Origin of the sequence: Cysteiniphilum sp. 19S12-1 (assembly GCF_052030685.1) — a bacterium.
In the GTDB taxonomy this organism is placed as follows: Bacteria; Pseudomonadota; Gammaproteobacteria; order Francisellales; family Francisellaceae; genus Caedibacter.
In genome coordinates this window covers 57,672-115,342 of sequence record NZ_JBQAJM010000003.1, presented here as the reverse complement: position 1 = coordinate 115,342, position 57,671 = coordinate 57,672, and the positions used below count along the sequence as shown (strand labels likewise).

49 protein-coding genes (2 of these 49 cut by a window edge) are annotated in these 57,671 nt (G+C 38.4%); 31 read left to right on the top strand and 18 right to left on the bottom strand.

The window, feature by feature from the left end; genetic code table 11:
* A protein-coding gene (locus tag ACTS4L_RS01850; protein ID WP_440616978.1) for a PDC sensor domain-containing protein crosses the window boundary here: on the top strand, nt 1–121 show its final stretch. Its footprint begins 509 nt before the window's first position; the window shows 121 of its 630 coding nt (coding positions 510–630); the start codon falls outside the window, past its left edge; it ends in the stop codon at nt 119–121.
* Here ACTS4L_RS01850 and rsmB read toward each other — a convergent pair.
* Together rsmB and ACTS4L_RS01840 are read right to left on the bottom strand one after the other, a co-directional pair.
* Entirely contained in the window at nt 114–1,394 is a 1,281-nt protein-coding gene (gene rsmB / locus ACTS4L_RS01845; RefSeq protein WP_440616979.1) for a 16S rRNA (cytosine(967)-C(5))-methyltransferase RsmB, read from the bottom strand. The genes ACTS4L_RS01850 and rsmB overlap by 8 nt on opposite strands.
* 14 nt (nt 1,395–1,408) lie before the next feature.
* Entirely contained in the window at nt 1,409–2,215 is an 807-nt protein-coding gene (locus tag ACTS4L_RS01840; RefSeq protein ID WP_440616980.1) for an inositol monophosphatase family protein, read from the bottom strand.
* A gap of 79 nt (nt 2,216–2,294) precedes the next feature.
* On the opposite strand from ACTS4L_RS01840, the gene ACTS4L_RS01835 reads away from it, so the two are divergent.
* Nucleotides 2,295–3,038: an RNA methyltransferase gene (locus tag ACTS4L_RS01835; RefSeq protein WP_440616986.1), complete on the top strand. Its 744-nt coding sequence runs from the start codon at nt 2,295–2,297 to the stop codon at nt 3,036–3,038.
* Nucleotides 3,039–3,042: 4 nt separating this feature from the next.
* Nucleotides 3,043–3,651 (top strand): ribonuclease HII, encoded by a 609-nt coding sequence (gene rnhB, locus ACTS4L_RS01830; protein ID WP_440616981.1) that lies wholly within the window; start codon nt 3,043–3,045, stop codon nt 3,649–3,651.
* 375 nt (nt 3,652–4,026) lie between these two features.
* Here rnhB and ACTS4L_RS01825 read toward each other — a convergent pair whose 3' ends face one another.
* Nucleotides 4,027–4,827: a sulfite exporter TauE/SafE family protein gene (locus tag ACTS4L_RS01825; RefSeq protein ID WP_440616982.1), complete on the bottom strand. Its 801-nt coding sequence runs from the start codon at nt 4,825–4,827 to the stop codon at nt 4,027–4,029.
* A 106-nt stretch (nt 4,828–4,933) separates the two neighbouring features.
* Here ACTS4L_RS01825 and ppa point away from each other — a divergent pair, with 106 nt between their 5' ends.
* Nucleotides 4,934–5,458 (top strand): inorganic diphosphatase, encoded by a 525-nt coding sequence (gene ppa, locus ACTS4L_RS01820; RefSeq protein ID WP_440616983.1) that lies wholly within the window; start codon nt 4,934–4,936, stop codon nt 5,456–5,458.
* A 22-nt stretch (nt 5,459–5,480) separates the two neighbouring features.
* Here ppa and ACTS4L_RS01815 read toward each other — a convergent pair whose 3' ends face one another.
* Nucleotides 5,481–5,717, bottom strand: a complete 237-nt coding sequence (locus ACTS4L_RS01815) for a hypothetical protein (protein ID WP_203250155.1) — start codon at nt 5,715–5,717, stop codon at nt 5,481–5,483.
* 143 nt (nt 5,718–5,860) lie between these two features.
* On the opposite strand from ACTS4L_RS01815, the gene ACTS4L_RS01810 reads away from it, so the two are divergent.
* Together ACTS4L_RS01810 and ACTS4L_RS01805 are read left to right on the top strand one after the other, a co-directional pair.
* Entirely contained in the window at nt 5,861–7,057 is a 1,197-nt protein-coding gene (locus ACTS4L_RS01810) for an MFS transporter (protein WP_440616984.1), read from the top strand.
* Between the two features lie 96 nt (nt 7,058–7,153).
* Complete coding sequence (locus tag ACTS4L_RS01805) at nt 7,154–7,972, top strand: helix-turn-helix transcriptional regulator (RefSeq protein ID WP_440651646.1); 819 nt, start codon at nt 7,154–7,156, stop codon at nt 7,970–7,972.
* A gap of 37 nt (nt 7,973–8,009) precedes the next feature.
* On the opposite strand, the gene ACTS4L_RS01800 is transcribed toward ACTS4L_RS01805, so the two are convergent.
* From ACTS4L_RS01800 to ACTS4L_RS01770, 7 genes are all read right to left on the bottom strand, one after another.
* On the bottom strand, nt 8,010–8,213 hold the full coding sequence (locus tag ACTS4L_RS01800; RefSeq protein WP_440617262.1) for a hypothetical protein: 204 nt from the start codon (nt 8,211–8,213) through the stop codon (nt 8,010–8,012).
* A 12-nt stretch (nt 8,214–8,225) separates the two neighbouring features.
* A complete protein-coding gene (locus ACTS4L_RS01795) occupies nt 8,226–8,603 on the bottom strand; it encodes a hypothetical protein (protein WP_440617263.1) in 378 nt (125 codons plus the stop codon).
* 45 nt (nt 8,604–8,648) lie between these two features.
* Nucleotides 8,649–9,605 carry a hypothetical protein gene (locus tag ACTS4L_RS01790; protein WP_440617264.1) on the bottom strand — a complete coding sequence of 319 codons (957 nt, stop codon included), beginning with the start codon at nt 9,603–9,605 and terminating at the stop codon, nt 8,649–8,651.
* A gap of 78 nt (nt 9,606–9,683) precedes the next feature.
* Nucleotides 9,684–10,013, bottom strand: coding sequence for a DUF2288 domain-containing protein (locus tag ACTS4L_RS01785; RefSeq protein ID WP_440617265.1), 330 nt, complete (start codon nt 10,011–10,013; stop codon nt 9,684–9,686).
* A complete protein-coding gene (locus tag ACTS4L_RS01780) occupies nt 10,000–11,910 on the bottom strand; it encodes an ATP-binding cassette domain-containing protein (protein WP_440651648.1) in 1,911 nt (636 codons plus the stop codon). Before ACTS4L_RS01780 ends, ACTS4L_RS01785 begins: the two co-directional genes overlap by 14 nt.
* Nucleotides 11,911–11,929: 19 nt before the next feature.
* Entirely contained in the window at nt 11,930–12,520 is a 591-nt protein-coding gene (locus ACTS4L_RS01775; RefSeq protein ID WP_440617267.1) for a CBS domain-containing protein, read from the bottom strand.
* A gap of 105 nt (nt 12,521–12,625) precedes the next feature.
* The gene (locus tag ACTS4L_RS01770) at nt 12,626–13,333 is read right to left on the bottom strand and encodes a helix-turn-helix transcriptional regulator (RefSeq protein ID WP_440617268.1); all 708 of its coding nucleotides are present in this window, start codon (nt 13,331–13,333) and stop codon (nt 12,626–12,628) included.
* A gap of 188 nt (nt 13,334–13,521) precedes the next feature.
* Between ACTS4L_RS01770 and ACTS4L_RS01765 the strand changes: the two genes are divergently transcribed.
* A complete protein-coding gene (locus ACTS4L_RS01765) occupies nt 13,522–14,508 on the top strand; it encodes a LysR substrate-binding domain-containing protein (protein WP_440617269.1) in 987 nt (328 codons plus the stop codon).
* Here the strand turns inward: ACTS4L_RS01765 and ACTS4L_RS01760 are convergent.
* Nucleotides 14,505–15,200, bottom strand: a complete 696-nt coding sequence (locus tag ACTS4L_RS01760) for an alpha/beta hydrolase (protein ID WP_440617270.1) — start codon at nt 15,198–15,200, stop codon at nt 14,505–14,507. The two genes, ACTS4L_RS01765 and ACTS4L_RS01760, sit on opposite strands and share 4 nt — an antisense overlap.
* A 195-nt stretch (nt 15,201–15,395) precedes the next feature.
* Between ACTS4L_RS01760 and ACTS4L_RS01755 the strand changes: the two genes are divergently transcribed.
* The 10 genes from ACTS4L_RS01755 (at nt 15,396) to ACTS4L_RS01710 (ending at nt 32,251) form a co-directional block, all read left to right on the top strand.
* Nucleotides 15,396–16,673, top strand: coding sequence for a hypothetical protein (locus ACTS4L_RS01755; protein ID WP_440617271.1), 1,278 nt, complete (start codon nt 15,396–15,398; stop codon nt 16,671–16,673).
* A 10-nt stretch (nt 16,674–16,683) separates the two neighbouring features.
* The gene (locus tag ACTS4L_RS01750; protein ID WP_440617272.1) at nt 16,684–18,084 is read left to right on the top strand and encodes a glycosyl hydrolase family 18 protein; all 1,401 of its coding nucleotides are present in this window, start codon (nt 16,684–16,686) and stop codon (nt 18,082–18,084) included.
* Between the two features lie 177 nt (nt 18,085–18,261).
* Nucleotides 18,262–19,344, top strand: a complete 1,083-nt coding sequence (locus ACTS4L_RS01745) for a hypothetical protein (RefSeq protein ID WP_440617273.1) — start codon at nt 18,262–18,264, stop codon at nt 19,342–19,344.
* Nucleotides 19,345–19,358: 14 nt separating this feature from the next.
* A complete protein-coding gene (locus tag ACTS4L_RS01740) occupies nt 19,359–23,231 on the top strand; it encodes a hypothetical protein (RefSeq protein ID WP_440617274.1) in 3,873 nt (1,290 codons plus the stop codon).
* A 43-nt stretch (nt 23,232–23,274) separates the two neighbouring features.
* Entirely contained in the window at nt 23,275–24,534 is a 1,260-nt protein-coding gene (locus ACTS4L_RS01735) for an RHS repeat-associated core domain-containing protein (protein WP_440617275.1), read from the top strand.
* Nucleotides 24,531–25,754: an RHS repeat-associated core domain-containing protein gene (locus tag ACTS4L_RS01730; RefSeq protein ID WP_440617276.1), complete on the top strand. Its 1,224-nt coding sequence runs from the start codon at nt 24,531–24,533 to the stop codon at nt 25,752–25,754. Before ACTS4L_RS01735 ends, ACTS4L_RS01730 begins: the two co-directional genes overlap by 4 nt.
* Nucleotides 25,755–25,828: 74 nt before the next feature.
* The gene (locus ACTS4L_RS01725; RefSeq protein ID WP_440651644.1) at nt 25,829–27,055 is read left to right on the top strand and encodes an RHS repeat-associated core domain-containing protein; all 1,227 of its coding nucleotides are present in this window, start codon (nt 25,829–25,831) and stop codon (nt 27,053–27,055) included.
* Nucleotides 27,056–27,415: 360 nt separating this feature from the next.
* Entirely contained in the window at nt 27,416–28,744 is a 1,329-nt protein-coding gene (locus tag ACTS4L_RS01720; RefSeq protein ID WP_440617278.1) for an RHS repeat-associated core domain-containing protein, read from the top strand.
* A gap of 34 nt (nt 28,745–28,778) precedes the next feature.
* Nucleotides 28,779–29,966 (top strand): RHS repeat-associated core domain-containing protein, encoded by a 1,188-nt coding sequence (locus tag ACTS4L_RS01715; protein ID WP_440617279.1) that lies wholly within the window; start codon nt 28,779–28,781, stop codon nt 29,964–29,966.
* Between the two features lie 230 nt (nt 29,967–30,196).
* Nucleotides 30,197–32,251: a prolyl oligopeptidase family serine peptidase gene (locus tag ACTS4L_RS01710; RefSeq protein WP_440617280.1), complete on the top strand. Its 2,055-nt coding sequence runs from the start codon at nt 30,197–30,199 to the stop codon at nt 32,249–32,251.
* Nucleotides 32,252–32,323: 72 nt separating this feature from the next.
* On the opposite strand, the gene asd is transcribed toward ACTS4L_RS01710, so the two are convergent.
* Nucleotides 32,324–33,169 (bottom strand): archaetidylserine decarboxylase, encoded by an 846-nt coding sequence (gene asd / locus ACTS4L_RS01705; RefSeq protein ID WP_440617282.1) that lies wholly within the window; start codon nt 33,167–33,169, stop codon nt 32,324–32,326.
* A gap of 116 nt (nt 33,170–33,285) precedes the next feature.
* On the opposite strand from asd, the gene ACTS4L_RS01700 reads away from it, so the two are divergent.
* From ACTS4L_RS01700 to ACTS4L_RS01635, 14 genes are all read left to right on the top strand, one after another.
* Nucleotides 33,286–34,650, top strand: coding sequence for an L-serine ammonia-lyase (locus tag ACTS4L_RS01700; protein WP_440617283.1), 1,365 nt, complete (start codon nt 33,286–33,288; stop codon nt 34,648–34,650).
* Nucleotides 34,651–34,779: 129 nt separating this feature from the next.
* Nucleotides 34,780–37,593, top strand: a complete 2,814-nt coding sequence (gene cphA, locus ACTS4L_RS01695) for a cyanophycin synthetase (RefSeq protein WP_440617284.1) — start codon at nt 34,780–34,782, stop codon at nt 37,591–37,593.
* 9 nt (nt 37,594–37,602) lie between these two features.
* Nucleotides 37,603–39,306, top strand: coding sequence for a Mur ligase family protein (locus ACTS4L_RS01690; protein ID WP_440617285.1), 1,704 nt, complete (start codon nt 37,603–37,605; stop codon nt 39,304–39,306).
* Nucleotides 39,307–39,427: 121 nt separating this feature from the next.
* Nucleotides 39,428–40,249, top strand: coding sequence for a cyanophycinase (locus ACTS4L_RS01685; protein WP_440617287.1), 822 nt, complete (start codon nt 39,428–39,430; stop codon nt 40,247–40,249).
* A gap of 20 nt (nt 40,250–40,269) precedes the next feature.
* Nucleotides 40,270–41,121 (top strand): isoaspartyl peptidase/L-asparaginase, encoded by an 852-nt coding sequence (locus ACTS4L_RS01680; protein ID WP_440617288.1) that lies wholly within the window; start codon nt 40,270–40,272, stop codon nt 41,119–41,121.
* A 25-nt stretch (nt 41,122–41,146) separates the two neighbouring features.
* Complete coding sequence (locus tag ACTS4L_RS01675; RefSeq protein ID WP_440617290.1) at nt 41,147–41,914, top strand: acetolactate decarboxylase; 768 nt, start codon at nt 41,147–41,149, stop codon at nt 41,912–41,914.
* Nucleotides 41,915–42,239: 325 nt separating this feature from the next.
* Nucleotides 42,240–43,004 (top strand): HugZ family protein, encoded by a 765-nt coding sequence (locus ACTS4L_RS01670; protein ID WP_440617291.1) that lies wholly within the window; start codon nt 42,240–42,242, stop codon nt 43,002–43,004.
* Nucleotides 43,005–43,009: 5 nt separating this feature from the next.
* Complete coding sequence (locus ACTS4L_RS01665; protein WP_440651642.1) at nt 43,010–43,771, top strand: MotA/TolQ/ExbB proton channel family protein; 762 nt, start codon at nt 43,010–43,012, stop codon at nt 43,769–43,771.
* On the top strand, nt 43,768–44,181 hold the full coding sequence (locus tag ACTS4L_RS01660) for a biopolymer transporter ExbD (protein WP_440616988.1): 414 nt from the start codon (nt 43,768–43,770) through the stop codon (nt 44,179–44,181). Before ACTS4L_RS01665 ends, ACTS4L_RS01660 begins: the two co-directional genes overlap by 4 nt.
* Before the next feature lie 190 nt (nt 44,182–44,371).
* Nucleotides 44,372–46,456 carry a TonB-dependent receptor domain-containing protein gene (locus ACTS4L_RS01655; protein WP_440616989.1) on the top strand — a complete coding sequence of 695 codons (2,085 nt, stop codon included), beginning with the start codon at nt 44,372–44,374 and terminating at the stop codon, nt 46,454–46,456.
* Between the two features lie 10 nt (nt 46,457–46,466).
* A complete protein-coding gene (locus ACTS4L_RS01650; protein ID WP_440616990.1) occupies nt 46,467–47,153 on the top strand; it encodes a TonB family protein in 687 nt (228 codons plus the stop codon).
* Nucleotides 47,146–48,009, top strand: a complete 864-nt coding sequence (locus tag ACTS4L_RS01645; RefSeq protein ID WP_440616992.1) for an ABC transporter substrate-binding protein — start codon at nt 47,146–47,148, stop codon at nt 48,007–48,009. Before ACTS4L_RS01650 ends, ACTS4L_RS01645 begins: the two co-directional genes overlap by 8 nt.
* Before the next feature lie 12 nt (nt 48,010–48,021).
* Nucleotides 48,022–49,065, top strand: coding sequence for a FecCD family ABC transporter permease (locus ACTS4L_RS01640; RefSeq protein ID WP_440616994.1), 1,044 nt, complete (start codon nt 48,022–48,024; stop codon nt 49,063–49,065).
* Between the two features lies 1 nt (nt 49,066).
* Complete coding sequence (locus ACTS4L_RS01635) at nt 49,067–49,849, top strand: ABC transporter ATP-binding protein (RefSeq protein ID WP_440617027.1); 783 nt, start codon at nt 49,067–49,069, stop codon at nt 49,847–49,849.
* An 18-nt stretch (nt 49,850–49,867) separates the two neighbouring features.
* Here ACTS4L_RS01635 and gshA read toward each other — a convergent pair whose 3' ends face one another.
* The 5 genes from gshA to ACTS4L_RS01610 all read right to left on the bottom strand — a co-directional run.
* Nucleotides 49,868–51,385, bottom strand: a complete 1,518-nt coding sequence (gene gshA / locus ACTS4L_RS01630) for a glutamate--cysteine ligase (protein ID WP_440616995.1) — start codon at nt 51,383–51,385, stop codon at nt 49,868–49,870.
* A gap of 100 nt (nt 51,386–51,485) precedes the next feature.
* Nucleotides 51,486–52,745 (bottom strand): transcription termination factor Rho, encoded by a 1,260-nt coding sequence (gene rho / locus ACTS4L_RS01625; RefSeq protein ID WP_440616996.1) that lies wholly within the window; start codon nt 52,743–52,745, stop codon nt 51,486–51,488.
* Nucleotides 52,746–52,823: 78 nt separating this feature from the next.
* A complete protein-coding gene (trxA, locus tag ACTS4L_RS01620) occupies nt 52,824–53,147 on the bottom strand; it encodes a thioredoxin (protein ID WP_440616997.1) in 324 nt (107 codons plus the stop codon).
* A 117-nt stretch (nt 53,148–53,264) separates the two neighbouring features.
* Complete coding sequence (gene topA, locus ACTS4L_RS01615) at nt 53,265–55,574, bottom strand: type I DNA topoisomerase (RefSeq protein ID WP_440616999.1); 2,310 nt, start codon at nt 55,572–55,574, stop codon at nt 53,265–53,267.
* A gap of 117 nt (nt 55,575–55,691) precedes the next feature.
* A protein-coding gene (locus ACTS4L_RS01610) for a beta-ketoacyl-ACP synthase 3 (protein ID WP_440617000.1) crosses the window boundary here: on the bottom strand, nt 55,692–57,671 show its 3' portion. The gene runs 1,356 nt beyond the window's last position; 1,980 of the gene's 3,336 nt are visible here — the last part of the coding sequence; its start codon lies off the right edge, out of view — the gene reads right to left on this strand; it ends in the stop codon at nt 55,692–55,694.

Genomic DNA, 57,671 nt, shown 5'->3' with positions numbered 1-57,671 from the left:
TGATAGTGCATCAGAAGTTGTTGCACCAATCTATATGCCAATTTACGCGCATAAAAAATTAATTGGCATTGCCAAAGCATTAATAGCAATTGAGGATATTAAACTCAGTGAATTTAACTGATTTTTTGTAATAGACAATAGTAAAACCCATCTCCACTATTTTGGGTGGGTAAAATCTGGTAACCATGGACTTGTTTGAGTTTGTTATCCATCATTGGAATATCAACGACAGTAAACTCATAATGTGTTTGCAGGAAGTTTGCCATTTGTTTGTCATTTTCTTCAGGCAAAATAGAGCAAGTAGCATAAAGAAATAAGCCATTAGGTTTGAGATAACTCACAAGATTATCTAAAATGCGCTGTTGAATTTGGACAATCTCTTTGACTTCCTCGGGCGTGCGTAGCACTTTGATATCTGGGTTGCGCCGAATCACACCAGTGGCGCTACATGGCGCGTCAATTAATATCTTATCAAATAAAATATTTTTACTCAGTGGTTCTGAGGCATCTTGAATGGCATAATCAATGTTAAGTTTATCTAACTGCAAACGCGCAAGATTCTCTTTAATCCGTTCAAAACGTTTAGCATTATTATCCATAATGGTTAATTCAATGTCAGGGCAGAGTTCCAACAGATGCGCGCTTTTACCACCAGGTGCGGCACAGGCATCAAGAATTTTCTCTTGTGTTTGTGGTGCTAAGATATGTGCGGCCAATTGAGCTGAGTGATCCTGTACACTAAAGAAACCTTGAGAAAATAAAGGTAAATCATTGATATTTTGTGCTTCATTGAGTTGAAGACAGTTGTCAATGGTTGTTGTTTTGTAACCAATGTTATTATCTTGAAGTGCCTTTAGAACTTGCTCAGGGCTTTGCTGTTGATTAAGACGCAGAAAAACCGGCGGCTGAATATTACTATTGGTAATGATATTGTCAAGTTCATTGGCGTAGTGTTTTTTAAGCTTGCCATACAACCAATCAGGGAATTCTTTGAAATGATGATTACTTGGCAAGGATGCTTTATCGATCTGGCGTAATAATGCATTAATAAATGATTTGGCATTACTAACATTAAGCTCATCACACGCACTGACGGTTTCATTAATAGATGCATGTAGTGGTTTATGCATAAAGATAATCTGATATAAACCAATCATTGCTAATAGTCGCACTTTTGGTTTGGTTTTGCCTTGAGCTTGCAGGTTAAAAATATACTCAAGATAAAAAAATTGGCGAAACACACCATAGCATAACAAATAGACTAAACGACGATTTTGCTCCGTCAGTGAGTAGTGTTGAAGTGTGATATCTAAAGACGCTAAACTGTCTTTATGCTGAGTGATTTGATGAATAATAGAACATGCGATAGCACGTGGATTGGTTAATGTTTTCATTGTGTAGATTTAGGTTAAGCTTTTTCAGCAGGTACCAAATGGGGGGTCAAAAACTTGGTTAGTTTGGCGACGATGCGCGGATTACCTCCAATTAGTCGTCCGTCATCTAAATAGCTAACACCACCATCTAATCCACATAACATACCACCGGCTTCTTTAATCATAAGGGCGGCTCCGGCGGTATCCCAGATTTTAGCATCTCTTGATGTCCAAACAGCATCTAAGTAACCTGCAGCAACATAACACATATCAAGTGCTAATGAGCCAGAATAGCGAAGACCTGAGATCTCTTTATGTAGATCAAGTACGGCTTCAGGATAAGTATGTGCGAAGACTTTTTTGCTGAATTTCAAAGCGCCTGAAAACAAGCAACCTGAGAAGTCTTTGCGATGAGCAACACGGATGCGCTGACCATTAAGCTGGGCACCTGAACCTTTAGTTGCCGTAAATAATTGATCTAAATAAGGGTTATAAATGACCGCAAGCTCTGTTTTACCACGAAATTGCATTGCAATCGAGACACAATGATGCGGGATGCCATGAATAAAGTTATTTGTCCCATCAATCGGATCAATAATCCATGTGTGATCACTATCTTCATTGCCAAACTCGCCTGATTCTTCAGTAATATAATACTGATCTGGAAACGCGCGCTGTAAGATATCAATAATTGATTTTTCAACATCAATATCGACATTGGTGACATAGTTATTAGGAGATTTTGTTTCAACCTTAACGTTTTGCATGTTTTCACTTGCGTTTAAGATCATACGACCTGCTTTGCGTGCAGCTTTAACTGCAACATTCATCATTGGATGCATGAAAAATACCTTTAGCTTTTACCCGAATAAAAAATTAGTTGTGTATAATACCTGATTTAGTATTAAGGTGATAGTTTCTATTTTAAAGATGTTAAATAAAATTCGAATCATTCTCGTTGAGACCTCGCATCCGGGTAATATTGGCTCGAGTGCTCGCGCCATGCTCAATATGCAACTAACAGAGCTTTATCTGGTGAATCCCAAACAGCTGCCAGATGAGCAGACAATGGCGACAGCCGCTCATGCCACTGATGTTGTTAATAATGCCAAGATTGTATCAACGCTGATTGAAGCACTTGAAGGTGTCAATCTGGTAATTGGCACCAGTGCCAGAACACGGCGTATGGATTTGCCGATGCTTAGTGTTGAAGATGCCGCACAACAGGCAATGGCGCATGTGAGCAAAGGTCTCAATGTAGCGATTATTTTTGGGCGTGAGCGTACGGGACTTTTTAATGAAGAGCTTTTGATGTGTCATTATCATGCATTTATTCCAAGCAATGAAGGGTATACCTCATTAAACTTGGCACAAGCCGTGCAAATTGTTGCTTATGAGGTATTTAAACAATATTTATCGCATAATGAGGTGGAAGTCTTACCAACACAAAACCATGTCCGCGAAAAAGCTTCCGCTAAAGAAGTCCAAAGCTTTTATGATGAACTAGCACATAAAATGCAAGTTGTTGGCTTTTTAAATCCTGATAAGCCAGGACATGTTGTTGATAAATTAAAGCGGCTATTTCAACGAGCACAACTTGAGTCACAAGAGATTAATATTTTGCGTGGTTTTTTGAGTGAAATTAAAAATGAAGATAAAGGCTAGTTAAATGATAATTGTTGGTGTCGATGAAGCAGGGCGTGGACCATTAGTCGGTTCAGTCGTTGCTGCAGCTGTGATTTTAGATCCAGATAAACCGATTACGGGATTAATGGATTCAAAAAAGCTCACTGAGAAAAAACGTGAGGTACTTTTCACTGAAATTACGGATAAAGCAAAGGCTTATGCAATTGCTGAGTGTAGTGCACAAGAGATCGATCAGTATAATATTTTGCAAGCAAGCTTGTTAGCTATGCATCGCGCGGTCGCTATGCTTGATATTGACTTTGATAAAGTGCTTGTAGATGGTAACCGCCTGCCGATTTGGGATTTTAATTCAGAAGCAATTGTAAAAGGAGACAGTAAAGTACAAGAGATAAGTGCGGCATCGATTCTCGCTAAAGTCTATCGAGACCGTCAGATGGTTGAATTAGATTATGAATATCCAGAATATCAATTTGCCAAACACAAAGGCTATCCGACTAAAGTGCATCTGGAATTACTTGAAAAGTATGGTGTTTTGGATATGTATCGCAAGAGTTTTGCGCCGGTGGCAAGATGTATTGATAGAGAAAGTGTTGATGAAATTGTAAATGAGAAACAAGTTCAATTATCCTAACCTGCTCAGCCTTTCCTACAAGATGCTAGATGAGCGATAAGCTGACTAATTACTGGGTTGTATTAATACTGATCGCGCACACGTGCTTGCAAATCACAAAATGACACATATGCTGTTAATGCTCTTTTCCAAGCTGGGGTCTTTGCAGTTTTAGTGTTTTTATATAAATTGTGCATGATGTTCTCCTTGTTGAGAGTTTATTGTGGGGGACAAATGCAGTATAGAAAAAGATTTATAAATAGACAGTTTCAGCGGGGTAACGCTGTGTAACAAAATTGATACGTGATTAACTTTAAAGCATATGTAACAAACAAAACAGGGCAGAAAATTACAGCAAGTGTTAATGCACACTGTTAATGTAATTTAGGTTTTTTATTAAATTGCCAAAAATAACATCTTAATTGAAACAACCAAAAGCAAAACAAGAAAAATTACTTTAAGCACTTTAGGTGGCGTTTTACTTGAGAGCTTAGCGCCTACTTTTGAGAAAATCATGCTACTAGGTACAACGCAAAGGATTGCCGGTAGGTATAAATAACCTAGACTCCAACTAAGTTCAATATGATCCATTAAGCCCGTTACGATAAAGGTAATGCTACCTGTTATTGCAATGATGAGTGTAAAAAGACTCGATGTGCCAATAGCAATACGAATTGAGTAACCTAATGAATTGATATAAGGAATGGTGATAATGCCACCACCAATACCAAAGAATCCTGATTTAATGCCAACGACACTGCCCCAAAAGGCACTTTTGCGTTTACCACTGCGTTTTGGCTTTTCAATAGCATGGCTTGATTGAAAAAGCATGCGTAAAAACATAGATAGCATCAATAAGGCAAATAACAGACCCAAAAGGCGTGAATTAAGAAAATGGGCAATAACCGCACCGATAATATTCATGCTGATAATCCAAGGTAGCATTTTGATGGTAATATCAAAACTTACTTCGCGGGCGCGGAGTTTGTGCGGTACTGAAGAAAGAGCTGTAAAAATCATAATTCCGAGTGAGGTACCCGCAGCAAACTGCATATAGGCACTTGTGGTTTCAGGCAGTTGATGAAATACAAAGGCCAGTACAGGGACAATAATAATTCCACCACCAATGCCTAAAAGACCAGCGAGCATGCCAGTTATAGAGCCGGAAAATATCAATAATAAAATGAGATATGTCATGTTGGATTTACGTTGATTTGTCGGTTAAATGGGTTGAATAATTATAACAAATGAAAGAGAATAACCCAGTTCATTTAACCAGAAAAATAAATAATTAAGGGTAAGTATGCTTTCTAATATTAAAGTCGGCAAAGATGCGCCAAATGATGTCAATGTCGTGATCGAAATTCCAGCGCACAATGAGCCGGTGAAATATGAATTCGACAAAGATGCGAATATGCTAATTGTTGATCGATTTATGTCAACAACGATGCAGTATCCATGCAACTATGGCTTTATTCCAAACACATTATCAGAAGATGGTGATCCGGCAGACGTATTAGTTGTAGCGCCTGTGGCATTGCGCCCAGGGGTTATTATTAATTGTCGCCCAGTTGGTGTACTTAAGATGACGGATGAATCGGGTGTTGATGCCAAGATCATTGCCGTGCCTACAAGCAAATTAACCAAGATCTACGATGATGTAAAAGAAATTGACGATCTACCAAAGCTATTGTTAGATCAAATCAAGCACTTCTTCGAGCACTATAAAGATCTTGAACCAAACAAGTGGGTCAAAGTCGATGGCTTTGCAGGGGCTGAAGCAGCCAAAGCGGATATTCAAGCAAGTATCGAGCGTTATAAGGCGTAATCATATCTTCATCGTTATCTTTTTATTTTCTCAGTGATTTAAACCATTTATAACGAAATGTGTTAAGACTTGCATCGATCAAAAAGAAAATCACAGCAAGCTCGGGGGATAACATATCTCCAGTAACTGCGTACAAAAATACGGCAAAAATCAAAATAAATATAACGGAACGTACTGCCGCTTTAGCACCATTTAGTTTGAACAATTCTTTATGTGTCATATTGCTTTGACGTTCAATTTCTTTTTCTTTATCCGTCATATCTTTTGATTAGAAGTTTTCTTAAAAAAGTTGCGTGTATCTTAACATAAGCTACTGATACTTGTCGAAACACTTTGCTATTTGCGAGCTATTTAGCGATGCCCTATACTATGAAACATCATATTGAATTGTGTTAAAAATAAATGGCTATATATGGACAATTATTATCAATATTTAAAATAGTATTCGTAACGGTAATTTCTAGCTTATTCTTTTGCTATTGGTTAGTTCAGTTAAGCCTATTCAATGTATTACAACCTTATTATATTGATAAATTTGAGATAACTAATTATGGTGTGTTTTTGTCAAGTTATCTTCTGGCAAATCTCGTGATGTGTTTACCTGCAGGCTTTATTGTTGAGCGCTTTCCAATTAAAATAATTACTTTACTGGGTCTGGCTATGTTTATTGTGGCCAATCTAATACTATACCTTACTAATATGTTATTGCTTGCTTATTTTGCTTTGGTAATTATGGGTACTGCGAGTGCTTTTACATTGACAAGCAGTGCAAAATTATTGAGCATGTTGTTAACATCAAAGCAAGCCCAAGTTGCCATTGCAAGCGTTATTAGTATCGCATTTATAAGTGCTATTGTCTCAGGAGTCAGTGGTGGCTTTTTGTATGCTTACTTAGGTTCTGGAAATCTTATTATTATACTTAACCTAACTTTGGGGGCTGTGCTTTTTCTGGTTGTGTCCGTATTTTATCCGAGCTTGAGTCTTCAGCGCTCCAATCAAGTATCTTTAGGCATAATGTTCAAAAAAGTCCTCAGTAACAAAATAAATTGGTATGTTTGGGTGTATATGTCAATCATTAATTTCCCTTTCACGATTATTGCTTTTAGCTTTGGGCAGAGCTTACTTCGCAATTTTTATAACTATAATCCATATATGCTCACAATTGCTAATAATTTTATCATAGCGGGTTTTATTATAGGAGGTCCTGTATTTAACTTTTTATTAAGTAAATATAGCTATGGTTTCATACTATATCCCATATCAGCAATTGGTTGTATTGTAGCATGCATTGCTTTGCTAAATGAGTTGCCTTACATAATATTGATGATTGATATGTTTTTAATTGGTGTTTTTGCAAGTGCACAGATGCTTGGTTATGCAACGTTATTAAAGCAAAATAGTGATAAAAGTGTATCTGCCGCTGTTGCCATGGCCTCTTTAATTATCACCCTTGGTAGTGTTGTCAATGAAGTGTCCTTTGGCACATTATCAGTGCACTATGGTTATTACATGGCTTTTATTGCTTTAATTTTAATGTTAAGTATAACAATTGTAGTAGGCGTTTTGATTAGCCTTAGCCAAAAAACAAATGCTTTATAAGTGATGTGATTTTAATTCTGACTTAAAAATGTTCTTTTATTTGTTTATACTTAATTATAAATGCTTGACGCTTTATTTTGCTAGCAAGGAAAAGGTATGACACAGATAAGAGATTTATATAATCATAGATTAACATCGGCATCAAAAAGAATACTGGTTAAGCACGCTTCTTTTTTTAAAGAAATCAAACGCAAATTGCAGGCAGATTATGTAACGATAATGATTCTATCACCAGATGGCAAAGTCTATGATATTCCCTTCTTTCAAGCGGACTCATTACAGCATTGGATTGATAGCGATGATAACATACAAGAACCTGTTTATAGTTATCATAATCATCTTGTGATTCCATTCGCCGCTGCATCACTACATGACGTAGTGTCCTACTTTAATCAGTTATCTTCTAATGATTATGAGGATAATTTTAATAATAATACTTTTACCTATCATTCAACACATAAGATATTAGCAAATGGCTACATCTTAAATACGACCTTTGCACTACCCAGAACGATACCAATGAGCTCATATCATGTTTACTTAACTTATCGTGTCTTACTTGAAGAAGTGTTTGAATATATCCAAATCCACATTCTAAAAGAGCTTGAGAAGCTAGAAGAGTTTGATATTTCAGAGACTATAACACCTTTGGAGGTAAATTATTCAGAGCTTATGCCACAACCATTGTATGCTTTATCTAAAGCTGAGAATCGTTGTTTTATGGCGATATATTCAGGTGTCTATGAAAACCAATCGATTGCTTGTTTGTTGTCTCGATCCATTAGAACGATTGAAGGCCTTGTTGCCTCGATGGCAAACAAGCTAAATTGTAAGAGTCGCTATGAGATGATTGCAAAAATATTGCAATCAGAAGCACATTTTCGTTACCTAGTTGCAAATGGAGTACATATTTGATTGGAGAGACTTAATTAAATTACAAGCGTTATAAGTTCTATTTAAATACTAAATCATTTGAGTAATGTGTTTCTGTCGCTCTTTCAGATGTTTCATAACCAATGCGAATAGGCAGTTTATAAGTGCTTTTTTCACTAGCAGAGCTGTCTTGTGTCACTGCAATTTCAACTTTACAGCTTGCCGCAGGCTTAAGTATTTGACCAGCATGACAACGCTTATCATTGATGTCAGTGTGAGGCAAAAACTTAATATTTTACGGTAGTTCACCTTTTTCAATGAAGCGAATAACCATATCCTGTTCGCTCATGTTGGCAAATGTTGCAATATGAGAATCTACTAAAGCAGATTTGACAATAATAGTGGATTTATTTGCTTGCTCGTTAGAATGATAAGTTTTAGATGATTTCTCACCTAATTCATAATTAATATTTATAGGTAATTCATATGTAGCATCATCACCAGTGAATGCCTCCTCTGAAATAAAAAAGTCTACTTTACAACTTGCTCCTGCTTGAAGCTGCTGCCCTTCATGACAGCGCTTATCATTAATTTCAGTATGCGCTAAGAACGTAATGCCTTTTGGCATTTCAACTTTATCAATTGTGCGAATAGTAATTGTTTGATTACCCATGTTAGCAAAGGTAGCAGTATATGAGCCAGATTTTGTTGCAGTAATCTATGATAGATTTGCCGGTTGAGTATTAACAAAGACTTTGCCTTTTAGATTAATTAATTTGGCATTCGCCGCAGAAATTTGAATCATCGGTTTGTCATCTATTTCGTTACTTTCTAGATTTACTGCATATTCTTTTAATATACTTTCAGAATCAGTATTTGGCGCCATAAGCGATAATTTAATATCTTCACCTGCGCGGATAACGTGCGTAAACTTAATAAAGCCTTTTTCTAAGTTAGCATTAAGATCATGATTGGCATAAGTTACAAGCCCCGTGTTAAGAGCTTTTCTTAACTCTAATGGCATATTACTAAAATCAAGGGTTAACCCATGCAGATCATCACCCGTGGTGTTAGTAATTGTAATATTAGTTTCTTGTTGTGGTGTTATAGTGATTGAGTTTTTAATATCAATAATATTAGGCAGTTGATCTGGTTGTACAAACTCAGTGGTCACTGGTGTGCTTACTTGTACAGTTCTACCATTGATATCTTGAAGGATGACGGTAATGTCACCTTTGATATCTTGTGCTGTTTTAGATAGCAACTTGTAGTTTAACCAACAAGTAGCACCATCTTTTAAGCTTGTATAGCCACTTTTAGATTCACAGTAGAGAACACTCGAATCAGTTTGATAATTATCAATGGTTGCAGTCTCTTTGATATTACCGTTGAGAATAATATTCTTAATTTTCAAGAAGTTCATTTGAGAAGCGCCTACTGCTGAAATACTTTGATGATCAGCAATCGCTGTAATATCAAGCTGTAAACTAGCATCTCTATTAATAGCAATTTTTTCAGGCAAGGTCACATAGCTATCTGAATAGGCTCCAATCACAGAAGTATGAGGATCATTTTGATTACTACCTTCATTTCCACCACCTGATTGACATCCAGCAAGTAGGGCTGTAGCTAGAACAGTTGCTATAGTGAGTTGTGATAGTTTAAATTGTAACATTATTGACCTCTGTTTAGTTGTTATTGTGCTTTCTAGATCAAATATTATTCAATTTAAGATTTTTAAAATAGCGTGAAACTACGTGTTTTGATTTTTAGTGAGATTTTTCTCTTGCACCAAAACCCAAGGTTTAACCACTGAAGTCCATAACGTTGTATTGTTTTCAAACCAACGTTTTGCATCGTCATCATTGACATACTCAATATGATTTTTGGTCATGTAATCCGTAATTTGTGCTTGATCGTTTTGTGCCAAGGCATAAGCAACATCGATTAAATCAAGAGTGTCACTGACTTTGATGACTTTGCCTTGTGCAAAAAAACGCTGAAGCTCTAGCCAGGAAATTCGTGCTGTCTCACTAAGGATTTTAGCCTTGAGTAATTCGTTAGACTCATTAGGATTGCTCATACTGCGCCTCAAGCTCGGAGAGGTTTTCCCATAGCTGATATTTATCATTTAACAATGCTTGTTTTTGCTCAAGTGCTTGTAAGGTTTCTTGAACGATATCTTTGCCTTGTTGGTAAAACTCAGGTGTTGCAATGTTTTGTTGTAATTCTTCAATCTCAGTTTCTAATTGTTCAATTTCATCCGGTAAGGCCGTAAGCTGCTTTTTTTGCGCGAAGCTTAATTTCTGTTTTTTAGTGCTATTATTATTTGCTTTGCTAGAAGATGGTTTTTGTAGTGATTGCGGTGCTTGATCTGCAGGTTTGGCGGTCGAGCTTTTTTGGCGCAGCCAGTCTTCATAACCGCCGACATACTCTTGCAATTGACCATCGCCTTCAAAGACAATTGTGCTTGTAGCAACATTATCGATAAAACTTCTATCATGACTGACAATAAGTACTGTTCCTTGATAGTTGAGAATAAGCTCTTTAAGCACTTCAAGTGTTTCAACGTCAAGGTCATTGGTTGGTTCATCAAGGATCAATACATTACTTGGCTTAGCAAAAAGCTTGGCTAATAATAAGCGATTGCGCTCGCCACCTGAGAGTGAGGATGCTGGACTTTGCATGCGTTTTGGATCAAATAGAAAGTTCTGAAGATAACCAATGATATGTACTTTCTGTCCATTAATATCCAAGTAATCAGAACCTTCGGTGACATTATCAACAAGCGAAAGCTTAGGATCAATTTGATCACGCAGCTGATCAAAGTAGGCGACTTGTAAATTCTCACCGTGAGTCACATTACCTGATTGCGGTGTTAATTTTTGTAGTAAAACTTGCAATAAAGTACTCTTACCACAGCCATTTTTGCCTAAGATCGCAATCTTGTCACCACGTTGTATCTCACATGAGAAGTTATTAAAGATCGGTTTATTATCATAATTAAAGCTAATATCTGAAGCCTTGATCACCATTTTACCGGATTTATTCGCTTGAGATGCACTTAAGCTAACATTGCCTTGTTTGTCACGTCGGGCTTTACGCTCTTGACGCAATGCTTTTAATGCGCGCACGCGTCCTTCGTTGCGCGTGCGTCGTGCCTTGATTCCTTGACGAATCCAAGTTTCTTCTTGTTTCAACTTTTTATCAAAGTTGGCATTTTGTACTTCCTCAGCATGGAGATATGCCTCTTTTTGCGTTAGGAATTTATCGTAATTGCCAGGAAAGCTTAAGACGTTGCCACGATCTAGCTCAATAATATCAGTAGCAATATTTTGCAAAAACTTGCGATCATGCGTGATAAATAAAATGCTGCCCTTAAACTGTGGTAAAAAACGTTCTAAAAACTCTATTGATTCAATATCTAGATGGTTGGTAGGTTCATCTAAAAGCAACAGATCAGGTGAAGTAACCAATGCCTTGGCAAGTAGCACACGACGCTTTAATCCACCAGATAGATCATCAAATAATGCATTGCCATCAAGCGATAGGGCAGAGAGTACTTTCTCTGCCTCCATTTGTAGATCCCATGCATGAGCATTATCGATTTGCTGTTGTAAATCATTTAAGTGATCAAGATTGTGTGTTTGTGTTAAATCAGTTGTTAATAGTTTTTGGTATTCAATAATCAGTTGACCTGAACCACCAAAACCAGAAAGTACAATATTAAATACTGAGCCCTTGGTATTTTGTGGCACTTCCTGTTCAAGCCATGCGATTTTGGCATTATCATGCACAATACGTTCACCGTGATCAGGGAGAATTTGCCCTTGAAGGACTTTAAAAAGAGAGGATTTGCCAGCGCCATTGCGACCGATTAAACAGATACGTTTATTGGTATCAATATCCAAAGAAACATTATCTAGCAGTTTATGGTGTCCAAAGGCAAGCTCAGCATTGCGAAGAGAAATAATTGGCATAGTGTTGTGGATCGTTAAGTTAAATGATTTTGTTAAGTTCAGCAAGGTTGCGTGATGCAAGATCATGCCCAATTTGTGCGCCAAGACGTTTAGCAATAAAGCTTGCTGAAATAATGCCACGAATGATATCTTTACCAGACTTATTTTGTTCTTGGATAAGCAAATGATCAATATGTTGGTCATGCATTAAGCGTGCAATATGTCCTACTAAAGTATCTTTCAATACCGTATAGTCAAGCATTGGTAAACTCCCAATTTTTGCCATCAACATACCAACAGTTACTTCTTTATGGTGAATATCTTCGCTTTGTGCAACTTGTGTACGGTATACCCCTTGCAATCTGCGCGTATTGATCAAACCGACAACTTCATCATTATTATTGGTTACTAATAGTGCGTGTACTTCTACTTTTTGCATCATTTGTAATGCATCATCGGCCAGAGTCTTTACGTGGATAACATAAGGCTTTACCGTATGAAAGTCAGTAAAAACGTGTAAAGCAGGTGTCTCAAGAGAGATAACATCCATCGTTTCAGGGTGGTAATAAGGGACGCTTTGCTCTTTTGTGTGAGTGGTGGTTTCTAGTAATTTGTATTCTTTGTATGCCATAAGTCAGTCCTTGTGATGATTATTCCTCGTAAGTCTAATCATCATTTCGCTGCTTTGCAAACGCAATAAGCTTAGAAATCGTAGAAAGCAGAGTAATCAAGGTAATCAAGGTAAGATGACTATTTGATGCTTAGCTAAGCTTTTGGGAACATGCGTACTGATGCCACAATATAATGCTTTTTCAATAATTGCATCAGTTGTTGGCTCGATATTCCATTTTTTTGAAATATTTTCAGTAAGCACTCGTGAAACATTACCTCTGGAAATTCCTAAGAAGCTGGCAACATCACGTTGACTCATGCCGTGCGCAAGTAAATAGACAATCTCAAGCTCTCTGGGGGAAAGTAAAGCAAAAATCTTTAATGATTCAACATTAGGGTCTGGGTTTAGACCTTTAATATAATGATAAGGGTTAACATTATCCAGCAGACGACCTGTTGTTAATGTGCCGATAACGACATTATTTAAGTCGATTACCGGAAACACACTGCATTGATATATATGATGTGATAGGCATTGATCAATTAAACAATTGGTTGAAAAATTTATATAACGAATTATTTGACGCTTTACGGCTACTTCACTACGTATATTGTTGAGTACCTCATATTCTGTTTTATTAATAATTCCAAGATCAAAAAGTGTGGTGCCAATTAGGTGTTTGGCTTCTGTATTTGCGATGATTTTGGCAGTTTGTTCATTTAAAAATCGTATTTTCCCCGCTAGGTCATGCACAATAAAGTTGACTCCCATATCATTATAGTGATTTAAAAAAGGGATAAAATAGTTTTCTAAGAATGTTGTATCCTGCATCGATCGTTTTGCTCCATGGATGAGTTGACTAAAAGCTGACTGCAATTTATATAATTTATCTTAAGGCAAACTGAAAAAAAATATAAAAACTGACAATTTCCTGCCATTTGGCTGCTGGTTGTCATGTTTATCTTAGGCTACAATTCTACGCCTTTATTTTTTAATAAATAGCTAGGCGTATATCGCGCGTGAGTCATATTGCGATGTTTAATATCGAAGAAGTTGATACTTATGTGAAATGGATAGATAACAATGGAGTAATTAAATTAATGTTCACATTAAAACAGATGGAAGTGTTTGATACGTTTGCAAAAACCTTGAGCATTACCGAAGCCGCAAATAAGTGCTATATCAGCGTGCCAGGTGCGTGGAAGCATTTGGATAATCTGCAAAAACTATGTAACACAGCCCTCTATCAAAAAGAGGGAAAATATATGTGGTTAACTGCTGAAGGGAAAAGTTTGCATGCTCAGATCATTAGATTATTAGAGCAAAGGCAAAATGTGGCAGGTTATATTTATGAGCTTCAGCAAAAAAAAGAAGTAATCAAAATCGCGATTCCTGAAAATCTTGTGGAGATTTTTTTGGGTATGATCAGTGCTTTTAAGTCAAAAAATTTAGAGATAGAGCTTAGCATGAAATTGATAGGCAGTTTTGAGGAAATGCAAAAAGTCATTAAAGAAAAGCAGTATGATGTCATTTTCACACTTTATCCATTTATATCACCGAATGATTATGATATGACGATATTAGGTAGTTACAAGATGTTGCTATGTAGCAGTAAAGTTCATTTTCCAAGGTTAAATGCTCTTAAAGATTTATCATCATTAACTTCAACGAGGATATTTATGCCTCAGTATTTTTATGCAACAACAAGCTATTTTATCCAGCATCTGGAGGTGTTTAACTCAAGGCCTGATATTGAGTATTTAGATAAGGTAACCACAATTAAAAAATTTATTGATCATGGTATGGGGCATGGTGTTATACCATCTTTTTGTCTTTCAGCATGTAACGATAGCTTGCAAATACTACTGAAATATAATGAGCCGCAGTCTATATATGCATACACTTTGCAGGGAGTAAGAAATAGTAATGCGATAAAGGAATTGCTTAATTATGGGCTGTTGGCAGAAGGATCGGCAATGAGTTTTGATACATTACTTAGCCATTAATGATATTTTTTATAAGGTGATATATTTATCAGTTTTTCCATAATGATTGAGCGTATCATTTGAATTGCGTCAAGGCATAACTCATGCCCTGTTTCATAGCTGTGCCATGTAACATTATAACCATGTTGAATCAGCATATCTTTAGCTGCTGCGCCAAGCTTTACTGGAACAATTGCATCTTGTGTGCCATGCACACAGATGTAGTTAGTATGCTGATGGGGTATTTGAGTGTTTTCCGCAAAGAGTGACCACTCAGGTAAATACCCTGATATGATCATGCTTGCAGCAAGTGTATGTTTTGTGGTTAATGACGATAGTCCTGCAATAAGTGCGCCTTGAGAAAAACCTATAAGCATGATGTTATGAGGTGGAATGCCAAGTTTTATCTGTTGATTAATAATGCTATGAATGTAAGCACATGAATGCATTGCTGATGTAATATTAATTTCTCTTGCCATGGTGTCATTGCAAACAGATTTAATATCATACCAAGAGTGTATGGTCTCAGATTTATTAATCGTTAGCGAGTTCATCTCTGCAAATGGGAAAATAAAGCGAATACTATGATTAATAGGTAAGTCAAACTCAGGAACTAACTTTGAAAAATCACGTCTTGCACCAAGACCATGCAACCATATAACGCATGATCTGGCTTGAGTTATTGGCTCAATAATAATACTTTTTTTACGCATGAGTTAAATTTAAACATAAGCTATTGATGACTTCTAACAGTATCTCCAGAATAGATGCTTTGTAAATTAATTTATAGTTAAAATATCTTAAATATTAATTAATTCACATATTGATCTCATATTTATACACTTTATTAGAAAGTTAGCTATAGCTAAATCGTGTTGTTCAAAAAAATAAATCATTTAGGAGTGATTGTGAAAAAAAAGATAATATTGCTTATATCAGCTACTTTGACTTTATCGGCTGTAAGTTATGCAGCAAATCCAACCAGTGACTGTAATGATTCATCTGGTTTTGTAACCTTTTGCCACGGAGGGGGTGTTGTTCATTCATGGGATCCTTGTGATATACATGGTGATGGCACAGGGGATGCGTGGAATGATAGAGTGCCAATTATTTGTAGAACAGATATGACGGACTGGTATTGTGAACATAAGGCAGGTACTTGGGTTAAGCAGGCAACTAATAATTTGAAATGCAGCTATCCTGAATATAAATTTGACATTCATAATCAAACAGCTTATGCGCTAGATCAATACAAATTCACTGGTTACTATCTGGGAATAGGTATGCCGGATGTTAGTGATAATGAACCTGTTCCAAGTGGTGAAAGTATCACAACGAAGCCAATAGATGCTGATATTGACTATGCAATGCTTGTTACTCCTACTGAACCTTACAATGGTAACCAAGCGGGCGAGTTTGATCTATATGGTGGAGTTGATCATAAGCTTGTGAGTGCCAGTGATGTAATGATAGAAAGTCAGGATAAAGATGCACATTTATATGATAGAGTAAGTTTAAGAAATCAATCCAGTAGTGGAGATAATGACGTTTTGGCGTGCATCATCCCTGTGCAAGGTGACGGTCAGTGGAGTTTGCCAGTGTCTTATGATTCAACAACTAATGGCGTTTTATATTTGTATCCAAATATTTTGGAAGCCAAGGTTAACTTGTGTGTCAACCTGCCAACGCCTGCGACTTCAGATATCGCTTATCAATTTAAATTAGATGACTTTTCCAATTTGGAGCAAGATGATATAACACTATATCCTGCAATTGGTACACAAACCACAATTACTCAGCATATTGGACCTGATTCAGATCTGGGAGTGATTAACTTTACAGCGGGAGAATCTGGAACTCATTGTGTAGCTAAAGCATTTTACTTTAAAACAAAGCAAAAAGTTGATTGCGAGAACTTGATAAATAATAGAAATGAAACAGGAATTAACGGTGCAAATATTAGCATTAGTATGAGTGATCCAAAGGGGCAAATACATCGCATGACGCTAAAACCAAGTTCAAATATTTCTCAAACAAAAGATCGAGTTGATGCTTTGTATAAGTTAAAGTTAATTAGTCAAGAGGATGCTTTTGAAATCACTCCTGGTGATGGTGGTGATAAAAATACTTCGCTTTGTCCAGAGGGCGTTTGTAGTGATGAAACGATAACTTTTAATCCATCATAAGGAGTATTGTATGTTAAGAAAAAATATATTATCAGCCTCGATTTTGACGTTGTTAATAACTAGTACAACGTATTTAAATGCATATTGTCAGTTAATTACTCAAAAGGAAACAAAGACAGCGGCAAGTGCTAAATCTGTAGATGTAAATAATTTCAATCAGAGAGTAGCTAACAATGGCATGATTAAAATCATGCCACAAGTAACCAATGGCTTTGGTGAGAATCAAAAGCTAACCTATAAATTGCAGGATAAAGGGGGATTGCTTAAAAGCCAAGGTGTGTTGGCGATTGGGCAGATAACAACGATCGCAAATCTTGAGATTGGCGCAAAAGGAAGTAGCTATCAGCTTGAGATTAGTCCGCAGTCACTAAAAGATCACAGTGGGGTGCATCGTTTAATAGGAACATATACTAAAAATATCGAGCTTACTGTCACATCACCTGAAGCAGATGTCTCTTTGTTGTATAGAAACACAAATGATACGGATCGCCATATTATGCTGGGATACTTCATGCCGCTTATTCCGAGTGTAAATTATTATGAGCTTGCTGCAGAGCATGGTTATAACGTGGCAATCAATGCATTTGTTAAAATACAGTGCGAAACAGATAGTAGCTGCGTGCTTACAGATCAATATGGACAGCAAGCTGTAGATATTGCACATAAAGTCGATGCCGCTAAAGAAAAATATCCTCAGTTTAAATACGCAATGCTTTCAGTTACTTGGCAAGGGCTAGATAATTTTAATGTCGGATCAGCTTCTGTTGATCATATTAAGCTTTTGGCACAAACGATGGTTGATTATTTAAATCAAGCGCATTTGGATGGTATTGACTTTGACCTTGAGGCAGCACTTTCGCTCAAGCATTGGGATGGAAATGCATTAGACCAACTCATCAAACAAATACGGGAAGATAAACCTAATGTTATTGTTACGGCTGCACCCCAATTATTCAAAAATATAGATGGTAAGTATATTTTGGTAACTCAAGGGTTGAATCAAGATTATGATGTGGCAATAGAAAATGGTGATTTTGATTATGTGGTAATACAAGAAGCTTTGAGCCTGCCTGAAGAAGCTAATCCTAATATTATTTCTGAGAGCATTAAACAGCTTGAAGGTGCAGATTCTGCCGTGAAAATACCAGCAAAAACCAAACTTTTGCCAGATGTGTTATCAGGACCTAATGTTAATCCAAGCAATCCTAATAGTGTGTGGTATGCATGTGCAAACTCAAAAACGCCTGATTGTACGACTGTTTTTAAAGCAGTAGCCGAGCAATATCAAAGCTTGATTGATAATCCACAATTTGGTGGCGCAGCGACTTGGAGTATCAATCAGGATCAAAGTAATACAGCAGCTAAATCAAATCCATGGCAGTGGGCAACGACTATTGGTAATGTTATTTAATTTTTATCATATCCTGCCATTTGGCTGCTTTTGAGTGAATATTGGTTGATTTATAGTTATGTCTATTGTTTAAGCCGTTTTGGTTTAGATTAAAGGATATGCGCTAGGGGTTTTGCGTCATTGGATAAGTGGATATTGGTCATTATGCATTAAGCGAATATAAATAGGAGAATAGGCATGCGCTTAAATAAACAAATCACATTTATAGCATCATTGAGTGCATTGGCATGTATTGGTGGTTATGGTTCTCAGGCTAATTTTGTATTAATTAACGATACTGGGTATGTTCTTGATAATATGAGTTGGGAGCATGGTCTAAATAGCGACAATCATGATAGACATGAGGTGATAACAGTCCCCAGTAATGGCGAGCTAATCACCCAGCAAGTACTTGGTCAAGGTGGTGAAGATAATTATTTGGTATTGGATAAACAAGGATGTAATCAAGACGGTCACCACTGTGGCGCAATTGAATTTAGTGGGCATGATGCAGGTCATGTAGAGTCATATTTTGTAAGTAGTAATGAAGTGGTTAATAATCCAAATAAGTCAAATGCGTTTATGGAGACGGGCTCTGATAATGGCGCAGAAGGTCAGCCTCTTGCAACACCTCAAATTGCATGTGCTGTCCCTGATGCAAGTGCGAAAGCATGGAGTGATGATGCTGATAACTTTGGATATTCCTATCTATTTCCAAGTATTTTAGAAGCAAGGGTTAATCTGTGTGTACAGCTTGTAACACCAGCAAGTGCGGATACAGCTTATACATTTAAGATTGATAATGCTAATGGCTTTGCTATGAGTGATGACTTGACTCAGTGGCTACATCCGCAAATCGCAGATCGCACAACGATTACACTACCAAATTCATCAGGCACTAATTTGGGATCAGTACTATTTCATGAAGGTGATGGAGGGCAAAAGTGCGTTGTAGAGCCTTTCTACTTCAAAACAAACTCAACAGCGTGCCATGATTTGTTAGGTAATTTGAGTAATACCGGGATCAATGCTGCCCAATTGGTAATAGATGTTAACGATGCCTCTGGTAAACAGTATAGTTTTACTCTCAGACCATATGTAAATATGGAGTATGCGCAAGATGGTTCAGTCAATGGTGTTTATGCGTTAGGACTGGTAGCACAAGGCACGCAGTTCAGCATTGTACCAAATGATGCAGGTATTAAGCCTTACCCAAATGCATCAGCTTGTGCAAAAGGCGTATGTTCAAATACCACCATTACATTTAATCCAAATAGTTGAAGATAAGGTTTTGTATGAAGTATAAATTTAAGTTAAGCCTGATAAGCTGCCTTTTTTTGTCAGCTATCAGTTATGGGCTGAGTGCCGAAAGCGTATCAGCACCAGTTGATGTGCATCATACTAGAGCAGCACTTAAAGTTCAGAGAAATACATCATCTCAAGATGATGAAAAATCAAATTACAAAGGTTCGCAGGCGGATAATAAAACGATTAAAAGTTTAAGTGAGAGTGTCAATCCGGCAACCGGTGCATTGAGTGTTTCATTACCATTATTATCGGTTAAGGGCTTTATTCCTTTAGATGTCAGTGTGAGCTTTAGTGCAGGCAGCTCTGGCATGTTAGGACTTCCTAATGGTTGGCAATTTAATATTGATTCTGTGGTGCCAGGCAAATCAGTGACATTTAATGGTAGAACTTATGTGATTGATTTTAATTGGAGTGATAGCACGGGTTATCAATCAGGGCTTAAATATTTGAATCAACATGGTGTATTGTTTAAAGATATGATCACTAATACACCGTTGCCTGCAAGTTTTGCTGATTCAAGAGCTTATCGTTATCGATTGAGTATGCCGGATGGTTCGGCGGACTACTTTGATGCCACGGGCAAGCTGATTGCCAAAGGAGATCGTTTTGGTAATCATATTCGTTATGACTATAATGATCCAGAGATGGGTGTTCAGCATAACTACCTAAAATCAATTACCGATAGCTTGGGGCAGGTATTTAACTTTGGCTATAGTGCTAATGAACTAAGTGTTAGCACTGTTGATAGTCAAAATAGATCACATACGCAAAGCTTAGCTTTCAATCAAAATGGCATACTGTCATACACCGATGCGTTAGGCTTTATCACACAGTTAAATTATCAGACACGTAATGGCGTCCCAGTCGTTAACCAGATTATTTATCCTAATGGACTGGAAACAGATATCACCTACCAAGATCTACACTTTAAAACGGCTGATGGTAAGGTGGGTGCCTTAAATGCGGTAGCAACAATTAACCATATTGATCATGTTAATGCTCATCAGGTCTTGGCAGAAGCAGACTATGGTTTTAGTGAGAGTAACTTCACAGGCTATCCAAATTATCCGTTATCAGATGATAAAGACAGTTTAATGGAAAGTAATAATCCAGATTATCGCTATACGGTAACGGTTACTGAGCATAGCTCAACGGCGAGTAATGCGATGGGTGTTCGTAAAATACAGACGATTTATAACGCGATGAGTGAGCCGGTTGAGCAGGATGTTTATTTGCCTGGAGATAGCGAGAACACACCGACATATAAAACAACGAGTAGCTATCAGTTGATTCCGGATAAACATGCACAAACGGTGAATTATAATAAACCGATTATACAGACGAGTGCTATTTATGATGCTGCTACTAAAGTATATACAACGCTAAGTAAGACCAACTATACCTATGATAATTATGGCAATACCTTAACAACAGATACTTTCAAATATAATCCGCTGATACAAAAACTAGTTGAGTCAACTAAGTCAATAAATACCTATGATCCAACTTTTAATCAAACATTGACAACGATTAACATGACATGGAATCCGCTGAATAATACATTTGATACAAAATCTGTACAAAACACCTTGTCAAATGATCACAAGAATGTGCTTCAAAGCACACTGTATGATGGGGATATTAATGCTACTAACGGCTGGAAAAGTACCGATTATAACTATGACAGCCATGGCGATGTCATACAAACTACGGTGAAGTGGAGCCAATCAGGTCATGCTGGGGTGACATCAAGTACGGTTAAAGATAACTTTAGCTATGATCCAAACAAACGTTTGGAAACAATAACGCATACTGATGCCTTAGGCAGTGTGACCACGAAGATAAGTGATAGCATAACAGGCGATCTGTTGAGTCAAACTTCAGCACTGGGTAATATCGTAACATCTAGTTATGATTTAGATGGAAGAGTCTTGAAAAAGACACTGCCAGCAGGGCAAAGCATTACCTATCAATATGAGGATTACCAAAAAGATAAACAAAATAGCGTAACGGAGATCTCTCCATTGGGCGCTAAGACCACAACACAATATGACGCCTCAAATCACAAAATAACAACGTATAGCAACACGGATCCCAATAATGTTAACGACATGGTACTGCAAGAAAGTGATCGCTATAATGCCTACGGTGAACTAGTACAGAAAAAGGATGTCTTGGGTAATGTAACAAGTTATAGCTATAATGCATTGTCCTTACCAACGGCTCAAACCGATAGCGATGGTAATGTAACGACGATGCAATATGATTTTGCACATTTAAGTCAAACAAGCTTTGTTAATGGCATCAAAACTAAGATAGTTATTTATAACGCCGATAAAAAACCGCTAAAGACAATGAGTTATCCAAACAGTCATAATCCACTGCAACCACATTATCATTTGGAAGAAATATCGACCTTAGATGGTAATAATCAAGTATTGCAAACAATACATAACAAAGTAGATGATAATACCGGGGCGGTGACCGTTCTTAATACGCTAACCAGTAGCTATACGCCTGATGGTAAAACCCAAAGTCAAATCTTGCAAAGTGGGCAGTCTAAAGAAACGATAACAGCAGAGTATGATCTATTAGATGACGTGCTAGATAAAACAAAAACACTTGATTTTAGTGACAGCACGGGGAGTCATCATGATGTTACGCAGCGTGATCATTTTAGCTATGATGCGACAGGCGAGCTGATCGCTGAAACCAATCAAGCAGGTCAATCGATTAACTATAGCTATGATCAAGATGGCAATAAAGTCACTGAGACACGTCTTGATGGTACGGTTGTGCATTTTACTTATGATAAAGATGGAAACCTTACTACTAAAACATATACCGATAATAGTGGTAAACATAGTTACAACTACAGCTATGATCCCGATGGCAATAAAACTTATGAAAGTCTCGATGGTCAAGGCATTAAGATAAGCTATACACTCTCAGGATTACAAACGGCAACTAGCTACCCCGATGGTAAAGTGGCAACTGCAACTTATAATAAATATGGGCAACTTCTATCAAGCACCGATGTGAATGGTCAACAAACCACAATGACGTATCTTAAAGATGGCAAGCTTGATACGGTGAGTAATAATCAAGATAAAGTAACCTACCTATATAGTACCCAAGATAAACCCAATGAGAATAATCAATATGGCGCACTTATTGCTAAGGATTATCAGGGGATTTATACACAGCAGTTTACAGCAGATGCATTTGGTCAAGAGCATGAACTAAAGCAAATTGATAGCTTAGGCACAACACTCCTTGATGTCGTTAATACCTTTGACGCAAAGGGCATGTTAACTGATGTTACGGCAACTTCAGATAAGGCGCCAAATGATCCCAATGTTAACTATGTCAAACACTATACTTATGATGAGTTGAATCAATTGATTAAGGAGAAAACTGATAACTTACAGCACCAACCGCTAACAAGTACTGAATTTATTTATGATGGCAATGGTAATATTCTCAGTAAAGTTAAAGATGCTAAGACGACAACCTATCAATACAACAACCTTGATCAACTGGTTTCTTATACCGAAGATGGTAGTACATACACGCCCAAGTATAATGCCAATGGTGATGAGGTTGATGATGGCAAAGGCACAAGCTATCAGTTTAATGGCATAAGTCAGCTAATTGGTGTGCAAAATCAAGCGACGCATCTTGCGTATGATTACTATGCCAATGGCTTAAGAGCAGATCGTATAAACTCGACCGGTGATCATCATCGTTATTACTATACTGGAGATACCATCAGTGCCGTCAATGATTTAACACATCCAGATAATGTTAGCTTTTTCCTTGATGGCAAAAATCGTATTCATGCTTATAGCGTGAGCTAGTTTCGTTGTGTATAACTTTTGATCTTTATAAGGACGATGCTAAATGAATAAAAAACGATATCAAAAAGCTGCGGTAATAACGAACTGTATACTAGCAATGCTAACTGCTCAGATCAGTTTTGCACAAGAGTTGTTAACATCAGGCAAAAGTAATATTTATTATGCGAATGATGGCAAAAGCAATAGTTTAACTTTGGATAAGCCAATCAATAGTAATGCAGCTGCTGCTATAGAAGGCACAACAGATTATCAAGCCTATGGCGTGCATTTAAATGGGCTCAAAACCAATGTAGCAACTAACTTTAGCTACAATGGTGAGTATCAGGATCCTGCTTCTGATTTAGTTTATTTAAGAGCGCGTGACTATGATGCGGGAACACAACGATTTATCGCACAAGATAGTGCCAATGTTTGGAATAAATATAATTTTGCCGATAGCAACCCGATTATGAATATTGATCCAAGTGGGCATATGCCAGCATGGCTTAACTACACCTTAAACGGGTTAGGAATTGCTGGTGCAATTGTCGCAGGTGTTGCTAGTGGCGGTGCAGCAGTGCCATTGATCGCGGCAGGTTTAGGGGGCGCTTCAGGTGTTGCAGGTATTGTTGCTCAAGCAGCTGGGAATAATACAGACTTGCAGACAGCATCATTGGTGCTAGGGCTTGCAAGTATGGGATTTGATGTCGCTTCTGGGATTTCTTCAGCAGCTGGAAGAGCTGGTGGAGCTGGTGAAATCAGAGCACCTCAATTGTTTGATGGTGAAGTTCAAGAATCTACTGTTGCTCATTTATCATCTGTAAGGTCTGCTGAAGTGACATCACATATACCTGTATCTTATAATTATTCACCTCAACGATTAAATGATACTAACCTTGCGCGATTAAACGAATTTTTAAATCATCAAAACATCTCCGAAGAAGGTTGGTCGAATATTGTTGAGTCAAACTACGGCACCTATAATGTATACGATTATAATCAAGTTGTACCATCGATTAGAGAGACAATGACTCATGTAGATAATTGGCTTACGAATAATATGGGTGCATTATCTGGTGAACAAATTGTTATGCTGGAATGTCGCAAGACTAAGAATTCGTTGCTATATGATTTTACTGAACAGGCATTTCTTCGTAAATGGATTCAATATCATGTAGACAGACAGACACAATTCATTGAAATTTGCGCATTCAATTCTGCTAAGTCATTCCCTCAATTGAGAGCCTTAGTACTTGGTTATGAAAATCCTCTAAACTATTCTTTGATCGATTTCGATTATATATCATTAGATGGTGCTGTATGATGTGTAAGAAGCTTTTAGAGTTGAGTGCCTATTTCTTTTTGATTGGAATGACACAGATCAGTTTTGCACAAGAGTTGTTAGCAACAGGCACAAATGATATTTATTATGTGAATAATGGCAAAAGTAATAGTTTAACCTTGGATAAACCAACTAATAGTAATGCAGTAGTTGCCATTCAAAGCACGACAGATTATCAAGCCTATGGTGTGCATTCTGATACGCTTAACACCAATGTAGCAACGAACTTTAGCTATAATGGGGAATATCAGGATCCGAGTTCTGATTTGGTGTATTTAAGAGCACGTGATTATGATGCGGGAACACAACGATTTATCACGCAAGATAATGCCAATGTTTGGAATAAGTATAACTTTGCTGATAGCAATCCGATTATGAATATTGATCCAAGTGGGCATTTTTCTATGTCCAATGTATGGCATCATGCAACAAGTGGATTATTTATGACACTGATCATGTCTGGCGTTATATTCACTGGAGGATATCTGGGTATTGCTGAGCTTGCTGCCTTAGGTGCTGAGAGTGTTGCGACTTCAGAGGTAGCAGGAGTTGCCACAGAGGGGCTTGAAGCTGGTGCTACTGCTACTGCAGAGGCAACTGATGTAGCGGAAGGATCATCTGCAGCATTAACGCAATCTGCAAATGATGATGTTCAAGCGTCTGAAGCGGGAGTTGATGCTCAAGCAGGTGATAGTCAACTAAATGAAGGTATATACACGCGTGTGACTGCCGAAGCTACTAACCCAAATGAAGCAAAGTTTTTTTCATGTGTATCACGCAAAACCGAGTTGCGTTTTGGCTTATTAGGTGAAGCAGCAAGTGCTGTTGGTGTGACTGGCACCTATGGCAGTCATTTTTCACCATTCTTAAAAAAATACGAATCAATATGGACCGTCTTAGACTATGTTGGCGGTGGCGCTGCATTTGGATTGATTAAAGGGTTGAAGTTCGCAGACTATGTTGAAAATGCAGCTCAGACATCAAATTATCTTCTGCGCGGCGCAAATGGCCTCAATCAACTTATGTTATCTGGGGTTCGTTGTTTTTCTAGCCGTATTGCTGAAACTAATTTTATGCGCTCAGCCACGGCAGGATTCTCATATGTGATTGTGAAAATGCCACTTCTTTTAGGGGCGTACTCAGCGACTGATGCTGTTTATAATGCGACTAACCATGGAGAGGAGTTACCTGATGGCTTTTAAAGATCCATTTGCATAGTGCGGTAAGCAAGTTATTGCTGAAAGCATCAATAGAACTGACGTTTACGGTTGAAGGTATGAATAAACAGCGGATTATTTTTGTAAGTATTGGTATCTGTCTTATAGCATTATTAACAAAACAAATAAGTTATGCTCACACAGCAAGACCTAGCATCAGACTTTATTATCTTGCTAACGGCAAAAGCAACAGTTTGACTTTGGCTAAGCCAGCTAATAATGCGGCAGTTGCTATCCAAGGCACGATAGATTATCAAGCCTATGGCGTGCACCCTAATACGCTCAATACCAATGTAGCAACAAATTTTAGCTACAATAGTGAGTATCAAGATCCTGCTTCTGATTTATTATATTTAAGGGCACGTGATTATGATGCCAATACACAGCGGTTTATCGCCCAAGATAGTGCCAATGTCTGGAATAAATATAACTTTGTTGATAGCAATCCGGTTATGAATGTTGATCCAAGTGGCCATATGAGTTTAAACACTATTGGGCTGTTAATGACAGTTGTTGTATCCTTAGCTAGCGTTCCTGTTACAAATGGAACTTCTTTGATTGTGTTAGCTGAAACAGGAGCAAGTGTTTCTAATATTTTGTTTGGTATTAATGACATAATTCACCATAGCTACTATGCTGCAGCTGGTGATTTCGCTATGGCTATAGGCGGTATGATCGGTGTCTATTCAGCCCAGGATAGTATATTCCCATTAGGGAGAAAAGCTTTGCTATCTAGACAAGCTAGACAATTATCTGAGGATGAGGAAACAGTTATAGATATTGATAGTGAAGAGTTAAACGCTGCTAAGGTGACTAGAAGTAGTGCGGGATCAAATATTTTATTGGGTGTTGGTTCAGGGTTGAAAACATATCAAGACAATGATGGGAATCATTTTAACTTGAGTGACTTTGCAAGATTTACATTAATCAATGGTGCGGCAGGATTTACAGGTGGTCTAATTTATGGAGGGGTGAGTGGTAGAATGGGCGAGGTTAATGGCATGCTTAAAAAAGTTGTCTATGGGGCATTAAGAACAACACTTAATGGTGCGGTTGGCATGACAGGCAATATGATTAATAGTGCAATTAGTCATGATATTAACTGGAAAAATACAGCGGTTAATCTTGCTGCGGCACCACTTATGGGCGCATATTCTGGATTCTCACAAACTTACTTAGGTAATTACCCCAATAGTAGGTTAGCAAGAGCGATGAGATTTACTTATCTTAATTTAAAGACACCAATATTTGGTGCTTTGCTTAGTGGAGATATATCTGAGTTATGATTGAAATATATGGCAACCACCCAGCAGCATGATTAATAAACAAAATTGCTTATATTTAAATCTGTTTCCCTGTGCGTTTTTAGACCTGCTAGTGCCGCATATTCAAGATACGCGAATACTTTAGAAATGGGGTAATGCGCCATAAAATATGGGATTTACAGCTGGAGTTACAAGTAAACTCAAGTAATCGCGTGTTTAAAAGTTGTAGCACTAGGCAGTTACAATATATGTTTATTTTGTCTATATAAATTTAGATATAAGCGCGTAATCTCGTGACTGGGATAGATAGCATGTTTGAATAAATGTGAAACAAATCAAATTAAATTAAAAATGTTTCATATTGAGTGAGTGAGGTAGATTATGAAGTTTAAAATTCAGCTTATAAGAAATAAATTGATGATTAGTGGCGCTTTGTCAGTTTGGTTACCATTTCTTATTATTTTATGTATTGTTGCTAGTGTTGAAAGTTCATTTGCTAAAGAGGCTTGGGTTGACAATAATACTGCAGCCAACTTGTATTATATCAATAATGGCAAAAGCAATAGTTTAACTTTGGTTAAGCCAACTCATAGCAATGCAGCCGTTGCTATAGAAGGCACGACAGATTATCAAGCCTACGGTGTGCATTCTGATACCCTAAAAATAAATGTAGCAACCAGCTTTAGCTACGATGGTGAGTATCAGGATCCAACTTCTGATTTGGTGTATTTAAGGGCACGTGATTATGATCCAACTACACAACGATTTATTACGCAAGATAGTGCCAATGTTTGGAATAAATATAACTTTGCCGATAGCAATCCGATTATGAATATTGATCCAAGTGGTCACCTAAGTAAAGAAGCAGTAAATACGATACTTGGTATATCTTTGATACTAGCAGGTATTGCTACGCCTTGGTTGCTAGGTGCTTTTGCTCCAGCGGCAGAAGCTGCGGTTGCGGAGGGTGAAGCTGCTGAATCTATTGCAGATGGTGTTGTGACTGCTAATGAAGCTGATTCTAGTGTTCCAATTGATAGTTCTAGTGTGTCAACTGATAACGCAGAAAAGGTATTTGAAGAGCAATCAACGCGTTATGGACTAAAGTCTTATCCTGTTACTTTTGTCGGCAATGGGGTACAGGCACTTATTCAGAGAAAGACAATGACGCCAACTGCATATCTAGAAATGGGGCTTGAGGATATTGGTGGTGCTTTTGGTACCTTAGGTATGATAAATCCTAGTTGGGCTAAATCTTTTGGTTTATTAGATAACGGACTTGAGGGAGTGGCAACGGCATTATCTGCTGAGACGGTTGGTGGCTCATCAATGCTTGCAGGGATAGCTAGTGGATTTGGGTCAGGGGGGGTAAGCGGATTGATAGGAGGTGTTTTTGTTAAGAATATATGGAAGACTTTTTTAAAGTATAATTTAAGCGCAGGTACGAGGTTTGTTGGCTCTATTGGCATATTTGCGGCACGGGGTGCAGCAATGGAGGCAGCAAGAGAAGGGGTAATGTCAGCAGTGTCATGGAGAAATGAAATGTCTGTTAAAAATATCTTAATGTCCTCAGGGGTTACAGCAGTGGAAGGTGGGATGTTTACCGCGGCGGAATTAAACTTCTCTAGCTTGAAAACTGTACGTAGTTATGCATTTTCTTATAATGTAGGAGGGGCAGTTTTTCAGGTAGGTATTCCGTTTTTAATCTAATAAATAAAGCAACCATCAGATACGTGTAGGTAAAATGAAATCATATCTAACAAATACAATAATAGTAAGCACCCTTGCATTTTTAACCTTAGCTGGAAGTGTGAAAAATAGTTTTTCCCAAGAGGTTTTCATAAAGAATGATAGTCACACTAACTTGTATTATGCGAATAATGGCAAAAGCAATAGTTTAACCTTGACTAAGTCTAATAATGATGCAGCAGTTGCTATCCAAGGCACGACAGACTATCAAGCGTATGGTGTGCATCCAAATACACTCAACACTAATGTGGCAACTAACTTTAGCTACAATGATGAGTATCAGGATCCAAACTCTAATTTGGTGTATTTAAGAGCGCGTGATTATGATGCAAATACACAGCGTTTTATCGCCCAAGATAGTGCCAATGTTTGGAACAAGTATAACTTTGCTGATAGCAATCCGATTATGAATATTGATCCAAGTGGGCATATGCCAGCATGGCTTAATTATACCTTAAATAGTTTGGGAGTAATTGTTGGAATTGCAGGTGCTGTAATGAGTGGAGGGTCTAGCCTAGAAGGTGCTGCTCTTGCTGCAGCCAACATGGCTAGAGTATCAGGGATCATGGGTGCGGCTTCGGGAGCGTTTGGTATAGCAGGGCAAGTTGTGGCAGATACAAAAGCAGATGGAGAAGGTACAGCAAATATTTTAAACAATATTTCATTTGGACTTGGCGTGATTAGCATGGTTGCTGATGCTGTGAGTATTGTTAGTGTTGCTAATATAAACGATACTAATGCTTCAGAGTCATTGTTAGAAGGAGAGGATATTACTGCAAAATTATCTTCTATTAACCCAACTGAAGGATATATCTATCGTGATAAGAGTGGCTTACATAAAATGTTAGCATTTGAACATATCAATGACGAAAGAAAATTATTAGTAGCAAACTATAAGAGAGCATTCCGAATAAATGGATTCATAAATAGAAATCTAAAAGCAAACACATCGATGTTTGAAGTTAAGTATATGGATAAAAATTATATACTTGCAAGAATGGATCCTATAAAAAAATTAAACTATGACGAAGTAATAAATGTGAAAAACAACATTAACTATATATTCATCAACAATTTAAGACCACCTCCTTTGAGAATAGTTCTGCCGTCAAGAAGTGAACTTAATTGTTGGCAAGCTACTGATAGGTTGATAAAGCAAAGTGGAGATTTTAGATGGAGATAAGTGATGTTTAAGGTTTTTGGTTATTTTATTAGTGTCAGCGTGAAGCAGTGCAAAAATATCGTCAGGAAATGGTCTTAAAAAGATTATTGGTTGAAGGTTTCCTCATTTTTGTCCGAGCTGAGACTTGTAAACAGGATGTTAAATACGGTTACAAACTTCGTGGTATCAACATTTGTATATGTATCGCAAGATATTGTAATCTAAGGCGTAAATTCTATTGGAGTGTTTTAATGCTTAGAAAAATTTTACTATACGCTTGCTTGATTATCGTTAGCACTTTGGCAGTGTATGCACAAAAGGTTGATGTTAACACAACTAAAACAACTGAAAAATCAATGCCACCATTAACAGCTGAAGCATCATTATCGCAGCCTTGGTTTGGTTTTGTGTCACTTTCAGATGATGCTCATGAAGCGGTTTATATAGAGAAAAAAGGTCAAAAAGACAAAAAAACGGGTAAGTGGCAGTGGCGTTATCAGCTTTTTTACGTCAAGCATATTAATGCTAAGTCTATGATAGACGCGCAAAAGCTTTTTAATTTTAATGTATTGAGTGTCTCGTGGTTTCCAGATGCGCATAAATTACTGTTTGTTAAAGAACAACATGATCAATTAAGCTTGTGTGTTTACGATATCAAACTTAATAAGTTATATCCATTGCAAATGCCTTTGCAAGGGTTGGAAAGCTATCAGATCTCACCTAATGGGCAAATGATTGCAGTGAGTATTCATGAGGATAAGCGTGACAATCTGTCGGTACTTGACTCAGCAACAATGCATGCAGGTAATAAACTTTATGTGTTAATGCTTTCAAAAGATAAAACGCATGTTCAAAGCATTAAAGCGCTAAGCCAGTCAGGTGATTATGTGATGAATGATCGTTTGACGTGGTTAAAAGATAGTAGCGGTATTCTCTTTGTTAGTGCGCATTCATTGGCGCCAGAGCGCTCAAGAAAGCGCGAGATTAAGCGTGTTGATTTAGTAGGGCATGTGATGAATTTAACAAAAAATGAAGGTTATTATGATCAACCAGTTTTATCAAATGATGGTCAAAGTCTCGCCTATTTTTACAATCGATTACCAAAAGGCTATCAATATGCAGATTACCTTCTAAGATACAGCAATCAGCTGTGTGTTTTGAATTTAAATGATCATCAACAGCGATGTTTGGAGCCTTTGTTTGAGGGAGGCGCTCAGTTATTAGCATGGAATCAAAAAGATGAGTATCTTTTGATGGTGCAAGATGATCATTTAACGAAGCGTCTTGTTAAGGTAAATATTAAAACATCAGAGATTGTGTCATTAACCCATGACGTATCAGTTGTTAGCCCTGTTATTAACAATCAAGCAACAGCTATTGGCTATATGCAAATGAGTAGCAATAAAGCACCTGAAGCCGTCGTCAGCCGTTTAGATGAATTTTCACCGCAAGTGATTAATTCGCAAAGAAAACTGCCCTATACATTAGGGCACACAGAAATAATACATTGGGTTGGTAGTAGTAAAGAAAATGTTGAAGGTTTTTTGACGTATCCACCAAACTATAAAAAAGGGCAAAAATATCCACTAGTTGTTGCCGTCCATGGTGGGCCTGCTAACCATTGGTGGGGCAGTTTTATTGGCTCGCCCCATACTTTGGATACACCTTTTTGTGTGGGGTGTATGGCAGCAGAGGGTTATATAGTCTTTAGACCGAATGTGCATGGTAGTACGGGCTATGGTGTGGCGTTTATGACGTCGAATTATCGCAAAATTGGTCAAATTGACTTGGAGGACATTACCCTTGGTGTTAAGCATTTAATCGCCGAGGGGATTGTTGATTCTAAACGTATTGGCATCTGGGGCTGGAGCTATGGTGGATTTCTAGCGGCAGTCGCAATGCAACATTCTGATTTATTTAAAACAGCAATTGATGGTGCTGGTGTCAATGATTTGGTTAGCCTTGAGGGTACTTCGGATTATCATACACTGACTTATCTTATGGGGGTGCCTTTTTGGCAAGATGCTAAACCCTGGGTAAATATATCACCGGTTTTACATGTGGGTTCAGTTCACGGCAGCATATTGATTCAAGGGGGGGATAGAGATAGTGAGGTGCCGCTTAGTCAATCATTAGAATTATATTATGCTTTAAAACAAGCGCATAAAAAGGTGTCACTAAAAATCTATCGTGATCAAGGACATGAGTTTTCAGATCCTAATCAGTTGTTATTAGGGATGAAAGACACGGCAAATTGGTTTAGGCAAAACCTCTATACCCATCGTAAATCATTTTGCGGTGTTTAGTTGCAAAGCAGTTTATGAGGATTTTACAAAGTTGGATTGCAGGTAATAGCTAGGACTATTGCCAAAATTATCCTAAGACATAGGGACATGATTAGCAATCGCCTGACCCATGCTAATTTTGCTGTTTATCTGCGTTTGCCATGTGATTTTTTCATCAGGGAAAAGCGTGATAATGGTTGAACCAAAATTAAACAAACCAATCTCATCACCCTTATTAAAGTGTAAGTTTTGTCCAGAGTAATCAAAGTGTGTGATTTTGCTATAGTAGTTAGGGGCAACTAATTTATGCCATACTGTTTCAATGCCAGCAACGAGCATTGCACCCACAAAAATAACGGCAATCTCACCAATAGCAGTATCAAAGTAACAAATTAAGCGTTCATTCTTGGCAAAAAGTCCATCGATATTTTCTGCAGTTAACTCATTGACTGAGAATAATTTGCCTGGAACATAGGTCATGCGTGTGAGCTTCCCATCAACTGGCATATGCACGCGATGATAATCTGAAGGGGACAAATAAATCACTGAAAAATCAGTATAGTTTTCTTTTGCAGTGTCAGCGGTAAGTGCTTTTAATGGGAAATACTTGCCCTTGGCTTGGATGAGCTTGCCTTCTGTGATTTTGCCAGCTTGCGTGATCTTACCATCGGCTGGTGAGATAATGCTTTTATCATTTAAGTCAATAGGGCGCGCTTCAGGTTTTAATCTGCGGGTGAAAAAATCATTAAAGCTTGCGTACTCAGTGGGATCTTCGATTAATGCATCGTTTAAGTCGATATTAAAACGTTTCATCGCAAGGTGAATTAATTTATTTTTAATGGTTGGATTTTCACAATTAGCTAACTTGCCAGCAAGGCGTGATAAACAGGCTTGAGGTAATATTTTTTGAAGCGTTAGAAATAAGGTATCTTTAAACATGCAGTATTAAGCGATATATTTTTGGTTGGCATTGTAAATTATTTTACATCTGCCAGCCACTGATTTATTGTGAGCAGGTTTTTTAGAGGTAAATGGGCTTTTTTAAGGGTGAGTTTATGAATATTAGTATTTTTGATTTGTTTTCTATTGGCGTGGGACCTTCATCATCACACACAGTGGGTCCAATGCGCGCAGCCTTTCGATTTTTACAAAAACATCAAGCTGCATTGCAAGAGACTACGCGTTTTACGATTGAGCTTTTTGGTTCATTAGCACTTACAGGGAAAGGGCATAAAACAGATTATGCGTGTATTTTGGGATCTGCAGGCTTTGAACCCTTTAGTATTGATATTAATGAAGCAGCGCTTTGTTATGATCAGATTCTTAAAACCAAAAAAATAAAGCTATTGGGATCTTATGAGATTGATTTTGATTATACGACTGATTTGATATTTCACTATAATGAGGCGCTACCAGAGCATGCTAATGGCATGTTGTTTACGTTATGGAATGCGCAAGGTGAAAAGCTTGGTATATTAAAGTATTTCTCAGTTGGTGGCGGCTTTATCTTAGATGAGCATGAAATGCATAGTCATAATGATCCAGCTCCCGTTGATGCGCATGCTGTACCCTATCCATTTGCAACAGCTAAAGAGTTGTTAGATCTATGTGAGAAACACCAGATGAGTATTGCTGATTTAATGATGGCAAATGAATGTGCGTTACGTGATAAAAATGAAGTCGAAGAGGGTGTGTTGGCAATCTGGCAGGTGATGGATCAGTCCATTGAGAAAGGATTGCAAACAGATGGTGAGCTACCCGGTGGGCTTAAGGTTAAACGTCGTGCGTATAAACTTAAAAAGCGTTTAGAAGAATCGCGTTTAGATGTTAAAGATCTTAATTGGCTCAATGTTTTTGCCATTGCTGTTAATGAAGAAAATGCCGCCGGCGGCAAGGTGGTCACAGCGCCTACCAATGGTGCAGCAGGTGTTATTCCTGCAGTATTAAAACATCATATATTAAGCCACCCCTTTACCACTAAAAAAGAGATTATGGATTATTTATTAACGACGGCAGCGATTGGTGTTTTATTTAAAAAAGGTGCTTCAATATCAGCGGCTGAAGTAGGTTGTCAAGGTGAAGTGGGTGTAGCATGCTCTATGGCGGCAGCAGGACTTTGCGCGATTCTAGGAGGTAGTGTTGAGCAAGTCGAAAATGCCGCAGAGATGGGAATGGAGCATAATTTAGGCTTAACCTGTGATCCGATTGGTGGTTTGGTGCAAATCCCGTGCATTGAACGCAATGCCATGGGTGCGGTACAAGCGGTTAATGCCGCTAAGCTTTCGCTACTTGGCGATGGTGAGCATCATGTGAGCTTAGATCAAGTGATTCAGACAATGAAAGAAACCGGTAAAGATATGTCAACCAAATATAAAGAAACATCATTAGGTGGCTTAGCTGTGAATTTGCCCGCATGTTAGTGATATAAAAAATTCAAAATACAAAAATTCTGACATAGGAAGCGTCAATGTCTGCTATACAAAGGGTTTAACTTTGTTTATTCTAACAGTTAATATCTTTGGAGAAAAATTACATATAGGGAGAATATCATGCAAATACTATCGACAAATGTCTATATTGGACCAAATATCTATGCCAACTTTCCAGTTATTAGGCATGTAATTGATTTAGGTATACTAGAAGAGTGGCCATCGGCAAAGCTTGGTGCTGATTTTATTGATGCCTTAGTTGAAGCGCTTCCAGGACTGAAAGAACATGGTTGTTCCTATCGTGAAGCAGGTGGCTTTATAAGGCGCATGCGTGAGGATGAAGGCACATGGTTGGGGCATATTTGGGAACATGTCGCGATTGAACTTCAGGATGTTGCGGGTAGCAATGTAAGCTTTGGTAAAACACGTAGTACCGGTGAGCCAAGACAATACAATATGGTGTTTGAGTATAAGCAAAAAGATGTTGGTTTGCAGGCGAGCTTCTTAGCGCGTGATTTATTGATCTCGCTTTTACCTCAAGAGCTACAACAAGCGCTTAATGTCGATCTTAAAGATTTTGACTTTGAAAATGAGAGGATTCGCTTTATTAAGTTTGCCCAAAGTAAAGAGTTTGGCCCAAGTACTGGATCATTAGTGGAAGCAGCAACAAAGCGCGACATCCCATATATTCGATTAAATGAACATTCTTTGGTGCAGTTTGGTCATGGCAAGTATCAAAACCGTATTCAAGCGACGATTACCGGTGAAACCAAACATATTGCTGTTGAGATATCATGTGATAAAGAGCAAACTAATACGATTTTAAATGGTTTGGGGCTCCCTGTGCCAAAACAACGCAGTGTGCGCTATGAAAGTGATGCATTATCGGTTGCCCGCCACTTAGGTTATCCACTAGTGGTTAAACCATTAAATGGTAACCATGGTCGTGGCATAAGCATTAATATTCAAAGTGATGAAAGTTTGAAACAAGCATTTGCAGTGGCAAAAGAGCATGGCCGTTGGGTTATTTTAGAGCAATACATCGAAGGTTTTGATCATCGTATGCTAGTAGTCAATGGCAAATTAGTGGCGGTAGCAAAGCGCGTACCTGGACATGTTGTTGGTGACGGTAAGCATACGATTGCTGAGCTTATTGATATTGTCAATGAAGACCCAAGGCGTGGTGTCGGGCACGAAAAGGTATTAACACGTCTTGAGCTTGATCATCAAGCGCTAACACTTTTAGAAAAAGCCGGATTCACGCCAGAGAGTATTTTAGCCAGTGGTGAGATTTGTTATTTGCGTAAAACGGCGAATCTCTCAACTGGTGGTACGGCGATTGATTTAACCGATGTGGTGCATCCGGATAATCGCGAGATGGCAGAGCGCGCAGTTACTGCCATTGGTTTGGATGTTGGTGGCGTTGATTTCTTATCTCCTGATATTACCCAATCATATCAAGAAGTCGGTGGTGGGATTTGTGAGGTTAATGCAGCACCCGGCTTTAGAATGCATGTATCACCAAGTGAAGGCTATCCTCGCGATGTGGCAGGGGCGGTGATGGATATGTTATTTCCTGATACAGAGCGTGCACGTATTCCAATTGCAGCCATTACTGGCACCAATGGTAAAACAACAACAACGCGTATGGTTGCCCATATGTGGAAAATCGCTGGTAAATGTGTGGGCTTTACCACAACCGATGGCGTTTATGTCAATGGTAAATTAAGTGTCGCAGGAGACATGACAGGACCTAAGTCCGCACAAATGGTGTTGCGTGATCCGAATGTTGATGTGGCTGTATTTGAAACGGCACGTGGCGGGCTGCTAAGAAGTGGTCTTGGCTATGATTATTGCAATGTTGGTGCTTGTATTAATATTGCTGAGGATCATATGGGACTTAAAGGTATTAATACCTTAGAAGAATTAGCAGAAGTTAAACGTATCGTGACAGATGCCGCTCGCGATGTCGCCGTTTTAAATGCTGATGATCCGCATTGCTTAAGATTATCAGCTTACACGCAAGCTGAGCATATTATGTATGTGACTATGAATCCAGAGCATGCTTTGGTCAAAGAACATATTCGTGCAGGGGGTAAGGCCGTTGTTATTGAAAAAGGTGTTAACGGAGATATGATCACTATCTTTGATAATCATATTCACATGCCGGTATTATGGACGCATTTAATCCCCGCAACGATGGAAGGGCGAGCTGTTCACAATGTACAAAATGCGATGTTTGCCGTGGCGATTGCCTATAGTATGAATATGAGTCTAGATGATATCAAAAATGGTCTAAGAACCTTTACAACCTCGTTTTATCAAGCGCCAGGACGCATGAACTGGTTTGATGAGCATCCATTTAAGGTCTTAATGGACTATGGTCATAACCCAGCTGCCGTATTAGCGATGGGTAAGTTGGTTGAGCAGATTGATGCTAAGGGCATTAAAACCTGCGTGATTGCAGCTCCAGGGGATAGACGAGATCAGGATATTGCCAATATTGCCAAAGCGGTAGCGCCTTATTTTGATCAGTTTATCTGTAAGCAAGATGATGGTTTAAGAGGACGCAAATCTGGTGAAATTCCACGTAAATTAAAAGAAGCATTGCTAGAAGCTGGAGTTTCTGAAAATAACATTCAGATTATTGAAAGCGAACAAGAAGCGGTTGATCATGCGTTAGAGCATGCGAATGTTGGTGATCTTCTTGTCGTATTTGCGGATAATATCAAACGTACTTGGAAGCAAATTATTCACTTTAACAGAGAAGGTGAAGCATCTGAAAGCACGAAGACCATAAAATCTAATACGACCATTGAACTGAGTAAAAACCATGGATTAGCACAAGAGATTGTACAGATGATGCAAGATGGTATTATCGCTGATGAACGAGGTGTGCGCCTTGTAGCAACTGTTGAAGAAGATGCTGATTAAGTAGGTGTAATGATGCGTGAAATTCCTGAAGGCTACTCAAGACGCTTAGTCGGGCCTAACTTGTTTTTTAATGAAACGGGTGTTGTACTAGATGTTCCGCTTAAAACCGAGCAAGAAGAACTTGTTAAAATATGGCAAACTAACTGTGAACGGCTGCTACCTTTACTTGGGCTTAGTGAATATAAGCTAGCGCATAAGATATATAGCGAGGGTTTGCGTTTAGCGTTTACCGCACCCTGTGATATCTTGCTTGCCAGTTGTGATGTTATTGATTACACATGGCAAGCAGCATGTTATGAACTCTCAAATCATAAAGTTTTGGCATTGGATGAATCGCAAAAGGCAAATTTACTTGACGCAATTCAAGAAGAGCAAAATCTTGCGTATCGTATTTTGTACGCTAATGCCAAGTCGCACGGTTTGAATATCTTTAGAGAAAAAGATCACGCTTATGTTGGCTCAGGTATTGGTCGCTATAAGTTATCACTATTAACAGATGATTATTTATCGCTACCATGGCAGGAAATTTATGATATTCCACAGGTGATAGTTACTGGAACCAATGGTAAAACGACGACGGTACGTTTGACGAATTTTATTTGTCAGCATGCCGGTAAAATAAGTGGTTACGCTTCAACAGATTGGGTTGCTATTAATGGTGAAATTCTTGATCGAGGCGATTATTCAGGACCCACGGGGCACCAATTTGTACTGACGAATCCGAGTGTTGAGGTAGCTATTTTGGAATCAGCGCGCGGCGGATTATTAAAGCGTGGCTTGATAGAAACACAAGTCTCGGCTGCGACGGTAACCAATATCTCTTATGATCATATGGGTGAGGATGGTGTTGAAACTTTAAATGATTTATTTGATGCCAAATGCATTGTTTATCGTGCGTTAGCCAAAGAAAACAGTTTTGCAATTATTAATCTTGATGATTTACTTTTACAGCAACTAGTTGTCGAGCTATCAGCACCCAAAATTATTGTCAGTCAATCAGAAATCACATCTAAGATATTAAATCAGTTAACCGCAAATGATTATGCCTGTTATGTTGCAGAGAATAGTTTTATTTGGTGGCACCAAGGCAAAGCAAAATCCTTAGTTAGGCTCAATGATGTGCCGCTGACGATGAATGGTCATGCAAAACATAATATTGAAAATACTTTGCATGCGATAGCCTTGGCTTTTTGTTTAGGCATTTCTTTTGAAAAAATAATAGCTGCGTTATGTGTTTATCAGAATACAGATAAAGAAAATCAGGGGCGCGCTAATATTTACACATTGAAGTCGGGGGCTAAAGTTATTATTGATTTTGCGCATAACCCAGCAGGATTTGAGGCGATTTTGTCCTTGGCTCAAGCGTATCAAACAAAAGAAGGAAAGCTTAGTTTGTTATTTGGAACAACGGGTGACAGAATCAATTTGATTGATGCGAGCTCAAAAATCATTGCTAAGTATAAGCCACATGAGATTGTGATCAAAGAACTTAAGAAATATTTGCGTGGCGCCAATGAGGGAGAAATTCCTATGCAAATTGCAGCATCATTAGTTCGTTTCGGTCAGGAAAAAGATACAATACGTTTAGTTGAAGATGAATTATCCGGAGCAAAGTCGGTACTGCCGCAATTACAACAAGGTGATGTGTGCGTGCTGTGTTGTCATGATCATATTGCTGAGATTGGTGCTCTAGTGAAGACATATTGTAATTGACGGTTTGATGAATATATTACTAATTTCTAACGCCACAGTAATAACTCCTTTACTTTGTAATAGTAGAGGGTATATATCGAAGCGTAAGATGTTAGACATTTAGGAAAAAAAAGGAGTGAGCATGCCCGCACCAACAGTTTCAGGTATTAAAAGAGGATATATTATCCCAATTGGTGGACGTGAAGATAAATTGGTTTCACCCAAGGTTCTGCAGCGATTTGTTGAACTAGCAGGCAATAAAGATGCCTATATTGTTATTATTCCAACGGCATCTAAGTTGTCAGATACCGGCAGCGAATATGTCAAAATTTTTAAGTCGCTAGGTGTTAAAAATGCGGTAAGCCTTGAGATTCAAGCGCGTGCTGATACCGAGAATAAGGATTATTTGGCACACCTTGAAAAAGCAAGCGGTATCTTTATGACCGGTGGTAATCAGCTACTATTGTCAACCGTGCTTGGTGGCACTAAAGTGGCACAAATGATTCGTCGCTGTAATGCCAAGGGTGTGCATGTGGCAGGCACCTCGGCAGGAGCGGCTTTTATCTCTGAGCATATGATTGTTGGAGGTGCTACGGGTTTTATGCCACGCTACAATATGGTCAATATGGCGCCAGGCTTAGGCTTGACCAATAAAATACTCGTTGATCAACATTTCTCGCAACGAGATCGTTTGGGACGTTTATTAACGGCATTGTCTTATAATCCCTTTGTAACCGGTGTTGGTATCGATGAAGACACAGGCGCCTTTCTCGCTGATGATGGCGTAATTGAGGTTGTCGGCAGTGGCGCATTAACGATTATTGATATGTCACATATTGAGCATTCATCGATGCCGCACGCGCGCGATGATGATCCCATTAGTTTGGTTGGCATTCGCATGCATCTCTTACTTGAAGGCAGTAAATACGATACAAATGCGCATGAAGTTGAGGTTGTTAATTAATCGTAAGGACGTGGTTGGGAATGCAAAAAATTATTATTCATGGCGGATGTGGTGCCAGAGAGGATAAAAATACTCAGTTTAGCCAATATCACGTACATCTATTAACGATTGTTGAGGAAGCCTATGCCTTTCTTACGACCTATGATGATGCGTTAAAGACTGCTGTTTTTGCAGCGAAATTATTAGAGGATGATCCACTATTTAATGCCGGTACGGGATCACGTTTGCAGCAAGATGGACAGGTAAGGATGTCAGCTTCGATTATGGATGGTGCAAAAGCCAAATTTGCAGGCGTAATTAATATTCAAAATATCCAATATCCCAGTGAAGTGGCTTTGGCACTTTTAAATGAACATCACAGTGTGCGCGCAGCCAATGAGGCAACGCGTTTTGCACATGAGACATTAAAAATGCCAGAATATAATCCCATTACCGAACATCGTTATCAAGAATACCTTGAGCTTAAGAAAGGCTTAACAGGAACTATTGGTGTGGTTGTATTAGATAATGCCGGTAACATTGCTGCTTTAACCTCAACCGGAGGCGCTGGATTTGAGGTGTCAGGGCGCGTGGGGGATAGTCCAACCGTTGCTGGTAACTATGCATCAAGCCTTATGGGGATATCATGCACTGGTATTGGTGAGCATATTGTTAATCAAGCCGTTGCAGCAAAAGTACATACTCGTGTTAAAGATGGTATGCCTTTAAATGAAGCCGTTGCTAAAAGTATTAAAGAAAGTGATGCTTTGGATGATTATGTGGGTTTGATTGCATTAGATCAACAGGGCAATATTTCTACTGGTTCAACCCAAGTTGCACAAACATTATTTGCTTATCATGATAGCGAGAAAGCTAAAACGTTTTATGAGTAAATAATCAGTTAAAAGGGAGATTGGAATGATTAAACAAATCGGTTTAACAGTATTATTAGCAACAATAAGTGCTAGTGCATTTGCAAAAAGTGCACCGCTCTATCAATATGGAACGATTACAGCATTGATGTCGGGAAATTATCATTCAGTGATAAATGTTAAATCTGCAAAAGCATCTGGTAATGAGTTTGGTCTTGGTGCGGGTGAGGGATTAGGTGAGGTTATCGTATTGGATGGTAAGTACTACTTGGCTAATATGGATGGTAAGCTTACACAAATGAAACCAGAAAGTGGACTGTCTTATCTAACGGCTGTTGATTTCAACCCACTGAAAAAACTCAGTTTTGACGTTAATAAATCTGTAGAACTTACTACATTTCAGCAGCAACTATTAACAAAGCTAGCAAATAATCAGCTAACTTATGCGGTTAAGTTAACTGGAACATTTAAGGAAATCTTAGCGCGAAGTGAGAAAATTGATAAATCAACAAATACACCATTGGTTGAATGGTTAAAAGAACATGAGCATCGCTTTAGTTATCATAATGTACAAGGGACGATGATTATGTTTTTCTCACCTAAATACACACAAGGATTTGGCGTGCCTGGGTTTCATACGCATTTTGTTGCTGAAGACAAGAAAAGCGGTGGGCATGTTTTAAGTGCTGAGATTGAAAAGGCCAAGGTTGAAGTGATGCCCATTGACGCTATTAACTTGAGAGTTGGTGATGTAAAGAACACTGAAAAGGAAGTAGACTTAACACAGTTACACAAAATTGAAAATGCACAATAAGCTAAAAATATTCAAAGTTGCATAATTTCAATAAAAGTACAATAAACCCATTGCATAAAGGATTTGCAAAGGTAGTTAAAAAAGCCAAAGTATTAGACTTTAGCTTGGATGCACGATTAGCAAAGTAAGTATTTCACTTTACTCACCACAAACCATTTTGCAGTATTTCTGGCATTGAACTTCTTCGACATCAAACATCGCAGAATAATTTACGATGGGTATATAAAAAATTTGCTTATTATCATTGACTTATATTTGATAGTGGTTATCATTACTCTTGTTATCGCAAATGACAATAATTATCATTTAATTTAGAGGGGGTTTTATGGAAACAAATAAAATTGAAACGGCACTAAGAGCAAGACAATTAACCAAACAAAAGCTATATGGTGTATTAGCAACACAATCTGTAGCAATGCCGGGCTATCCTTTTGGCTCATTGGTAGCGTATGCATTTGATACTGATGGTGAGGTGCTTGTTTATATTAGTAAGCTTGCTCAGCATACACGCAATGTTGCCAAAGATGACAAAGTGTCATTAACGATTATTGAAGATGAAAAAGAAGATATTCAGCAGGCAGGACGTGTCACCATTTTAGGGCGATTAAATCGTTTGGAAGATGAAGAAAGGGCGGCAAGTATTTACACACGTTTCTTCCCAGAATCAAAAGACTATCAAGATAAAACCCATGATTTTCATTTCTATAAATTGCATATTGAGAAAGTACGCTTTATCGGTGGCTTTGGTGATATTAATTGGGTTAGCAAAGAGAATTTCTGTATTGAGCAGGTATTTAAAGATGACGAGATTAATGGTGCTATTAATCATATGAATGAAGATCATAAAGATGCATTGTCACTTTATTGTCAATGTGCGGGTATTGCATTAACAGAAGATAGCTCGCTTGAGATGATCTACTTTGATCAAGAAGGGATGTGGTTGCAGAGTAAATATAAAAATCACTATATTCCATTTGATCATGATGTGACAAATCTCTCGATGTTAAGAGCGGTACTTGCGGCGATGTCAAAAAAGGCAAGACAGCAAATAGCTAGTAACGAAGAAGCATTAATGGAAAAGGCAGTTTAGATATTATGGGTCATTTCTTTAGTCAATTTGGTTTAGTCAGCTACGCTATGTTGGCGGTGAGTTTTTTGATTGTTGCGATTTGTATTGAGCGAGTAATTACTTTTATCAGTCTACCGAAGCTTAATTTAGGTAAGGTAGAATGTTTGATTAATGCGGTTAATCGTGATGATAAAAAAAGTCTTAACGTAAGACTAAATGCATTGGCTAAGCCCATATTAAGATATATTTCGCCGTTGATCACTGAGCCTAAAGAGCTTGCTGAAAGTGAAGTTTGCTTGTTAATGCGTAAGCAACGTCAACGCATGCAGCGTCCATTAATCTGGCTTAATTTATTTGCTGTTGTTTCACCAATGCTTGGGCTTTTGGGTACGATTTGGAGCATGAGTCATTCATTTGCTGCATTAGCTGAGTCCTTAAGTGGCAATGGTTTGCAGAATATGATTATGTACTTATCTGAGGCAATGTATGCCACGGCATTTGGTATTGTATTAGCTTTAGTGAGTTTGTTAGCATTTTATTGTTTTCGCCAGTTTAGTGAACGCTATTTAGCAAATGCAGAAGAAGCATTAAATCAGTTGATTTTGAGCTTAGATCGACAAAAAGTGCGTAAACAAGATCAGAAAGAGCAAAAAGAGCAAAAAGAGCAAAAAGCACAAAAAGAAATTGCTGAAATAAACGAGTTAACTGAAATAAATAAAGTAAGTAAAGTAAGTAAAATAAATAATAAAACTAATATGATTAATTTGCGTGAACAGGCTCTGTTATGATCAGTAGTTTGAATCATCATGAGCATAATAGTTTGGAGGTGGATGAACCTAATTTGATTCCATTGTTAGACTTTATGTTGGTGCTTTTGGTTATGTTTGTATTATTAGCTGGTCCCATTCAGCATTTGCTTAAACTACCTTTGCCTGATGTTAAGGGGATAAGTGTTACCCAGAGCAAATCTGCTCAAACAACGCTTTATTTAAAGGCGCATGATTATGTGATCAATGGTGAGCATTTTACGAGTATTGATGCGCTTAAAAGTTATTTATTATCACAAAAAAATATGACATCAATGTCACAAATTACCTTGGCAGCGGATAAAAACATTCCGTTACAAACGATGCTACAGGTGTTTGCTGTGCTAAAAGAAACAGGTTTAACTGCAGCAGATATACAAGTTAATCATTAGCAATGACAATCAAATTTAGTTATGACATTACTTTTGTGCATTAGTATTGCGTAAGCGTTGGCTGAGTGTGAGTTGAAGCCTTTATGAGTGTGATTTTTTAGATAGACTCTTCAACTGACGCTCAGGGAGCAGGAACAGCTTGCAGATGAAAATTCAGATATCACCAATAACTTGGGAGAGAGTGTTAAAAATGAAAACAAAATTATTAAGTGTGCTTGTGTTAACAGGCATTGCTCAGCTTATGTATGCAAGTGAGGAATCAGCAAATACGCAAGCGGTAGATTTAGGTGAAATTCAGGTGGTTGCTGTTAAGAAGGCCTTGCCAAGCATGCCTGAGAAGCAAAGTAGAGCAAGTCAAATCAATGTGGCGCCTGAAGCGGGTAGCGCTTTGCCTAATGTTTCAACACAGAAAGGAAGAGGTGCGAATCTAACTCAATCAACGGCTATGCAACTGAATGAAATGGCTGGTGTGCAAATGCTTGGTGGCAATCGACCAACCACACAAAGTATTAGCATGGGTGGTTTTTCGGATGATCGCGTTTTTGTAGGGATTGATGGTATTAATAATAATTTAGCCTCGTTTGGGCATAATCAGTCACGTCAGTTATTAAACTCAGCGCTTTATAAAGAGGTCTCAGCGAGTCAATCTGGTAGTAATATTGCTTATGGTAATGGCAACTTAGGTGGGGCTATTAACTTTGAAACGTTAGATCCAAGTGATTTATTGGGTAAAGATAAAACTGTTGGCGGACAAGTTGGATTAGGTGGTGCGACAGGCGATTATAGTGGTGATGCCAATGCTGCCGTTGCTTTTAAAACGGGTGATGTCAGTTATTTGGTTGATATAGTTGGTGGGCGTAGTAATAATGTGCGATTAGGCAATGGTCAAACCTTACCAGATTCTGCCAGTAATAATTTACAATATTTACTTAAAACAGTTTGGGATATTTCAAAAGCGCAAACATTAAAAGCATCATTTTTGTCAATGCAAAATATTGGTCTTTATCCAGCAACGGTAAACAAGGAAACTTCCTCAACGAATCCAAGCTCGAATTTTAATTTTTTCCAAACGCAAAGCATGTTGGATTATCGTTTTAATCCTGATAATCCTTATGTTGATGTCAAAGCAAAATTATATTACAACGAAAATCATCTGAGTTCGTCACCGACCAATAATGGTGGTGGCTTTGCTTTGCCACAAGATGTGCATGTCAATACTACGGGAATGCAGTTATCGAATGTCACAACAGTTTACAAACAACGTCTTTATTATGGTGCAGAGTATAGCTATATCAATGGTTATGATGGTTATAGCAGTAAAACAAGTTCTAATTTTCCAACAGCAAATCAACAGCTTTATAGTGCATTCTTGCAAGACAGTTGGGATATTTTGCCAAGATTAAATGTAACTATTGGTGGGCGCTTTAATGGTTACCAAAGCACAAGTGGCGATATGAATAATGATGACTCATTCTTTACCAAACAAGCGTCTATTAGCTACAAGGTGATTGATCCATTGAAAGTTTACCTAGGCTATACCGAAGGCTATCGCATTCCATCATTGCAAGATCTCTATTTAGGGGGCAATCATCCTTATTCACACCATGTGTTTTTACGATTCATACCAAATACAAATCTCAAACCTGAAATAGGACATAACAAAACCATTGGTTTTATCTACGATCAAAATTTGCCAGATAAACAGAAAATGCGTGTTGCAGGAAATGTTTTCTTAAATGATGTGAATGATTATATTTTAAATAGTAATGTTTCAAATGATGGTCCTCCATCTTATACTGCTGTAAATCAAAATATTAATATTTCCAAAGCGCAACTATATGGTTATAACGTCTCTGCACAATACCAAAATCATTGGTTTGAAGTAATGACGAACTTTACCTATACGCGTGGGAAAACAAAATCGGCATATCGTAATGAAGATGGCAATACCATTCCTGCGGGTAGTGCCTTACCTATCCCTAGAGCCAAAGGGATGGTGGCATTCGCTGTGCCGATTAGAGTTATTGATAGTACGGTACAAACACGATTTGATTATGCGCTTGCGCAAAACCATGTGCCAAATAATACGCCTAAAGTCCCAGGATACGCGCTTTTAAGCTTGGCATATCAATGGCAGCCAAGCTTTGTTAAAGGTTTCACAATGAGTGCAGGGGTTGATAATCTATTTGATCAGTATTATCAGGATTATGATGGTAGCACGTTGATGCCATCTATGGGGCGAAGTATCTATTTACAGCTGAACTATCGTTTTTAGGTGAGACTGAATGTTGCTAAGAGTGTTTAAAATTGCTATTGCCATTACGGGATCTATTGCGATTAATTTCTCAATTTGGGCAGCATTAAACAGTACACCAAAAACAACGTGGCGTTTGGGGCAAACTGATTTAAGGGCGCAGACCGTTGAGTCTTTAATGCAGGCTTTACAGTTCACAGAAACCACAGCAGCTTCAAGCACTACACCGGTTGCTAAAGACTTAAAAACTGCCAATGTTGCTGTGAAGAAAAAAGAGGAAAAAGAGAAAAAGCCACAAAAGGTCGTCAAGCCAAAAGAGCATAAAGTTGAAGTTCATAAGAGCACCGTGAAAACTCAAACCAAAGAAATAAAAAAAGTAAAAGAAATACCAAGGCAAAATGTTAAAAAGCAGCAAGCCGTTGCCAAAATCACACAAGCGCCAAATTTGGCGTTTACCCCGCCTCAATTAACTTATCCCAGCTCAGCGATTAAAAATAATGAAGAGGGCAAGGTTAAAGTTAAGGCGGTTATTGATGCACAAGGACAGGTTGCCAATGTCAAAATTATTCAATCTAGTGGCTTTAGTGTGTTAGATCAGGCGGCAATTGCATGGTTTAAGCAGTTGCATTTTAAGCCTGCACAAAGTGGCAAAACGCCAGTAACTGCAAGTGTGGTGCAAGTTATTTCATTTAACTTACAGGAGCAAAAAAGTGCGTAAAATTATGATGTTTATCATGTCAGTTGTGATGTTAATGGGGTGCATGAGTTTATCCTTGGCACAAACCGTGGTTACACTTGGGCCAAGTTCGAGCTCAATTGTTAGTGCGTTAGGTGTTGATGTGGCGGCAAGTGATACTGAGAGCGTTAAATTGCTAGAGAAAGCAGAAAATAAGCAAAATAAGAAAAATAAGAAAAATAAGCAAGTAAAGGATGTGGGCTATATGCGTGCATTGACGATTGAAAGCTTATTGAGTGTAAAGCCAAATATTGTGATTGCGGATGCCTCTATTTCACCCTTATCCGTGTTAACACGTTTACAGACGTTTGACGTAGAAACAATGCTATTGACTGAAGTCAAAAGTTTAAGTGATATTGAAAACAATATTAAAGAAATTGCCAGTAAGCTAGGTATGCAAAAAGAGGGGTTACAGTTAATCACAACGCTGCAGACACAAACTAAAAAAGTCGGTAAGATTATCAATGCATATGCTAAAAATAGCAATGGCAAGCCAAAACAAGTATTGATGCTTTTGCAAATTTCTGCCAATGGTGCTTACATGCTTGGCAAGGATACTCAATCAGATCGTTGGTTGCAGTTAATTAAAGCGCATAATATTTTATCATTTAATGGCATGCGCCCATTGTCAAAAGAAGGACTGATGAGTTTGAAGCCACAGGTGATTGTTATTGCGCAGTCTTCTGCAAATATGACTAAGCCTTATCCTCAGGTTTTAGACTATCTGCATGAAAAGTATCATACCAAAATTGTGACAGTTGACGCATCACGCATTGATAATTTTGGTGCTGAGTTTGGAGAGACTGAACTGTTGCTAGCGCAGAAGGTTTATTTATAAAAAGAGAACAAAATGCAAACACATAATATAGCTGCTAAATCTTTATTTACCTTACAACGCCAGAAATACTGTTTTTGGTTTTGCGTGTTTATGGTTTTGTTAATTGCTGCTTGTTTATTATCGCTTTTATTTGGCGCATTAAATTTGCAGCTTTCACAGTTATTTGTTGATGGCAGTTTTATGCAAAAAGTGGCATTAGAGCTTAGATTGCCGCGTTTAATTGCAACCATGGTTGTTGGTAGTGCGTTGGCTGTTGCCGGTGTTGTCATGCAAGGGCTATTTCGCAACCCTTTGGCAGATCCCGCCCTTTTAGGGATGACCAGTGGTGCGTCATTATTTGCTATTTTGTTTTTACTATTGAGTGCAAGCTTAGTGCAAACCAGCTTTTTAATCACCTGGGGATTAGGTTTAAGTGCGTTTATCGGCAGTTTGGTAATTACTTTTTTGACGTATTTATTATCGATTACCAAGGGGCGCAGTAATTTGGGTATATTGGTGTTGGCAGGGGTTGCGATTAATGCATTGTGTGGTGCATTGATTGGTGTGATGACGTATCTATCAAACGATAGTGTTTTAAGAAGTATTACTTTTTGGAGTATGGGTAGTTTTGCTAATATCACCTGGGGGCAGGTGTTGTTTTTATTACCATGCATTCTTATAGCATTTTTGTTGTTAATGAATACTGCAAAATATCTTAATGCAATGATCGCCGGTGAGCAGTATGCGCGGATGCTTGGTGTTAATATTCATCGGCAAAAACTAAAAAGCATTATTGCCATTGCTTTACTTGTTGGCGCAAGCACCGCAGTTGCAGGTCCTGTGGCTTTTATTGGCTTAGTTGTGCCACACATTATCCGCTTTCTTATAGGAAATCAGCATCGTCATTTGCTGCTTTTCTCATGTATCTTTGGTGGGTTATTACTCACTGTTGCTGATGTTGTTGCAAGAGTGGTATTAGCACCTGCTGAGTTACCCATCGGTTTAATGACAGCATTAATTGGTGCGCCTTATTTTGTTTATTTGTTGTTTAGTCAAAAATTGCAGCGGGGTGTCTAAGATGATAACGCTTGAGAATATTAGTTTACAGTTGTCGCAAAAGATCTTGCTTAATAATGTTTCAATGACAGTTAGGAAAGGGAAAATCACCGGTATTTTGGGTGCAAATGGCGCCGGTAAATCGACATTGATGAAAGTGATTTCAGGCGAGCATTTACATTATACTGGACAGGTGAAATTAGATGAAAACGATATAAAAGCGATCTGCCCAGTGACAAAAAGCATGCAAATGGCTTATGTCACCCAACACGAGGAAATTTATACAGATATTAACGTCATTGACTATGTGCTCTTAGGCGCACTGTCTTATTGCAAAGGTAACTTTTCACAAACAGAGTATCAAAAAGCTTTGTGTGCTTTGTCCTTATTAAAAGCTGAGCATTTTAGTCAAAAGAAATATCAGCAATTATCCGGTGGTGAGCGCCAACGTGTACAATTAGCGCGCGCATTACTGCAGTTAAACCAACATGATGACAGTTATCAAGGGTATTTGCTATTAGATGAATATAGCGCACATATGGACGTTTACTATCAGCGTCAAACCTTGCAGATTTTAAGTGAGCTTGTGCAGCAACATGATTTGGCAGTGCTTGTGATTGGGCATGATTTAAATATTGCACTTAGTTACTATCATCAAAGCCTTCTTTTGAAAAATGGGCAAATGTTAGGCTTTGATCAAACGGAAAAGGTATTAACGCTCGAGCATATTTATACGGCATTCCAAGTTGAAGCGGATATTATTCATCGACCTCAAAATAATAAGAAAGTCATTGTGCTTGCTTAATTTACTGGAGTTATTCAGTTACTTGGCTACTTGCGAGCAATCTACAGATAGATAGTAGTGATCAATATAGGTATTAAGATCGCAGCAATCGCCTTCTTCAAGTTTTGATTGTGCGGTGAGTGAAGCTTGTGCTTCATGCACAAGTACTTCGCGCTCTTTGTCATCTAATCTGAGTTTTTGCAAATGCTCTGTATTTGATGCGGATAAATTAAGTACTTTATCCAAATAACCATTTTTAATGGCATCCATAAACTGACCAGAAAGCGTTTTTGTTGGATCAGTTAATTTTTTGAGCTGTTTATTAACAGCTTGTTCATATTGCTCACCCATGTTTTTTGCAGTGTGCGCAATGGTTTCAAGCAGTTCTATTCCCAAAATTTGTAGTAACTGTGGTTTATCTTGACTATTAATCAATTGCAATTGAGGGTTACGCCCTTGTGTCACAACCTGTGAGAAGTTTAGTTTGTTGCGTGCGATATTGTTTTTTGAATAATGCTTGGTTGGCAGCATCAAACAGGTCATTAATAAAGCCTCAATAAAATGTGCTGTTTCTTTATCAATGCCAAGTGGCGAGAATGGATTAACATCCAATACACGAACCTCAAGATAAGCCACGCCGCGATTAAGCAACGCGCAAGCTGGGCGTTCACAGCGCTTAGCAATCTGCTTAGGTCGAATGCTACTGTAATATTCATTTTCAATCTGTAGAATGCTGCTATTAAGCTGTTGACGCAAATCATTATCATCAAATAAACCAATACGCTCAAATGCGGGGTAAGGGGCTTTAGTGGCATTGACTAAGTCATAGACATAATTTTGCACGTTTTCATAGGAGATAAATAGGTTATCTTGTGCTGCACTTTGATAACCTAAATTACTCATTCTGAGACTCGTAGCATACTCTCCAATATAAAATTCATCATCAAATGATGTAAGGTAGTCGGGTTTGTGCTTCACAGAAGTTTTAGCACAAATGGGCGAGGCGCCAAATAAGTAGGGTATCAACCACATAAACTCAAAGTAATGATTAATCGCTGAGAAGTAGAGCGCGTCACTGGTCATTTTTCGTGTTTGAGTGAGTTCATGCATAAGATTAACATTATATGAGAAATTATAATGTATACCTGAAATTGCCTGCATGATTTTACCATAACGCTTAGCAAGTCCTCGACGATAAACTTCTTTCATTTTACCCGAATTAGAGCTGCCAAAATTAGCAATTTTAATCTCTTGTTCTGTGGTTGTTAATGGCATACTGGTCGCCAAAATTAACTCATTTTTTGCTAAGTTTTGCGTGGCAAAAGCCAAGATATGTTCTAAGCGCGTGAATGTCTGATCAATAGAGTCATACGGCTCGGTGATAAGTTCAAGTAAGCCTTCTGAGAAGTCAACAGTGATGTTGCTATTGGTAAGCTTTGAGCCAAGAGCTTTAGGGTGATCTGAGGCCGCTGTTTTGCCTGAGCATAATACACGTAATGTCTCGCGTTCAATACCGCGCTTATGCTGATATTGATTTAAGTTTGAAAGTAGATTCATCGGGTCACTAGCTAAGTGGAAACTTCCTGCAGTTTACGGCAAAAGTACACCACTTTCTAGGTTATCTGAACTATATGGAGTAATATTTTTGGTATTAAGCTTAACCGCGCTTCATAATATTAAAGAATTCTTCATTGGTTTGTGTCTTTTTCAAACGATCTGTTAAGAACTCCATTGCTTGCGTATCTTCCATTTCATGAAGAATCTTACGTAATACCCATAGTTTTTGTAGTTCTTCTTGCGTGGTTAATAGTTCCTCGCGACGTGTGCCAGAGCGTCCAAAACTAATCGCAGGATAAACACGTTTCTCAGCAATCTTACGATCCAAGTGAAGCTCCATGTTACCGGTTCCCTTAAATTCTTCAAAGATGACTTCATCCATTTTCGAGCCTGTTTCAACAAGGGCTGTGGCAATAATTGTTAAGCTTCCACCTTCTGCGGTGTTACGAGCTGCACCGAAAAAGCGCTTTGGTTTTTGTAAAGCATTGGCTTCAACACCACCGGATAATACACGACCTGAAGCAGGAGATACGGTATTATAGGCACGTGCCAGTCGCGTAATAGAATCTAGCAAGATGACAACATCTTGCTTATGCTCAACCAAGCGTTTTGCTTTTTCAATGACGATTTCAGCCAATTGCACGTGACGCGCTGCCGGTTCATCAAAGGTACTGGCAACCACCTCACCACGCACAGAGCGCTGCATTTCAGTTACTTCTTCAGGACGCTCATCAATCAAAAGAACGATGAGGTAACACTCAGGGTATTTCTTGGCAATAGACGAGGCGATATTTTGCATCATGATCGTTTTACCCGTTTTAGGAGGTGCCACGATCAAACCACGTTGTCCTTTACCAAACGGTGATGCTAAATCAATGATTCGTGCCGTAATATCTTCACTTGAACCATTACCTAATTCCATCGATAAACGCTCTTTGGCATATTCTGGTGTTAAGTTTTCAAACAACACCTTAGTGCGTGCCAACTCAGGTGAGTCAAAGTTCACACTATCAATATGCTTTACTGCAAAATAACGCTCGTTATCTTTGGGTGGGCGAATTTTACCGATAATGCTATCACCCGTACGTAAGTTTAATTTACGGATAAAGGTTGGTGAGACATAGATATCATCAGGGGAAGCAAAGTATGATGTATCAGAAGAGCGCAAGAAGCCGTAGCCATCTTGTAATACTTCAAGGACGCCTTCACCATAAATGTCCTCACCTTTATCAGCGTGCTCTTTTAAGATATTAAAAATAATCTCTTGCTTACGCGCACGGCCTGTGGCTTCAAGACCAAGCGAGCGTGAAAGCTCCATTAATTCAGGGATAGATCGGTTTTTTAAGTCGGTTAAATTCATTGAAAATTCTCACGAATGTTGAAGAAGGGGAACCCCTTCGGGTTGAACGAAAAGTTAATTTTTATTTTATATTTGAAATTAAATATGCTTGTCAAGGATTTGAATCAATTGTGATTTCTGTACTGCACCCACTTTGGTTTCAACGTTCTCACCATCTTTAAAAACCATTAGCGTTGGAATGCCACGCACACCAAATTTAGCAGGAGTATCTTGATTGTCATCAACGTTAATTTTAACAATTTTAATTTTCTCACCATAGTGCTCAGCAACTTGGTCTAAGATCGGTGCGATCATCTTGCAAGGTCCACACCACGGCGCCCAAAAATCAACTAAAACAGGTTGCTCGCTGTTAACAACAGCTGATTCAAATTCACCATCAGTAATATTAATGCATTGTGACATAATTAAATTCCTTTAATGTTTAAGTTTGTCAAAAAAGATTGTTTCGGATTCTAGCAGAAAAGGCGCTTCAGGTGAATGCACTTTCATGCCAATTTATAAAGGTTGAAGGTAAGTGGGTTATTCTTGCTCTGTTGAGGTCAAGTTAACAACATAATCACACTCTTCATTAGGGCAAACTTTTTGCTCGCCATCCTTTTTAGTGGTCTTATGCAAAAGTATGGGTGAGTGACATTTTGGGCATTCCTCGGCAATCGGTGGATACCAGAATGAGTTTTTACATTTAGGGAAACCAGCGCAAGCATAGAATACTTTTCCTTTACGGGATTTTTTCTCAACAAAGTTGTTTTTCTTGCATTTTGGACATTCAATACCCGTATCTTTTGGCTTTTCTAATGGTTCCATATGTTTGCATTTTGGATAATTAGAACAACCAATAAATTTACCATAGCGACCTTGTTTGATTAAAAGGTCTGATTCGCATTCTGGACATTTGCGATCTGCGACTACTTCAGGCTCTACTTTTTCTTGAGGCTCTTCACCATCTTTGACAATGGCGCGCGTATAGGTGCAAGCTGGATAGTTGGTGCAGCCGATAAAGCGACCACTGCGACCTAAACGAATAGAAAGCTTGTGCCCACACTCAGGGCAGTCCTCATCCATTTCTTCATGTGTCACATCACTTTTTTTGACTGTTGCATCAATCTCAGTAATTTGCTTGATAAATGGCTGCCAGAACTTCTCTAACACTGGCACCCACTCAATCTTACCCTCGGCAATATTATCGAGCTCATCCTCAAGTTTTGCTGTGAAGTTATATTCAACATAACGATGAAAGTAGTCAGTTAAAAAGCTATTAACAATACGACCAACATCCGTTGGTTTAAAGCGTTTTTTCTCTAATAGCGCATAATCACGTTGCTGTAAAGTTGAGATGATCGTTGCATAAGTTGATGGGCGACCAATACCATACTCTTCAAGGGCTTTAACTAATGAAGCTTCCGTATAACGCGGTGGTGGTTCAGTAAAATGCTGCTTACCAATGATATCAACAACCGGCACTTTCTCACCTTCTTTAAACTCAGGTAAGATTAAGCCTTCGCTGTCATCATTGGCAGCGTCCTCATCTTTGGCTTCTTGGTAAACCGCTAAGAAACCAGGCTTGGCAACGACAGATCCTGTTGCTTTAAAAGTATGTGCTTTATTGTCTGTTATAAAATCAATTGCAACCGTATCCATTAAAGCATGAATCATCTGGCAAGCTACGGTACGCTTCCATATCAGATCATATAATTTAAATTGATCATTGGATAAAAATGCTCTGACATCTTGCGGTTTGCGATAAGCTGAAGTGGGGCGAATGGCCTCATGCGCTTCTTGGGCATTTTGATTTTTGGTCTTATAAACACGTGCACTTGTCGGAAGATGATCTTGACCATATTCCTGAGCAATAAAGCTGCGTAGCTCATTTAACGCATCTTGCGATAGATTGGTTGAATCGGTACGCATGTAGGTAATCAAACCAACAGCGCCTTCACTGCCGATCTCAATACCTTCATATAGTTGCTGTGCTAACATCATCGTTTTCTTGGTGGTAAACCCAAGTTTACGCACAGCATCTTGCTGAAGTGTTGAGGTGATAAAAGGTGGCAGTGGGTTGCGACGCTTTTGTTTCTTTTCAATACCATGAACGATTAATTCGCCATTGGCATCTTTTTTAATAAGCTCAAGTGCATTTGTCGCATCGGTTTCATTGGTAAAGCTAAATTGTTCACACTTTTGATGATTAAAAATGGAGAGCTTCGCCATAAATTTTTTGCGCTTTTTAAGCTCGGCAGTAATGCTCCAATACTCTTTAGATTCAAATGCTTCGATCTCAAGTTCGCGCTCAACAATCATTCTAAGTGCTGGACTTTGCACACGACCTGCGGAAAGTCCTCTGCGAACTTTTTTCCACAGAAGTGGTGAGAGTTTAAAGCCCACCAGAAAATCCAAAGCGCGTCTTGCTTGTTGCGCATTAACAAGATCCATCGCCAACTCCCGTGGATTAGCAACTGCTGCATTCACCGCTGATTTGGTAATCTCATTAAACGCAATCCGGTGAACGGGCTTATCTTTAATGAGTTTGGCACTATTTAGAAGCTCATAAATGTGCCAAGAAATCGCTTCACCTTCACGATCCGGATCCGTTGCCAGATAAATCTCATCAGCCGATTTGGCAGCCTTTTTAATGGCATCAATGTGACGCTTATTGCGTTCAATCAGTTGATATTTCATTTTGAAATGATCTTCAACATCAACTGAAGACTCTTTCGGTTCAAGGTCACGCACATGTCCATAAGAGGCAAGGATTTCAAAATCATTGCCTAAGTATTTTTTAATTGTCTTGGATTTTGCTGGTGACTCCACAATTACAAGGTTTTTTGCCATAGTTCTTTCTTAATTTCTTAAATTGTATTTTATGTTTTATTCATTCTACGGGCTGAAATGTAAGGCGCAGTCCCATAAGCTTAAAATTAATCTAACCAGTTAGCGGTTACTTGCCAACTATTTTGTGCGTAAAAGTGCAGCTGCTGCGGTAAAGCCAGAGCCAAACGCGCATAATGCGACAGTTTTATCAGCTGCTTGAGCATCTAATGTTTCGCCCAAAGCAATCGGAATAGTGCACGATGAGGTATTACCAAAACGTGCAATATTACTATAAAGCGTACCTGGATGCATTTTTAAACGCTTCTCAACCGCATTAGAAATACGTTGATTTGCCTGATGTGGGATGACTAAATCAACGCTATTTAAGGCAATATTTGCTTGCTGACAGCACTTATGCATAATCATTGACATAGTCTTGACTGCGAAAGTAAAAAGCTTCTTGCCTTGTAGTTGTGTGAATTTCGCCTCATCGGTTGGAATGTTAAGTACATCACCATTTTCGGCAATTGCCGTTAATGAGATTTCATCAATAATAGCCTTAGAATCCGCTTGATGCTGATCACCATTGACAATAGTCGCAGTTGCCGCATCACCAAATAAAAATGCCGTATCAAAGTCTTTTTGATCCATGCGTTTGGTCATATACTCGGCACTAATTAATAACACACGCTTATTGGGTCGTGTTTGCAGATAGTCACGCGCGTTTTGCAAACCATATAAATAACCACTGCATGCCGCATTAATATCATACGCCGGTATGTTGTGTTCACCATAGGTTTGATAGAGCTTTTCTAATATTAAGCAAGCCATAGAAGGCGAGATAAATTGATCGGGTGTCGTTGTTGTGCAAATGAGCATATCGATATCAGAGAGTTTCAGATTGCCTCGAGTGAGCGCATCTTTAGCAACTTCTGTCGCTAAATCAACGATGTTTTCATTATCAGCAAGCCAAAAACGTGACTCAATCCCTGTGCGATCAATAATGTCGCGTGAGGTATGCTCTGGAAAATACTGTAAGAGCTCATCATTGGTTACCATCCTTGAACCTGTTTTAAATGAAGGCGTGCTGATGCCGACAGGATAAATGCTATGTTGTTTATTTTGCTTGGCGATTTCTTGTTGAATTTTGCGTGTTAAAATAGGGCGCTTTTGGATTTTTTGCTTATCTTGAGCACCAGCTGGTAGGCGTAACTTTAATAAGTTCTCACCAACGGTTGCACGCTGTGATTCTTCGACATAAATTTCTTCAATCGTACCGTTACTTGGCGATAGAATCTCGCCGGCTGATTTACTGGCCTCAAGATCAACCAATTTATCACCGACCTTAATTTCATCACCGACTTTAACATGTAGCTCGGTAATTAGCACACTTTCATCAGATGGACTGGCACCAATTACTTCAACATTGTAAAATCCGGCATCATTGCGATTTTTAATCTCCCACTCAAGGGACAGATCAAGTAACTCGGCAGCTCCTATTAAAATACGCTCATAGGAGGGTAAAACTTCCATTTGATTGTCAAAATTGCATGGCACATAAGTATCAGCACGCGTTATACGCTTGACTTTAACAGCTCTTTTAGCATGTTCAACCACTGAGGCAATGAGATCACCGCCAACACCACAGGTATGATTGTCTTCGTGCGTGACAATTAAATGCCCTGTTTTCTCTACTGAGGCAAGAACTGTTTCAAGGTCATATGGTTTAATGGTTCTTAAATCAATAATTTCACTATCAATACCAACTGTTTCTAAGGTTTCAGCGGCTTCTTGGCATAATGAGACGGTATTTCCCCAACCAACAAAAGTAATATCAGAACCTGCTTTAACAATACGTGCTTTACCAACAGGTATGATTTGTTTTTCTACATCCGTTGATGTGGTATCAGCAATACCTGCATTATTAAGTAATTTTTTAGGATATAAGAAAACACTAGGACGATTAGACTCAAAAGCAGCATTAAGCATACCTGCGGCATCTGCTGCATTTGATGGCATATAGACATCAATGCCCGGAACATGGGCAAAAGTGCCTTCGTTGGTCTGTGCATGAAAGGGTCCTAAGCCTGGACGGTAACCACCACAAGCAGCAAAGAC

Bases quoted from the DNA above. Each gene is read 5' to 3' on its own strand.
- ACTS4L_RS01795 (WP_440617263.1), bottom strand. From the start codon at position 8,603: ATGGGTAATCAAACAATTACTATTCGCACAATTGATAAAGTTGAAATG.
- ACTS4L_RS01710 (WP_440617280.1), top strand. From the start codon at position 30,197: ATGCTTAGAAAAATTTTACTATACGCTTGCTTGATTATCGTTAGCACT.
- ACTS4L_RS01655 (WP_440616989.1), top strand. From the start codon at position 44,372: ATGAAAACAAAATTATTAAGTGTGCTTGTGTTAACAGGCATTGCTCAG.
- ACTS4L_RS01650 (WP_440616990.1), top strand. From the start codon at position 46,467: ATGTTGCTAAGAGTGTTTAAAATTGCTATTGCCATTACGGGATCTATT.
- cphA (WP_440617284.1), top strand. From the start codon at position 34,780: ATGCAAATACTATCGACAAATGTCTATATTGGACCAAATATCTATGCC.
- asd (WP_440617282.1), bottom strand. From the start codon at position 33,169: ATGTTTAAAGATACCTTATTTCTAACGCTTCAAAAAATATTACCTCAA.
- rnhB (WP_440616981.1), top strand. From the start codon at position 3,043: ATGATAATTGTTGGTGTCGATGAAGCAGGGCGTGGACCATTAGTCGGT.
- ACTS4L_RS01790 (WP_440617264.1), bottom strand. From the start codon at position 9,605: ATGTTACAATTTAAACTATCACAACTCACTATAGCAACTGTTCTAGCT.
- ACTS4L_RS01775 (WP_440617267.1), bottom strand. From the start codon at position 12,520: ATGGCATACAAAGAATACAAATTACTAGAAACCACCACTCACACAAAA.
- rsmB (WP_440616979.1), bottom strand. From the start codon at position 1,394: ATGAAAACATTAACCAATCCACGTGCTATCGCATGTTCTATTATTCAT.
- rho (WP_440616996.1), bottom strand. From the start codon at position 52,745: ATGAATTTAACCGACTTAAAAAACCGATCTATCCCTGAATTAATGGAG.
- ACTS4L_RS01660 (WP_440616988.1), top strand. From the start codon at position 43,768: ATGATCAGTAGTTTGAATCATCATGAGCATAATAGTTTGGAGGTGGAT.
- ACTS4L_RS01675 (WP_440617290.1), top strand. From the start codon at position 41,147: ATGATTAAACAAATCGGTTTAACAGTATTATTAGCAACAATAAGTGCT.
- ACTS4L_RS01685 (WP_440617287.1), top strand. From the start codon at position 39,428: ATGCCCGCACCAACAGTTTCAGGTATTAAAAGAGGATATATTATCCCA.
- ACTS4L_RS01805 (WP_440651646.1), top strand. From the start codon at position 7,154: ATGACACAGATAAGAGATTTATATAATCATAGATTAACATCGGCATCA.
- ACTS4L_RS01635 (WP_440617027.1), top strand. From the start codon at position 49,067: ATGATAACGCTTGAGAATATTAGTTTACAGTTGTCGCAAAAGATCTTG.
- ACTS4L_RS01730 (WP_440617276.1), top strand. From the start codon at position 24,531: ATGATGTGTAAGAAGCTTTTAGAGTTGAGTGCCTATTTCTTTTTGATT.
- ACTS4L_RS01665 (WP_440651642.1), top strand. From the start codon at position 43,010: ATGGGTCATTTCTTTAGTCAATTTGGTTTAGTCAGCTACGCTATGTTG.
- ACTS4L_RS01725 (WP_440651644.1), top strand. From the start codon at position 25,829: ATGAATAAACAGCGGATTATTTTTGTAAGTATTGGTATCTGTCTTATA.
- ACTS4L_RS01670 (WP_440617291.1), top strand. From the start codon at position 42,240: ATGGAAACAAATAAAATTGAAACGGCACTAAGAGCAAGACAATTAACC.
- ACTS4L_RS01680 (WP_440617288.1), top strand. From the start codon at position 40,270: ATGCAAAAAATTATTATTCATGGCGGATGTGGTGCCAGAGAGGATAAA.
- ACTS4L_RS01815 (WP_203250155.1), bottom strand. From the start codon at position 5,717: ATGACGGATAAAGAAAAAGAAATTGAACGTCAAAGCAATATGACACAT.
- trxA (WP_440616997.1), bottom strand. From the start codon at position 53,147: ATGTCACAATGCATTAATATTACTGATGGTGAATTTGAATCAGCTGTT.
- ACTS4L_RS01770 (WP_440617268.1), bottom strand. From the start codon at position 13,333: ATGCAGGATACAACATTCTTAGAAAACTATTTTATCCCTTTTTTAAAT.
- ACTS4L_RS01785 (WP_440617265.1), bottom strand. From the start codon at position 10,013: ATGAGCAATCCTAATGAGTCTAACGAATTACTCAAGGCTAAAATCCTT.
- ACTS4L_RS01735 (WP_440617275.1), top strand. From the start codon at position 23,275: ATGAATAAAAAACGATATCAAAAAGCTGCGGTAATAACGAACTGTATA.
- ACTS4L_RS01825 (WP_440616982.1), bottom strand. From the start codon at position 4,827: ATGACATATCTCATTTTATTATTGATATTTTCCGGCTCTATAACTGGC.
- ACTS4L_RS01840 (WP_440616980.1), bottom strand. From the start codon at position 2,215: ATGCATCCAATGATGAATGTTGCAGTTAAAGCTGCACGCAAAGCAGGT.
- ACTS4L_RS01760 (WP_440617270.1), bottom strand. From the start codon at position 15,200: ATGCGTAAAAAAAGTATTATTATTGAGCCAATAACTCAAGCCAGATCA.
- gshA (WP_440616995.1), bottom strand. From the start codon at position 51,385: ATGAATCTACTTTCAAACTTAAATCAATATCAGCATAAGCGCGGTATT.
- ACTS4L_RS01690 (WP_440617285.1), top strand. From the start codon at position 37,603: ATGATGCGTGAAATTCCTGAAGGCTACTCAAGACGCTTAGTCGGGCCT.
- ACTS4L_RS01810 (WP_440616984.1), top strand. From the start codon at position 5,861: ATGGCTATATATGGACAATTATTATCAATATTTAAAATAGTATTCGTA.
- ACTS4L_RS01740 (WP_440617274.1), top strand. From the start codon at position 19,359: ATGAAGTATAAATTTAAGTTAAGCCTGATAAGCTGCCTTTTTTTGTCA.
- ACTS4L_RS01750 (WP_440617272.1), top strand. From the start codon at position 16,684: ATGTTAAGAAAAAATATATTATCAGCCTCGATTTTGACGTTGTTAATA.
- ACTS4L_RS01745 (WP_440617273.1), top strand. From the start codon at position 18,262: ATGCGCTTAAATAAACAAATCACATTTATAGCATCATTGAGTGCATTG.
- ACTS4L_RS01715 (WP_440617279.1), top strand. From the start codon at position 28,779: ATGAAATCATATCTAACAAATACAATAATAGTAAGCACCCTTGCATTT.
- ppa (WP_440616983.1), top strand. From the start codon at position 4,934: ATGCTTTCTAATATTAAAGTCGGCAAAGATGCGCCAAATGATGTCAAT.
- ACTS4L_RS01780 (WP_440651648.1), bottom strand. From the start codon at position 11,910: ATGCCAATTATTTCTCTTCGCAATGCTGAGCTTGCCTTTGGACACCAT.
- topA (WP_440616999.1), bottom strand. From the start codon at position 55,574: ATGGCAAAAAACCTTGTAATTGTGGAGTCACCAGCAAAATCCAAGACA.
- ACTS4L_RS01700 (WP_440617283.1), top strand. From the start codon at position 33,286: ATGAATATTAGTATTTTTGATTTGTTTTCTATTGGCGTGGGACCTTCA.
- ACTS4L_RS01720 (WP_440617278.1), top strand. From the start codon at position 27,416: ATGAAGTTTAAAATTCAGCTTATAAGAAATAAATTGATGATTAGTGGC.
- ACTS4L_RS01640 (WP_440616994.1), top strand. From the start codon at position 48,022: ATGCAAACACATAATATAGCTGCTAAATCTTTATTTACCTTACAACGC.